Consider the following 57,671-nt stretch of genomic DNA (forward strand, 5'->3'; position numbering starts at 1 on the left):
GTTCTCGCATTCCTTGTAAACCAAAACCGGTTGTGTTCTGGTTGAGGGAAAATCCAATGCCGTTGTCTTTAATAATTAATTGTAAATCTGTTGCTGTCTGAATTTGGATGTCTACTTCAGTAGGTTTAGCATATTTAAAGATATTTGTCAACCCTTCTTGGACAATACGGTAAACTGCGATTTTGATGTCGCCAGGGATTGAACGCTTTAGGTTAAGATGGTATGTGGGTGAGATGGCTGTGGACTTTTGGAAGTCGTCGATTAGGGATGCGATCGCATTTTCTAGAGATTGCTCTTGTAAAGGATTTAAACGCAAGGAAGCAACGGATTGACGTACATCCTTCAGAGCAGTTTTACCCAGTTGTTTCGCTTCTAATATAAATTCTTTGGCTTCAGCCGGGTCAGATTGTAATAGTCTTAAAGCTGCTTCCAAGTGTAAATTGAATACAGTTAAAGAATGTCCTAAGGAGTCATGAATTTCCCGAGCAATACGGTTACGTTCTTGCAGCGTAGCAATATCTTCAATCCGGAGGGCATATTGACGCAGTTGAGCATTAGCCTGTGCCAGGTCTTCCCGACTTTTTCGTTCTGATAGTACAGCATCCACTAATAGCTGCAAAACGATTAAAACCAATACAAATATCAAGACAGAACTCAATAAGATAAATAGTAATCGCTCCGGAATCAACCCTGTCGGTGGTGGTCTGAACACAGGAGGTGGTCTAAAGGGAGGACGATGCCTCAGAGCATGATGCTGAAATCGAACCATTTGCCTCATTAGGAATAATATCAGCGCAAATCCAGTCATCACTAAGCGACCTTGGAACTCAAAGATAAAACAGTTGCGAACAACTAATATAATTAACATCAGTTGCAACAGCCGAATGTGTCCCACTATGGACGCTAAGAGAATTACCCCAATTTCGGCGGCGGTGTAAAGTATCTTATAAATAGGCTGATTTGTTGGTAATCTCAATCCCATTAACCCAAATACTCCCAGGAAAACAAGATTGAGTAGTGGCGACCTAGGTAGCGGGGGAAAAGGAAGTTTTAGTAATTCCACCAAAGCGGTAATGATCAGCAGTATCCACTCCAGGTAGAGCAGAAATCGAATTGGGTGGTTAGTAATGTGAATAGGATGGCGCATTCACGATTCTTGTAAACAACCAATAACAAACAACCAACAACCTTAATCCATGTGTCGAAGGTAACGCAAGACCCATTGGTCATATCTAGCCCAGGACTAAAGTCCTAGAGGAATTCAGGTCTTTTGCCTCATGTGGTTTCACCCTCTCCGTTTTTAGGATAGAGACATCAAACAGAAATCAGATCACAAAATACATACTTATAAATAGCTAAAGAGTGAACATCATGAACATCAAACGCTTTTCTCTATTTGCAGGTATCGCAGCAATTACCCTCACTACTTTTCCCATGGCAGTTAACGCCGAAGGAATGCCTCCATTTTTATCCAAACTTAACCTTACTAACCAGCAAAAAGAGCAGTTTGAAAACATCCGTAACAATACTGAAGCTAAAATTGAGGATATTCTCACTCCCGAGCAACAACGGCGGTTCCAAACTATAAAAACACTGCGCCGTCAACTCCGAGAAGCAAGGGAGGGTATGAATCTCTCTCAAGAGCAGCGAGACCAAATGCGCGAGATTCACAAGTCAGCACGAGAAGATATGAGGGGTATTCTCACCGAGGAACAGCGCCAACAAATTCGTCAAGAAATGCGCTCACGTCGAGGTAAGCGCGGATTTGGAAGGTGATTTTTCTAGGAATAGATTATCTCTTGGAATACAAATTACCAACTCTCTCGATCTAACTTGTTACTTGTCAATTGTTAATCTAAAAACCATTAACAATTGACAAGTTTTCTTGTAAGCATTCAGCTATCAGCGGTCAAGCTGTCAGCACTGATCGTGATTTGGGGGACAGAGCATGTTCCGCAGTTCTAAGGCCAAAGGCCACGCTACGCGAACGGGAATCTCCTCAAAGTGCTCCAACAAAAAATCCATCAGAGCCAGATGACGCAAATCCGATGGTTGAGGCCGCAGATAATTACGACCCCGGCTAAACCAGCGCCCCACTGTCGCTACCGAACGGGAGCAAATCATGGCCATCATTGAGTGAGTCACGGGCCATTTGCTGTAGAATTCCTTTGGTGTCATCCCGAGTTGACAGGAGCTGTATTGTTTAATTAGCTCTTGCTTGGCCTGAGTTAAGGAAGCATCAGGTTTGTTCATGATGCCACCTCCAGCGCTAAAGAAAGCAAATGGTTTTCCCAGGCTATATCTGTTACTCCTTGGTGATGTTGAAAGCCATGGAGATAGGGAGCTAGCCAGCTAGGGTTGAGACTGGTAGTGAGTTGCTGAATTAGCACTGCAGCAATAGCATCAGCTTCAATAGGCTGGATCGGTAGCCTGGTATGGAAGCCAGTTTCACTGCAATGGCTGAGCTTCGCGAGTAATTCAGTGATGCCAAAATCCCTAAGAGCTTGCTGATATCCATCGACCTGGGCTTTGGCACAACTTGGGTTGTGTGTCTGTGGATCCTTCTTTGGATAATTTTTCATTATTCTCGAAGGAGAGAGTTTTAAAGGGAAAAGAATACCCCGTCCTCTTAGGTCGGGGATGAATTTTAAATAGTGTTAATATAAAAAATAAGGGTCTCAAAAAAAAACTGGGTATTGACCCTACCAGCTACCGACCGTGCGGGGGAAAGTTACGCCCAGGTCGATAACAGCCAATTAGGTTGTGCCTGGGAATCCCTATTCCTGCGACGGATGGGGAAGTTCAAATAAGTGGCCTTCTTGATTGCAAGAGCCAGTGGCAGACCTTGCCGGGCAAAGCTATGGGTCTGGCATCTCGCTCCCGGTTGGTTACGGCTCGTCTCGGTGGGCTTGCTGTATCAACCTATTTATGATATTATGGTAATTTTAGCCAAATATCAAGTATTTGCCTGAAATTTGCTATAGCGCTACCCATTTGGCTTATCGGTGCGCCAATGCAATAGTTTTTTGGAAACTTGGAACCGAGGCGCTGATCATGGCATTGACCATAGGTCAAGCTACGGGATGCTCCAAAAGAGCCGCTACGCGATTGGCCGTAGGCCACGCTAAAAGCGATGCTCCAAAAGAGCCGCTACGCGATCGCATTTACTGTAATTAGTCATTAATACGATTAGCCACAGATGTCGCCACCCATTTGACTTATCGGTGCGCCAATGCAATAGTTTTTTGGAACTGCTCAAAGGGTAGAGATTACCACTACTGTTATCCAGGTTAATCAGAAGGTAATTTGCAACAATCTCAAGGGGAGTGCAACGCTGTTGATTATCGTAAAACGAGGCTCTCAAAACACTTATGGTCATACAAAGGAAGTCAATAGACCATCTAGAGTAATGTATCCCCCGGATCATCCCCTACATTGTGCAGGGCAAATCATTCTAGAGTAAGAAGATGTAGATTGAAGCTGGGGAGGTTAAAAACTATATATTTGCTCAAACAGAGCATTTATAAAGTAAAAATAAAGGAAATAGGCGATCGCCACCAACCTATTTTAAGATTTATGAAGAAAAATGCTTTCCCCATGAAGCTGGGGAAGTATTGAGGATATGGAAGAATGTCTAGCTTGAACCAGATGTTGGTCTTGGGTGAGGATAGTGGTACTAATTTGACTAGTAAGTGAGTCAAGTATGTAGTGAACACTTATAAGCAATCAAGCCAAGTGAATCTGGGCTTCAAGTTTTACCTCGACACTGGGTTGTAGAGCTGAATTGAGAGATAAATCTAAGCTTAGTTATACCTTAGGAGATACTAATATAACATGGGATATCGATATATTGGTACAGATATTGACGGACCCAGGTTCAATCCAGAGCAACTGTATGTTCGTAATAGAAACCTGAACGACTTGATTGGTAATTTTTCATTTTCAGGGACTATCTATCACTTACTTACCGGCCAAGAGGCGACTCCATCCCAAGAAAAACTTCTCGATCGCTACCTTGTAAGTGCCCTGTCTTCTTTAACAGAGGATGATCCAGTCCTAGAAGTGATTCGGACTGTAGTCGCCTCAGGTGCAACGTTTTCTCAGGCCATTATTGCCGGGTTGATGGTTGAAAAAACCAAGTCCTTTGAACAGATTATCGCTGGGTTTGACCTGAATGCAATAGGACTGGATCGAGAAAGTCAAATTGGACTCTATTATGTCGGCCTAATTCCTGCCTTAATGGCTATTGCGATCGAAAGTATCCAGTGTATTCAGGGAAAAAGTTTTGACCGGAAAAATAGTGATGGTAAAAGTCTTCAATTTACTTCGGGAGATAAAGACTATATCGAAGCTTTATTTACGCTCTGTACTAACAGTAATTTTAGCAACTCAACTGAAAGAAAAATCTTCAACGATGTGATGGTTAGCTTTCATGCTGGCTGGGGTTTTATTGCTCCGACAGTTGTGTTGCCCCGGGTTGCCATCACTACCAGAGTTCCCATCTCCCAAGCGCTCGCTGCCGGTTTTACAGCTGCAGGACCTGCCCACGTGGGAGCCTGCGAAAAATCAATGGAGTTCTTCACTGCTCTCCATCAAACTATCATCCATCAATACGGTTCAGAAGATCGAGAAGCAATAGTGATTAAGCTACTGGAAGAGCGGCTTGCCAAAAAGGAAAAGATCCCCGGTTTTGGGCACCCGGTATTTAAGGTAGATCCAAGAAGCCATCGTCTACGTTCAATTATAGCGGAGATCGAGCTGCAATCAGATTTTATTGAACTTTATGATATTACAGCTCAGTTTTTTAAAGAGAAACTGGCAATTTATCCAAATATTGATGGTATTACCGCTCCTATATTGTTGTCTTTGGGGATGATGCCACCCTATGGAACAGGACTATTCCTCTGTGCACGTAGCTCTGCAATGGTTGCTCATATTCTGGAGCACAAAGAGAAACCTCCTTTTGGTGCCACGAGTAAAGAGCTTCGTAAATGGTATAGTCAATGGTATGGTCCAATGGCTGTTGGTGTAGACTGAGCCTAAATTATTTGTACAACTCTTCTGGAGGATAAGCGCTAAAATTCCTGGATAATTAGGTGGGTATAAATAAACGTTAAAACTCAGAATTTCAGAATGAAGCTGGAAAACTGTAGTCAAGATGTTTTCACCATTGTGACTATCAATCGCTATTTTACGGATAATTAAACCCACCTAATTAGTAAAGAATTGAATAAGCTTTTGTTGTATAAATCATTTAGGATTGCTATAGTAAGTACCAAAGAGCCAAAATAACTATTTGTGAGAGCAGATGAAAAGTAAAGAAGCCAGTGAAACAGCTATCTCTAAAGAATGGTGGGTCTTATTGGCTGTGAGTTTAGGAACATTTCTGTTCTCCCTAGATGTTCATATTGTAAATTTGGCTTTGCCAACACTGGTAGAAGATTTCCATAGCGATTTTGCTACGGTTGAGTGGGTTCCCCTAAGTTATTCCCTAATGCTGGCAGTCCTGGTACTTTGTGTGGCTCGATTAGGGGATATGTGGCGCAAGAAATTGCTCTATATAATCGGACTCACAGCATTTGCCATAAGTTCATTGGTATGTGGAACCGCTACCACAATATACTTATTGATTGCAGCACGGATATTTCAGGGGCTTGGGGCTGTGTTTATTGCAGTACTAACCCCTGCGATGGTGACTGAGGTGTTCCCCAATGAAAAGCGAGGATTCGCTTTGGGGATCGTTGCTAGTACGGGTTGGGCTGGTGTGTCATTGGGACCGACGCTAGGCGGTTTACTCATAGAGCATTGGGGATGGCGTTCAGCTTTCTTGATTAACGTGCCCATTTCTTTAATTGCTATGGTCTTGGTGATTGTATTAGCTCCAGGGGGGACCAGTCATTCAGGTCAAAAGTATTTTGATTTTGGGGGAGCTTTGATTTTGGCGATAACGTTAACCTGCTTTTTACTCGGGATGACGCGCTTACAAGAAGGGGATTTAGGTGGTAATATAACTTTGATTTTCCTGGCGGTCGCGGTAATTGGTTTCGTGAGTTTTTTGTTGTCTCAGAAAAAATCTGCTCAACCCTTGCTTAACCTTAGTTTATTCCGAACCCTGGAATTAAGTTTAAGTCTAATTTTAAGCGTATTTTGCTATACTTTTGTCAATGCAGTCGTTTTTATTTTGCCTTTTTTTCTAGAACTAGTTAACCATTATTCAGAGCAAAAGGTTGGCTTATTAATAGCAGTCATCCCTATATTAGGAATATGTGTAGCCCCTGTAGCAGGCTCCCTAGCAGATCGCTTTGGCGAAAGAAGCATTAGTACGATCGGAATGACATTATTATTAATTGGCTGTTTGGCGATCGGCACCTTTAGCGAAGAGTTGACTGTTAAGGGCTATTTATTGCGGATAATTCCCTTTGGAATCGGTTACGGTTTGTTCCAACCCCCTAACCAAAGTGCCATTATGGGCAGCGTACCTCCACAATATCTCAGTGTTGCCTCTGGACTCTGGTTCTTTTCACGAGCCTTAGGTCAGGTTATGGGTATAACGCTGATTGGCATTCTGTTTTCCCGTTTATCTGCTAGCCAACTCCAAGTAGACACCCCATTTTCAGTGACAACAGCGCCAGTTGAGGCTTTAGTGTTTGGAGAACAAGTAAGTTTTCGCATTGTCTCTGCAATTCTTGTGATTGGGCTAGTTATATGTGGATTCCTATGGCAGCGGCAAAATCAAAGGCTAAGAATAAATCGGACTTAATTAGTTTTAATATCATGTCCGGTTGAATACTTACACTAGGCGGAAATCGAAGGCAGAAGTAAAAGAGTAAGGTGTAATCCCAGAAGGTTTTTTATCACTAATTATCCGGACATGATATTATTATTTTATCAAAAAACTATCTCCCCTATGGATTTATCGGTGCGCCAATGCAATAGTTTTTTGGAAACCCAGAACTAGGCGCTTTGACTGATAATGGGATTGACTATAGGTCACCCTACGCGAACGCATTTACTGTAGCTAATAATTAACTTTGATGTGGCCACCCACAGTCATTATTGATGCGTCAATGCAATAGTTTTTTGGAAAGCCGCAACGGAGGCGCTTTGCCTCGAATGCGATTGATCATAGGTCACGCTACGGGATGCTCCAAAAGAGCCGCTACGCGATTGGCCGTAGGCCACGCTAAAAGCGAACGCACTATACAGAATTTTTTCCCTGCTCCCTGCTCCCTGCTCCCTGCACCTAGACCTAGTAATTAATACCTAAAATCCTATTCCTTGCATCTTCTCCAAAATTCTGTTATATTAACAGTATCGTTAACGCAATGGTTAACCACCCATGATGATTTCTACCGCACAAGCCGCCGATTTACTAGGTGTTTCCGCCACTCGCGTCCGTTACCTTCTGAGCAAAGGCAGAGTGAAAGGAGCCTATAAAGTGGGTAGAACTTGGGTGATTCCTCTGTTTGATGGCATGCCAGTAGTTACTCCTGGCACTCGCGGTCCAAAGCGGAACTGGTCAAAGCGCAGAGAGTACACTAAGGCTGTGATTCATGTTAATCAAAGGGTAATTCGGAAAAATCTCACGACGGGAGAGCGCAACCCTGTGATTACCGTCAAACGAGGCTCTCAAAACACTTATGGTCATACCGTGGAAGTCAATGGGCCCTGTCGAGTGATGTATCGCCCCGATGATCCCCTCAAATGTGGAGCAAGGGTGTGGATTGAGACTATCTCTGATTTTAAAGTTATTTGATTTGGTAACAGCTTACCTGACTAGACATCTACCTGATTAGACTAGGAAACGCTATACTCCAGAGAAACATCCTCACTGGTATGGAAAATACCAATTAAAGGATTAGGGAAGTCGAAAGGGTATGGGTGATCGGATGAAACGCTTTTATTTATATTCAAGTTTGTTGATTGCTAGCTTCTTCCTACTATTGCTTGGGGAGGAGGGATTAGCACTTATTGTCAAAACCAATCGTCGATTGTCAGGTTTTTCCGTAGATAGCCGCAACTATATTTATCTGGAAAGTGCTAGAAACCATGTCACAAAGGTTCCTACTGCCAAAATCCAAATTATCGATGTAGCCACTAACGCTTGTGTCAAGAAGGGTTGTCTAGAAACTAACTATAACTACTCGGATTCCAATCTCACTCCTAAAGACGCTGAAGATAGCTTACTAAGGAAAACCCAAAGAATAAGACGGAGCTTAGGACTCAATCAACTAAAAGTAGGACTAAAACTGCCAATTATTGAGCGTTCCATTGAACCTAATGGCACTGAGACGGTTAAGGTCTTGGTGGATAAAGAAAAAGACCCACTAGAGATTCGTTTAGAACAAATTTATATTCCCTCGGTTTTATCTGGAGGAATGTCTGATATAGACCGGGCTTCAATGCAGCTAGTCATGAATTACAATTATCGCCAACTGACCCTAGGTAAACTGAACAATTACCGTGAAGCTATCAGGAAATATTCCATCAGAGAAGTTCGTTTATCCCCCAATAGACAGAACATAGTTGTACTGATCAATCTCCACCAAGCCACCTATAACGCTGACTTTCAGACAACCTTTGTTCAGAGTTTTCCCATCTAAACTACGTAGCATTCAGCCGTCAGCTGTCAGCCGTGAGCTTTTAGCTCACGCTTCGCGAACAGCTCAAAATAAACCTTCCGTAGCGTGGGCAAACATGATAATTTAAAGGTGGGCTTGACCCATTAAGAATTAAATTCGCCACGGGTCGCACCTAATAGTTCGAGATTAATCAGAATTTAAAGTCTGGGGAAAAGCCCTTGGCCACGCTACTTGAGATGCTTTGTGGCACAGGCTTTGGCCTTGGCCTTTCGGCCACGCTACGCGAATGGCCACGCTGTGCGAACGACGCTGAGACTTTCCCCATAAGCTGTTCGCGTAGCGTGCGCGTAGCGCATAAGCTGATAGCTGATAGCTGATAGCTGAAGGCTTGCCTTTTGCCTTCTAACAGCTCAGCGGTGAAGCGTACCATCAGGCATAATTGCCCCACTGATAAAGGTATTGCTCAAGTCAACATCACTCAGGTCTACCCCAGCTAGTTTAGCATCCTTAAGTTGTGCCCCATGGAGATTAGCACCACTTAGAGTGGCCTTGGTTAAGTCAGCACCAATTAAATTTGCCCCTAACAGGTCAGCACCTGTCAAATTAGCCCCTGCTAAGTTTGCCTGACTCAGGTTTGCCCCCCAAAGGTCAGCTTGACTGAGATTAGCCCCACTTAGGTCAGCTTGACTAAGGTCAACTCCTCCTAAGTTGACTCCACTCAAATCTTTCCCTGACAGGGAAGCAACAGGCACAATGCAATATGCTCCCAACTTACTAGGGTCAAACCCTTCCGGAAATTGAGTAGTTTGGTTATAGAGCGATCGCTCAAATTTAGCATCTTCGAGATTAGCACAGCGCAGATCTGCACCAAGCAAATTTACCTTACTCAAGTTAGCTCCCCCGAGATCAGTCCCACTTAACTCTTGATCTGAAAATGATACACCGGGGGCAATTAAGTAGGCTCCGTGTTGGCTGGGGTCAAACCCTTCCGGAAATCGAGTGGCTTCATCGTAGAGCGCTCCGAGCAAATTGACTCCTTCGAGATTAACCGAGAAAAGATCTGCCCCGAACAGGCTGACTTTGCTCAAATCTGCCCTACTCAAGTCAGCTCCTCTGAGGTCAGCCCTCTGAAGATTTAGCCCAAACAGAGACACATCCGGAGCAATGAGATATGCGCCATGGGCTGTGGGGTCAAAATCTTCAGGAAATTGAGTCTGTTGGTTATAAATTGCTCCTTTGAGGTTAACCCCTTCGAGATTAGTGGCCGACAGATCTACTCCAAACAAGTTAACTCTCCTTAAATCTGCTCCCCTGAAATCCGCGCCACTAATTAGGCTCAACCATAAGTCCGCTCCCCGCAAATCCGCTTCCTGTAGATCGGCTTCTCGTAGATCCGCTTCCCAGAATTGAACTCCTCTTAAATTGGCTTTCCTTAAATTAGCTCTAAGCAAAGATATACCAAAAAAGTGACCCTGACTCAGGTCAACTTGGGATAAGTCTGCTTCGCTTAAGTCCACGCCACTGAGGTTTGACTGACTCAGGTTAGCCATTGGTAGAGATACACCAGGAGCAATTAAATGTGCTCCTGCCTTCACTGGGTCAAAATCTTCAGGAAACTGAGTGGTTTCGTCGTAGAGTATACCGCTCAGGGTTGCATTTAGAAGCTTAGCACCCTTCAGGTTTGCCCCCATCAGATTGGAGCGGCTCAAATTAGCTCCTGTTAGGTCAACATCCTGTAAGTCAGCCCCAATCAAGCAAGCACGGGTTAGATTAGCTTGTTTGAGATCAGCGCCTTTGAGGTTAGTTTTCCACAGGTCAGCTCTAGTCAAATTCGCACCGCTTAAATTGGTATCACTGAGATCTACCCCACTCAATTTAGCTTCTGTTAGTAAAGCCTCAGGGGCAATTAAATAAGCTCCTGCCTTGGTAGGGTCGAAATTTGGCGGAAACTGAGTGGAAAAATTGTATAGTGTAGTATGGAGGTTAGTTAAGTGTAGAATAGCTTCGCTCAAGTCTGCCTGACCCAGATTAGCACCACATAGAACAGCTTGACTTAAGTCGGCTTCCCTCAAATTAGCTCCCCAGAGATCAGCGCTACTGAGATTAGTGCCAGTAAGAATTGCTTGACTCAGGTCGGCTCGCCATAAAACTACCCGTTCCAGATTTACCTGGCTGAGGTTGACTTGACTTAAGTCAGCTCCACTAAAATCTCTTTCCCCAAGAGAATATTGTGACTGAATGTCCTCAGTATTCATATTGTTTACGATAGTTTAAATTTAAAAATATTCCAAATTAATTATTAGATAATACCTCCTGTTCCCAATTCCAAATTACATAGCCTTTATCGATATGAGTAATTACTATTTTATCCAGCTGATCAGCTACCTTAGACAAGATAGCGATCAGTTGTTCTTGGGTTTTTTCTAATCGTAAAAAACTGTAGTATTGACCATCAACGTTAATGGCTAATAAGCGTCTGCTTAAATGAGGTACGTTAATCCAGCAGATTTGGTAATCCTGACGGGATTTAATAATATGACTGGAGGATAATTCCAAATCCTGAAGGAGAGCAAGAGCAGGAACAGGGGAAGCTCCGAGTTGAACTGAATTATTGTTTTGGGATTCAGGGTAAAACTTGAGTTGGTTGGCATTTACAGCCATCCCTCTAGTTTGAGCTACTCTATTCCGTTTAAACTGAATAACTTTATTGGTTGCAACAACACCATAGGGTTGTTCAACAGCAAACGATTGAGTGTTAGGAGGAGTTAGTGCTCGACCTCTGACCCAATCATCGGTCTGGGTAAGAGCTATTGCTGAAACATCTGGTTGGTATTCTGGAACATCTGGTTCATCCTCTGGTTCGGATTCGGCTTGGTTGAGGGATTGGATCTGCTGGAGGAGTTGTCTGTTGTTTTCTCTGACTGATGCTTGGTATTTTTGCCATTGCCTTCCCACTTCAACAGTGCCAAGACCAGCTAACACACTCACTAGGATGGCAACGCCAAGATAAGGAATTGCTAAATCCTTATGGTCTTCATGGAAGATAGGTTTAAGTTCGACGTTGAAAAACGGTTTAACTTCAACAACGATTGGTTTTGATTTGTTGAAAACAAACGGTAAGGTCAAACTAGAAAATATCGTGCTGGAGATAACTACAGCTGGTAGTAAGAGATTAATTAAGGGGTAATTGGTCATCTTTAACCGCTGCAAGCAAGAAATTGGGTAAAGCGATGCAGAGGTGCGACCCGTGGCGAATTTAATTACGGGTCAAGGGCACCTAAGCGGTCTTGGGAGAAACCCCTACTCGCGCTTTGCATCAATAAGTGATCTGTTAAATTGCGGTAGTCTTGCTGCTTACTGAAGAGGGCGGCTTTGTTGCTAGCAAATCGCCTCAAAGCAGGTGATTTAATCGGGATATAATAATAAAATGCATATTATATCATTTAATCCCAATTAAATTATGTAGGGTCTGACCCCCAATTTATTTTAGCAGCGGTCTCGTATAATATGTCAATTTAATTGACAATTTAATATATCTTAATATATGAAGCACCACCACCTGCCTAAGGGCGAGGTGGTGGTATCCAAGTAGGACACTCTTCTCGATAGAGACAGCTACCCGTATACTCGGAAACCGCGCTTCTCGGTGAACAGCAGGGACTTTTGCCATACTGAACCTCGTTCTCATTTCCGGCTAGAGCCTATAGAAACAAATTCTGTATTTGGTTATGTATCGTTATTTGGCGCAAGCTCCCTACTTTTCTAATCGGGCGACACCAAGACTTAAGAGTTACGAACTTGGCTACATCGGTCTTATATCTACCCTTAATTCCCAGCTTTCTTGGTCTGGAGGGTAATAGTGCCAAAGTAGTTAAGCAAATTATACCACAAATGCCAACCCACTTCCCTTGCGCCCTAACCACCACTTGCTATCGCGAAGATGGTGGAATGCGGGCTGATTGTCCGTTCAATTCCAGAGCAAGAGTAGTCAGCTTACGCCCTACGCACATGCTGCTCTTGCCAGCACTGACCAGGGCATTGCTGACTATCGTTTGGGATACCAAGTAGAGTTGGGTCAGTTACCAATTACCCATGACCCATGACCAATTACCGATTACCCTGAATCATTCCACAATTGGGCAACGCTTCATTTCGCTCTAATTCTTTGCAAAACAGTAATGCCTAACAGCAAAATGATACCCCCTGTCGTGGCATAGATCACCCTAGGAGTCATATCTTGTAGTTTCATCGCTAGCCAGTTAGACACTAAGGTAATGCCCCAAAGGATAAGGGCAACATAGCGCTGGGAAAAACCAAAGGCTAACAAGCGGTGATGTAGGTGGTCTTTACCTGGGGTAGTTAGAGGGTTTTTACCATTGATCAACCGTCGCACAAATACCTGAGTAGTATCTAGAACTGGCAATAGCAAAAACACTACTGGAGGGACTAGGGCAAATACCGTAGTCACTTTTAAAGACCCTAAAATGCTGCTGGCAGCTAGTACATACCCGAAAAAGTACGCACCTGCATCTCCCATAATAATGTGGGAAGGATGGAAGTTATGGCGCAAAAAGCCAAGAGCTGACCCCCCTAGGGCTGCCAGAAGCAATGTTGCTGCGGCACGACTGGGAAACTGAGCTGAAACCGCTAACAGGCTCATAGCAGTAATAAAGCTGACCCCTGCTGCTAAACCATCCATCCCATCCATAAGGTTAATGGCATTAGTAATACCCACAACCCATAGAACCGTAAGTAACATGGAGAGTTGGACATCAATCGGAGTCCCGAAGGTGGCTTTAATCCCTGCACCACTAGCCACTAACAACAGGGCAGCAATAATTTGAACCGACAAGCGTACATAGGCAGGCAAACCAAATTGATCATCAATAAAACCTACCAGTACCAGAACCGAGCCCCCCAGGAGAATAGTCAGCACTTGAGCTAACACCCCTTCGATGACAATCGGTCTAAGGAGAGTAGCTAGTACCAGTGCAGCTACGACTCCGGTATAGATAGCTAAGCCTCCTGCATTGGGTAAGGGTTCTTGGTTAAGCCGCCGAGCATTGGGTTGGTCAGCCCAACCAACCTCCAAGGCAAATGAGCGTAAAGTTGGCATCAAGCATCTAGTCACTGCCCATGCCAATCCGAAAGTTAATATGACTGCCAGCCAGCCACTTCCCCTAGGGTTGGCAATTCCGAGGGACTGTAGGAAGCTGTACACATCTATCTCCCAAGTCACGTTCAGACTGCAAAATTGTAATCGCTATGGATAATATTAAGCTCATCTTGTAAATAAGGTACATGGGCAGAAGCACATCAGCAGGAAAAAGCGATTAGCATTTAGGGGTTTGGATTTTCCTCCTGAACTAACTCAATGTACTGACTATCGATCAGAAATGCTCCTCTAGAAAAGCGAACACCCCAGTATCCTCCTGGACGTCGGTCGAGGATTACTCCCTCTTCCCCAACTTTAATCACATCAGGAGGTCGTAACATGGGCATTGGTTCAGCAGTTTTGACGTAGCGTGGTAATGTAATTACTCTTACGCGATCGCCAACGTTAAAGTCTTGAGACATTGGTCAGTCAAAAAAGGTTATGGGGTTGAAGGTTGTTCGCGAAGCGTGGCCTATTGGCCAAGGTTATGGGGTTAAAGGTTGAAGGTTGAAGGTTGAAGGTTGAAGGTTGAAGGTTATGGGGTTGAAGGTTGAAGGTTATGGGGTTGTTCGCCTTTGGCGTTCGGTGTAGGGTAGGTTCTTTGGTTGAATGTTGTTCTTGCCCAGGCGTCCCTTGTAGTATAGGTTGGAGGTTGTCTGGATTAACCTTCAAGCTGTTAACCTTCAAGCTGTTAACCTTAAACCTGTCAACCTTCAACCAGCCAACCTTCAACCTTCAACCAGCCAACCTTCAACCTTCAACCAGCCAACCTGTTAACCTTGGCCAAAAGGCCACGCGATCGCGTTCAACCGGCCAACCCTAGGGTGCTTGCCAAATACGCTGGTGGTATTTTTCCAAATCTTGATAGGGGTCTGGAGTATTGTGATTATGCTGGTGAGAGTGGTGGTGGTGGTGATGCCCGTGGTGATGGTGGTGGGAGTGTCCGTTGTCAGCACCATTACCAATCGCTGCTAGGCGGAACTTACACATCTCACAATTCATCTGCACTTGCCCCAACTGAGCCTCGATTTCTCGGTCCCTGAGCACAGATAGCAGCTGAGGCTGAATTCCCATTTCTGGTAAACAGGTCAAGGGAATCTCTGGATAAAGTTTCTGCTGCTGAGCTGTGATATCAAAAATCTTTTTTACTAAAGCCCCGGTAAATAGGAAGTAAGGAAGTACTATAATATGCTTAGGTTGGTATAGTCGGGCGCGACGGAAGCCTTCTTCTAACCGAGGATGGGTAATGCCAATAAAGCAGGTTTCCACAGTTTTATAGCCACTGCCTTCCCAGAGCATGCGAGCCATTTTGTAAACATCACCATTAGCATCAGGGTCACTGGAGCCACGACCAACAAATAGAAGTACTGTGTCCTTTTTTAAGGCTAGAGGTTGTTGTGTTGAAGGTTCTAGATGGGAACGTTCACCGTTCAACTGGCTAACGGGTAACTCTGGTTGGGGTTGGTCAAGTTTGGCAAGCCGTTGCCGCCATAAATCCAGAATTCCCGTAGTAATTCCAAAATGACGCCCGTAGTGAAATTTGACTTGGGGATATTTTGCCCTTGCCCGGTCTAACTCGTTAGTAACATCAAATTTATTGTGGCGAGCTGCAAACAGTAAAATCGGTAATACAGTCAATTCTGTATAACCCTGCTGGACACAACTCTCTACTCCTTGTTGAATAGTTGGACCAGTCAGTTCCAAAAAACAAGGCACTACTGGCCGAGAACGGTTCAAGGTTTGATAGGTGTGGGCAAAATCAAGGAAAGTCTGACGCCCATCGGGGTCTCTAGTGCCGTGACCAACCATTAATAAAGGGCGTTTTAGCGGTAGGGGAGATAGGGACAATGACTCATCTGTGACATCGATCTTCATACTTCATCCTTGATCATTCATAGCTCATACTTCTACGTCATACTTACATAATTAATTTTATAAAGGGCATTTTAGTGGTAGGCAGGTTAAGGACAATGACTCAGAGGTAACATCGATCTTGTTCCTCTGTGTAATGGCTTAATCTCTTGATTACCGACCCTTTACCTTATTGCCTTAAGGTAGGGAAAGTATCCACCAGAGTTGCCCCTATGCACCAATTTTCGAGAGCAATTCTAGAGAGAAAGCAGCAAGATCCAAAGGTTAAACGCCGATTGCATTTCTACGCTAGGGGTGAGCAGATCCCTCTAGTAGCACAGGGTGTTTGGGAGGTAGACGAGGGCCGAGTCCAACTCAGTACCCTTTCCCCAGAAGGGGAAGAGATATGGTTAGGTTGGGCAGAGTCTTCTGCATTCTTTGGTAATTGGTTTTCTGTGCTGTCAAGTTATCAGGCAATCGCCCTAACTGATGTCCGTCTCAAATGGTATTCTTTAGCTGAAATCAACAATTCTCCCTATATAGCTCAAACTATCTTACCCCAACTAGTGCGTCGGATGCGACAGACAGAGATCCTGTTAGCAATCTCGGGTCAGCGCCGGGTTGAGGTACGCTTACAACATTTACTATTGCTATTAAAACGGGAAGTTGGTGAGCCAGTACCAGAAGGTATTCGGATCGGAATGCGTCTTACTCATCAGGATTTAGCTAATGGGATTGGAACGACGCGGGTTACAGTTACCCGACTGCTCAGCAAGTTCAAGAATGAGGGAGCCATTACTATTGATAGCGATCGCCACATTATCCTAAAGCACGACAGCTTTACAAATGTAGCAGATTGGTGATATTATGCTCAGATTAACAGATATCTTGGGCTGAAACTAGAAAAGCGCGGCATAAAGTAAGTTAGCTATTCGGCTGATGTGGCGTTGCAGCCCCGATTAAGTCCTCAAACCTACTCCCTAGGGGAGAGCTTCAATGTGCGCTAGTTCAGCCCATCTATCTGGAATCCTGATCACTTGTGTTCTTCAGGAGTAAGAGGCCTGTCTCTCGAAGCGATTTCAATTCCACCAGCAAACGGTCAACTACCAGCACGATTGGTCGTAGCTTTACACGGTTGGGGTGCTAATGCTCAAGCTGTGGCATCTCTAGTGCCATTGTTAAACTTGCCCAACACCCAATTTTTAATTCCCGATGCTCCTTTTAGTCACCCTCAGGTAACTGGTGGCAGAATGTGGTACGACTTGTCAAGAGACGACTATCGGAGATTAGAAGAAAGCGAAGAGCGCTTGAACTACTGGCTCCATTCTCTCCAAGGTTTTACAGGTATTCCCCTGTCCTCGACAATTTTGTGTGGCTTTTCTCAAGGTGGGGCAATGGCTCTAGATGTAGGGTTAACCTTACCCCTGGCAGGTTTAGCCTTATTGAGTGGCTATATGCATCGAACCCCTCAAAAGGTTGATTCATCCTTGCCGTCCATTCTAATTGTTCATGGTAGACAAGATACGGTTGTTCCTTTAACTGCTGCTAACCGGTTACGAGATTATTTGCTCAACTTGGGAGCAGCAGTGCAGTACAGAGAATTAGATATGGGTCATGAGATTTCATCAGAGCTTTTAGAATTGCTCCGGGAATTTATTATATTCAATAGATAGTGAACAGAGATGCTCAATATCCTAACTTCTGTGGAATCCCTTTAAAATAGAAAAAACATTATAAAAAACATTATAAAACATTAATTGGGCAAAACACCTCAACTAACTATGACTGTAGTTAATATACCTGTTGAAACAAGTCCCATAGTGTTGAAAATTCCGACTGTGTTAAGTTCCCTTGTAGTTGGTCAAACCATTGCTGTTTAATGTTCCCCATTCCCAGTTCGTAAGCATTCAGCCGTGAGCCTTGGCCTATGGCCACGCTACGCGAATGGCTCACGCTAGTTGAGGTGCTGTCAGCCGTCAGCTTAAAATAAAATTCAAAGTCTGGGGATTTACCCTTGGCCTTGGCCTTTGGCTGATAGCACCTCAACTAGCACCTCAAGTAGTCCATAGGCTGATACTTGAGGTGCTGATAGCTGATAACTTACCCCTGTTCCCTGGTTTGATCAGTAATTCAGAGGCACAATAGTGGTGCTCAAACCATAACTACTGAGTAATTTCAGCACCCGATCAATATTTTCGAGGGTTGTGAACAATCCGGCTTGCATCACAGTTCTTCCTTCAAAGGAGGTCAGGAAAGAATCGGGAATTAGCGATCGCATTAAATCTTGTTGCTGCTCACTCTCAGCATTTACCAAAATCCGGTAACCCTGACTGGGTAGAGCTGAAGTAGGATTATTCTCTTGAGGTCCCCTTTGTTCCGAGTTTGATTGGGTACTTGTAGAAAACACTGGAATTGAGCTACCTGAATTGGAGCTAGCACTAGTATCTTGATTACTAGTATTTTGATTAACCGGTGTACTGATCTGACTAGACATTGACATCATAACGTTAACCTCCTCAGTCGAGGCTGCTGCCGGTGTTGGTTTTGACCTGTCACTTGACGCATCAATCACTTCCTGTGACGGTGAAGCTGTAGTAAAACTGCTAGAATCCTCTCCTGGTTTAGGTGAAGATGTTGGTTCCTCAAAAGATGACTGCTCCTGATTTTGAATAACTTTCAGAGTTAGGGGTGTCAGGGGTTGAGAATGTGAACGTTGAGTCCTAGCATCAGAAGGCTGTTGGGTTTGAGAGGTTTCCTGACTCTGAGTTTGGGACCTTGCTGCTGGTCTAGAAGATTCAGTACTTGCAGAATTATTTAGTGCTGCGTCTTTGCTGATGTTATCAGTCGAGGTAGATGCCTGAGACTCCAAACTCGATGGAACGGGAAATGAAGCTGCTGAGACCTGAGCAGATGTCGGTTCCTTTGTAGGTTCCTTCTCGGCAGGTGGTTGGGATGGGACGACTTGGCTGGGGGTGGTTGGATTCTCCTGAGAATTAGGCTTAGTCTTCTGTGAGTTATTAGAGTTTTCTGCCATGACAACGGCTTGGTTATCAGAAGCATCAGGTGTACTGGCTGGTTTACTAACAGCTGGTTTACTAAAAGCTGGTGTTTCAACCTCCGACTTTTGAATGATATCGTTTTCAGTTTTTACTGAATTAACCTCACTTTTAGTTTCCTGCCCTAGCTGATTACCAAAAGCAATCACAGTAGGCTCAGACTCCTGATTGTTAATGTCAAACCGCCCATTGCCTCGAAATGTATTGTTTAATTTATTGTTTAATGTATTGTTTGTTGATTCTGGTGAATTTCCCCAATCCGGATTAGCTCCGACCTTGAGGACTAATCCATCCAGTTGGGAATTTTCAATGAGGTTATTCTGGAAAAATGGTTGAGCATTGGTTTCAACCACTACCCCATTTTTATTGCCAGTGATGCGATTATTAACGATATGGGGTGCAACGTTTTCGGCAATCAGAATTCCTAAGTCATTATTTTCAAATACATTGTCATCCACTTGAGTGTTTGAGGTTCCGTAAATACTGAGCCCATTGCCTTTATTGTTGTAGAAGTAGTTACTGCGAATTGTTGGTGTACTATTTCCCTCCACAGCAATCCCACTTTTGGTATTCCCAGTTAAGGTATTGTCTTCCACTAAAACCGAACCGACTTCCAGCCACAAACCATAACCTTCTGGATTAGTATTGTTAAGGGTCACGCCAGAAATAATCGTTTGGTCAGCACCTACGATTAGGACATCGTGACTAGCAGCCGTGGCACTAACAAAGGTACCACCGCCGCGAATCACCACATCGTGACCTCTAGTGCGGGGGTTGCCCTGTAGCTTGATACCGGGTTTCAGAAGTAGGGGGAAGGTTTCACCCATGTCACTGCTGTAGATACCGCTAGAGAGTACAATCACAGTATTGGCCTGGGCAGCTTGTAGCGCCTGAGTGATAGTTTTCAACGGTGAATCCTGGGTGCCATCACCACTACTGTCGTTTCCGGTAACTGGGTTTACAAACAAAAATTTTCTTTCTATGGTATGATCCAGGTTCCTTCCCCGATCATCCTGAGTTGATTGGGCTAAAGCTGTGGTTCCTCCTACTAATCCTAGTGGCACCATTCTTGAAGGGATAGCTTGGCTGAAGATGCTAAAGGTTAATCCCAGCAAAATCGTTGTCACTGGTAACCCAAGATCAAAGCCTCTAGGCTGATGTTGGTGATGGCAGTGGGAATGATTGGCCTTCGGCCACGCTACGGGATTGGAAATAGTTAATTCTATGGTGTGAATTCTGATCAAACTCATGGCTGTTCTCCTTTGGTCCAATGTTCATGGAATTTGACATAAGAGTTGAGTTGAATGTCAAGCTTGATCGTATCCATAAACTAGGATATTTGTAATCTATTTGTAATCATTTATCACTTGAAATGTGTCCGTTGCTAAATGTTACTGACCGGATAAACAAGCTTTCCATCCACTGTTAGGATAGAGAATAATGGAGTAGTTAGTAATGGATGACCAACACAGCGGCATTATGGGTCAAAAATCGGCGATCTGCCGAATTTTGGATGCAAATTTAGACCGAGCTAGAGAAGGCTTGCGAATTATTGAGGAGTGGTGCCGCTTTGGTCTCAACAGCGCCCAGATGGCTGGGGAGTGCAAGGAAATGCGCCAGGAATTAGCCCGTTGGCACAGCTCAGAAATCAGGATCTTCCGAGATACCTCAGGGGATCCAGGGACTGGACTAACTCATCCCCAGGAAGAACGACGTTCGAGCATTCAGCAGCTTTTACAGGCTAATTTGTGTCGGGTTCAAGAAGCACTACGGGTGTTGGAAGAATATGGTAAGCTATACGATGCTCAGATGGGTATCGCCTTTAAGCAGATGCGCTATCGGGTTTACACCCTGGAAAGCCATTTACTGGGATATCAGCGTCATCAGTTGCTAGAGCGATCGCATCTCTACTTGATTACATCCTTGTCAGACCAGTGGTTTGCCAAAGTAGAGGCTGCTCTCCAAGGTGGACTAACCTTGGTACAGTACCGGGAAAAACAAGCAGATGATGGGGACAGACTGGCTGATGCTCAGAAACTTTGCCAGCTGTGCCATCACTACGGTGCTTTGTTTATTATGAATGACCGGGTAGATTTAGCTCTGGCAGTGGAGGCTGATGGGGTTCATATCGGACAACAAGATGTGCCAATTTCCTTAGCAAGGCAGCTCCTCGGCTCCCAGCGTATCATTGGTTGCTCGACTACTAACCCTGATGAACTACACCGGGCAATTGCTGAAGGAGCAGATTATATTGGTGTTGGACCGGTCTATGAAACCCCTACTAAACCGAGTAAGCCAGCCGCTGGTTTGGATTATGTCAAGTATGCTAAAGAGCATGCTACAATTCCATGGTTTGCAATTGGGGGAATTGATCCAAACAATTTAAACTATGTCTTGGATGCCGGAGCTCAACGAGTGGCGGTTGTGCGGGGGATAATGGAGGCGGAACAACCAACTCTAGTGACTCAATATTTTCTGTCCCAGCTCAAACGAGAGCACACTCTTCGATCTCTTGAAGCTGGGGTTTCTAAACCCTAATGTCATCAAACTTGATAATAGTTGGACGTGTTAGGTAATAAGTAATAGTGACTAATTTTTAATAGCTTGCTGGTAAATATTCGTTCATGATTTATAATAACACAACTCAAATTACCCTTGAAGTTAATGGTGAATCCCGTACCTGCTCTTGTGACACTAAACTACCCCAGCTATTAGAACAGCTAGGCTTAAATCCGCGCCTGGTGGCGGTAGAATACAATGGTGAAATTCTCCATCGGCAGTTTTGGAGCCAGACTCAAATGCAGGAGGGAGACCAGCTCGAAATTGTCACTATTGTTGGCGGCGGTTGACTTCATCGGAGACATTTGAAAATCTCCCCATCAATCTTCTTGATGATGGGTATTCAACTGGACTTGATATCACTAAAGCCAACAGTCAAAAACAATCAAACACAAATTAACTCAGGAGTTAACGAGTAGGGGAGTTTGAGGGGACGAAATTCCCCACCCGTCGCAGGGATGGGGAATTTCGTCCCCTCAATTAGCTTGACATGTTACTGTGATATATATATAATAGTAACAAAGGTCGATAAAAGAGGTTAGCGCAGTGAAACATAAAGCCGTCAAACTCAGGATTTATCCCACTCAAGAACAGGTTCATATATTAGCCCAACATTTTGGGTGTGCTCGCTGGTGGTGGAACTATGCACTAAATCAGTGTATAGAAACCTACAAGGAAACTGGCAAAGGCTTGAAACAATCTGCACTTAACTCTATGCTGCCGAAACTCAAAAAAGAGAAAGAAACTGAATGGCTAAAAGATTGCTACTCTCAGGTTTTACAATCTGTGAGTCTCAATCTCAGTCGTGCATATCAAAACTTTTTTGTTCGCGTAGCGTGGCCTACGGCCAAGGTAGAGCGAAATATCCTAGATTCAAGTCATATCATCACCGTCAGTCAATCCAGTACCCCCAAAAAGTCAAACAAGTGGGCGACTGTCTTAAATTTCCTGGAAAGTTGGGAGTTGTTAAAGCAGTAATTCACCGACCACTAGATGGGGAAATCAAAACTGTAACGGTTAGCAAGACTCCTTCTGGGAAGTACTATGCTTCTGTGCTAATGGAGTATGAGTTGGGTGATGCCAAGCCATCTACAGATGGGAAGGTAATCGGTATTGACTTGGGCATTAAGGATTTTGCGATTACCTATGATGGAGAAAAGACTTCTAAGTTTAGCAATCCAAAACACCTAGCTAAATACGAAAAGAAACTAGCTAAAAAGCAACGTATTGCTGCCCGTAAGAAAAAGGGTAGTAACAGGCGCATAAAAGCCAGAAAGATTTTAGCTAAGGTATACGAACAGATTGGAAATGTCCGTCAAGACTACCTCCATAAGCTATCTAGAAAGATAGTTGACAACAACCAAGTAGTGGTAGTCGAAAATCTAAATGTCAAGGGCATGGTAAGCGCTACGCGCACGCTACGCGAACGTAACCATAAACTAGCTAAAGCAATTTCTGATCTAGGTTGGGGAACTTTTGTCAACTTTCTTTCCTATAAATGTGAAAAAGAAGGAAAAGTGTTGGTTGAGATAAACAGGTGGTTCCCCAGCTCCAAGACCTGCTCTAATTGTCATTACCGCATCAAGGAGTTGCCGCTAGACGTAAGGACTTGGGTTTGTCCAAGTTGTGGAACTCACCACGATAGAGATGGTAATGCAGCTAAAAATATTAGAGCAGAAGGGATCAGAGTGCTATCCTCCTCTGGGACAGGGGAGGTAAACGCCAGTGGAGAAGAAGTAAGACCAAGACGCGGACGTCCGTCCAAATTGAGGCATTCTTCCGTGTTCGCGTAGCGTGGCCAAAGGCCAAGCTGGAAGCCCCGACCTCAAAGAAGTAGGTCGGGGTAGTTCACACCTAGATTTTTGCATAACTGTCGAATCTCTTCTTCATAGATCGGGTTCATCACAATAACCAGCTCGGGTTGGTAATCCTGGAGAAACTCTGGTGGAACAATTTCCTGTCCCGTTCCAGCAACGTACTTCCCCTGTTTGCGGGGATTGAGATCTACGATGTAATCAATCACATCTTGGCTCTTGAGCAGATTCAAAAAAGTAACCCCTTTCGAGCCAGCACCCCATGCTACGGCTTTTTTCCCAGTTTGAGCGATGGTTGTCAGTTTGTGCTGCCAGCTTTCTAACTTCTCTTGAAACCTAGCGGTAAAGCTGGCAATATCGCGAGTCAATACCTCGATTTCATCGGGTTTTCCATAGCTGTTTGGGATTTCCCCATAGACTGGCTTTGCTTCCAGGCAAAGGAACTGACCACCAAACGCCTCCTTGATTTCACTAACTTGAAACCCAGCATTGACAAAAGCTTGCCCTAGAGAAGAGGGGGCGAAATAGCAGCAGTGTTCATAGATAATGTCCCACACCGCTAGATGGCGAAAGGTATCTAAGGCGTTGGGGACTTCAAAGAAAACAATGGTATTAAGGCGAGAACCGATCGCCTGTCGTAGTGGCTTGAGCAAATCTGCGGGATTGGAAATGTGTTCTAGGGTGTGCCGACAACAAATTAGATCCGCTTGATACTCTTGGTAGAGCTGTGAATAGAAATCTTGAACAAACTTGACTTGAGTCTGGAGTTGTTGATGCTCTGACCTAGGAACATAGCTCGGGTCAAAACCTACTCCTCGGTTATTACCTAGTTCACACAGGCAAAGGAGAAAATCCCCTTTGCCACAACCAATTTCAATAATTTCTTTATTGTAGAGATTGTGGCGCTTCAGCAATCCAGCGGCAAGGGATTGGGCATAGTCTTGAAATCGGGGAGAGTAGTGTAAGGAGTTTTCATAGTCCTGGCAATAACCCAATTTAGTAGGGTCAAAGGCTAGGTTGCTAATAAAACCACAGCTAGGACAGAACCCTAGTTTGATATCTCCCTTGGAACAGTTTTGAGCAGTTGGACGCGATCGCCACAGCAGATTACAGTACACTGGCACCGCCAACATCTCAAAAAACACCTCTAAATCGGCAGAGGCACATACAGGACAGTTGTGGTTAGATAACCTGTTCATTTCTAGTTTTCACTCCATGAGACTAGTACAGGGAAAGTACAAATAATCAGCTATAAGCAGTTAGCTGATAGCTGACGGCTGATAGCTTTTAAGGAAACTTGGGTCAGATCATCCTTTCGAGAGTTTTCAGTGTCGGGATTTCACTAGCGATCGCATTACCAATCTCCAAAGAAGCCGTCGCACCAGGAGAGGGAGCGTTACAAACATGCATTGCTTTAGGACTATTGACAATTAAAAAATCATCCACCAGCTTGCCATCATTTTTCAAGGCTTGAGCTCTGACCCCAGCATGGGTGGGAACTAAGTCATCTGCTTGGATTTCAGGAATCAGCCGTTGCAAACTCTTAACAAAGGCAGCTTTACTGAAGGAGCGGATGATTTCCTGAATTCCTGCGTCTCCATGTTTGACAGCTAGTTTCCAGAAACCGGGATAGCTCATGACCTCCACAAAATCTCGCAAGTCAAAATCAGTCTTTCGATAGCCTTCCCGCTTGAAACTAAGTACAGCATTGGGTCCAGCATGGACACTGCCATCAATCATGTGGGTGAAATGAACCCCTAGGAAAGGAAAATTCGGATTAGGAACTGGATAAATTAGGTGCTTGACTAGGTAGCGTTTCTCTGGCTTGAGTTCATAGTACTCACCCCGGAAAGGAACGATTTTAGCTGGAGGCTCAGCATCACCCAACTTAGCAATGCGATCGCTATGTAGTCCAGCACAGTTGATTACAAAGCGAGTGGGATAGTTACCATTGTTGGTTTCCAGTACTAAACCATCCCCAGTTTCCAGGATTTTTTCAACCTTACTATTGAGACGTAAATCCCCTCCCTGGAGACTCACCAGTTCAACGTATTTTTCACAGACCTGCTTGTAGTTTACAATCCCAGTCGAATAAACTCGAATTCCAGCTAAACAACGGACATGGGGTTCAATTTCCTTAACCTTTTCACCAGTAATCTTGGCAATCTCTATACCATTTTCCAAACCCCTTTGGTAAAGAGTATCCAGTAATGGTAGTTCTTCTGGTTCAGTTGCTACAATCACTTTGCCACAGATGTCATAATCAATGCCATGCTTTTGGCAGAATGCCACCATCGAGCGGTTTCCTTCATAACAAAACCTAGCCTTGAAACTCCCTGGTTTGTAGTAGATTCCAGAATGAATCACACCACTGTTATTGCCAGTTTGGTGAGCAGCCCAACTGCTCTCTTTTTCCAGTACCATAATTTTGGCATCTGGATAACGTTGACCCAATGCCATGGCTGTGGATAAGCCAATGATTCCTCCTCCAATAATCGCCAAGTCGTACATGGTTATTTTTATTACTGAAATTATTCATGTTAATTTTTAAAGTTGAATGTTGAATGTTGAATGTTGAATGTTAAAAGTTATAAGTTAACCGTATCCCTTAGAAAGGGATAATAAGGGGTAATATATTTTTTTGTATGGTGAGGTACACCTTAAAGCTGAAAAGCTTGTTAATTGAGACTTCTGGTCTAGCTCATTGGAGTATAAACCGCTATAAACAATTAATTAATCCTCAAAAATTTTGGGTAAGCCTATTCACTTTCCATACTTTTTTGTACCAGAAAACCTATTATAATATTTGCCATTTTGGCCTGAAGGGGCGACCAAAAAAGAAAAAATCACAAATGACAAACACTCTTTTACCTGCAAGTATGCAAGCCTTCCGTTATTGCTAAACTTTGCTGGGTGCTTTCTGTTTGTCTTTAGCCTGATACTCCCGGCAAATCTCCTCAGTTGCGTCAGTCGAGCAGTTATCTGAAATGATCAACTCGAAATCCTCAAAGGTCTGAGCCAAAATTGAATCTAATGCTTCTCTGAGGAATTCTTCGCCGTTGTAGACTGGTAATCCAATGCTTAAGCGGGGTTGATCAGCACTCATTTGAACATTTTTAACATAAAAATATTTGCTTAACGTATGTAAGTATTCAGCTATCAGCGTGTTGCGTATCAGCTATCAGCTGATAGCTGACGGCTGAATGCTTACCTCATAACTAATGACTGATATTTATAGAGATATAACCTCTGTACTTACTCCCATTTTATCCAACATTTGCTGAATTTCATCACAATATATGGAATTCATGACAATCACCTGATCAGGTTTGTATTCCTTCAAAAACTCTGGTGCCATAATTTTTTTACCAACACCAGGGATAAATTTCCCATGACGATGAGGATTAATGTCCACCACGTATTCAATTTTGTCTGTGGTATCAAGAGTGGTTAGAAAAGCCACACATTTGGAACCCGAACCCCAAACTACAACACGCTTGCCTTGAGCATGCATCTGCTCTAAGTGCTGCCTGCAATTCTCCAGCTTCTTGCTAATCTCGTTGGTGAAGTTTTTGACATGCTGAGTAACTTCCTCAAGACTTTCTTCCAGAGGATGTACTTTGTCAGATGCAATAGTGACAGGTTTGGTTTCAATTAACAGATATTGTTCACCATAAGCTCGATACAGGTCAGTCACTTCAAAACCACAGTCACGGAATAATCGCGCTAGGGATCCAGGGGTAAAATAGGAGCAGTGTTCGTAGTAAATGTCTTCAAAGGCTAAGTCTTTCAGTACTCGTATGGTATCCGGGATCTCAAAGACCACAACGGTATTGAGGCGATCGCCAATGGAGCGGCGCACGGTACTAATAAACTCAGCAGTAGGATAAATATGCTCCAGGGTATGGCGACAACAGATAAAATCACCTACATACTCAGCATAGCGCTCTGAGTAATAGTCTTGAATAAAGGTGACCCGGTCAGCGGCTTCACTATGGACTCGTCCTACTACAGCAGACGGGTCAATACCAACACCGCGATTGTTACCTAATTCGCACAGCAGCAAGAGGAAATCTCCTTTGCTACAACCAATCTCTATAATGTCTTTGTTATGAAGGTCGTATTTGTCGATCAGATGATTGGCTAGATCAAGGGCAAACTGATTGAAGGTTGGGGAAAAACTCTGTTGGTCTTCATAATTGGGAGCGTAAGCTGACCACCTGGGATCAAAGGAAACATTAGTGATGAAGCCGCAATCTTCACAAAATCCCAAAACCACATCACCGCAAGGGAAGTCTAGGGCTTCTTCCTCGGTTGACATCATTAAGCAACTGTGAACTGGTACGTTGTGTACTTCATAAAATAAGGACAATCCTTGGTTTCCACAGTTGGGACAAATATGTTCTGATAATGAAATCGGTTGTGTGTGAGCAAAATTTTTGGACAATGCTTGTTGTATCATTTTGAGTGACTTTTTTATAATTTAAATGTGCTGTCATTAGGACTGGCTATACTAGTCGATTCTGTAAGCTCAATAAAAAAAAAATTTTTTGTCTTTACTATTTTGCGATCGCATATAGCAATTCTCTATGCCATGAGGTACAAAGATATCCCCCTAAATCCCCCTTATCAAGGGGGACTTTGAGGTTGAGAAGCGTACCTCATAAATCCTAGAAACGCTATAATTCAGGCGTTGCTGAATTAAGGAATGAATGCGCGATCATTTGGTTTTATTGAAGCCCCCTAAATCCCCCAATTCTGGGGGACTTTGATAGTTTTGTTCCCCCCAAGCGAGCAATCCCTCGCTTGGGGGGCTAGGGGGGCAAAACCATACCCAGAATCAGCAACGCCATAATTCAAGCTTACGATCGCCAACACCAACGTTATCAAAACCTATAATTAGCAAAGCATTGACTTGATAGTAAGCATTTGTAACTAGATCAGTTACAAATTACACACCATCTTAACTGTTCACCAATGGTAGTTCTAAAGATCACCCAGATACTTTACGTTTTCTCCAACAGCGAGCTCAATCAGATCCCTATTAGCGTGTGCGAGCAGCAGTTATGACAGAATTAATCTGTGGTTGGAAAAATGAACCTGGGATGTTTTAGGGATGTTTTAATTTTTATGCGATCGCGTAGCGTGACCTAGGGTCAATCGCACAAGCGCGGAAGCTTCGCTTCATCGCGTAGCGTGACCTTTCGGGCTTTGCCCAACGCTTCGCGAACGGTCAATCGCACAAGCGCAGAAGCTTCGCTTCATCGCGTAGCGGCTCTTTCAGAGGATCGCGCTGATCGCTACTCCCTACTCTCTTGCTTGACCGTCAACCATAAACTCTAAACAATCTTTGGTTGTGGAATCGGAATAATAAATTTACCTCCTTGTTGTCGATACTCTTCCTGTTGCTGCAAAATCTCATCAGCAAAATTCCAAGCTAGCAGCAAGACATAATCTGGTTTATCCTCTAACAGTTTTGATGGTGGGAAAATCGGTAAATGATTAATGCCCATGTAGCGACCATGTTTGAATGGATTTAAATCCACTACATAATCCACCAGGGTTTTATTAATCCCAAAATAACTGAGCAGAGTAGTTGCTTTAGCTGCTGCTCCATAGGCTGCTACCTTTTTACCCTTTTTTTTCAAATCCCAGAGGATATCCAGTAAAGAAAGCTTAATTTCCTGGACACGATTAGCAAAATCACGGTAGTAATCAATACGGTCAACTCCCCGCGCTACTTCTTCTGCTAATAGAGATTTTACGGATTCCTTAACCTGTTCCTTAGGCTCCACAAATAGGCGTAACGAACCCCCATGGATTGGAGTACGTTGGATGTCATTTAGGAATAAACCATGTTTCCTAAACAACCGATCCAAAGCAGTTACTGAAAAATAGCATAAGTGCTGATGGTAGATAGTGTCAAATTCACAGTGATCTACCAAGTCAACCACATAGGGTACTTCAATCACAGCTACACCAGTCTCTTTCAGCAGAACCCCAATTCCTGCTACAAAGCCATTCAGATCTGGCACATGAGCCAAGACATTGTTAGCAAGAAAAACATCAGCTTTCCGTCCTTCAGAGTGTAGCTCTATTGCCAAATCTTTCGTAAAGAATGTACAAAGAGTAGGAATACCTGCTTTTTGGGCAGCTTCTGCAGGTCCAGAGGCTGGGTCAATTCCCAGCACTGTAATTCCTTTTTCAAGAAAGTTCTTGAGCATATAGCCATCATTACTAGCTGCTTCAATTACTAGACTGTTGCTGTTGAGTTGTCTTGATTCAATGATGGCTTTGGCACTATCTCCAAAGTGTTTTAGTAACGATTTTGATACAGAAGAAAAATAGGGGTAGTCTCGACAAAATAGGATTTCGGGCGGGACACTTTCGGTGATTTGGACTAAACCACTGCTAGGAGAAAACGCCAGATCCAATGGCGCAGTATATTCAGGTTTATCTAGCTGGTCTTTAGTAAGTAATCCATCAGCTAATGGGGTGTAACCGAAGGAAATAATTAACTCTAAGTCATCAGTGCTGTTAGCACGACAAATAGGCATGGAATTATACATTATTAGTTTAATAATATCACTGTTAATTGTTGACTGTAAACGGTTGGCAATTAACTGTTAACCATCAACAAAAAAAATATCCAGAACCATAGGCAAGTTAACTGTTTGTTAAATTTAACTAATTCTCCAGAGTGCCTGCAACCAGTGTTTCTGGCCTTTTGGTAATTGGTAATTGGCAATTAGAGTAGGATTACCGATTACCGATTACCAATGACCCAACAACTCCTAAACACTCATGGCTTGTATTTGAGGAGATCTAGGTAGCTCCGTACGCCAACGCAGGGTTTGATCTAATCTTCCAGTGCTAAGTAATTGTTTGATGTGAGCGATACGCTGATACCTCGGTCCCTCAAACTCTTCCAAGGTTAAGCCTACGGTTTGATAAGCCTGGTAGAGTTCTTGAGCTCCCCGAGGGGCATTCCATTGGGGTTTGAATTCGGGTAATGTCCGAATAATCTTACTACAATCAACGCGATAACAGCGCTTATCGGGTCCAGCATCTTTAGCGTATTCAATTTCGCAGCCTGGAACTGTTTCTTTGACAATTTCGGCTAACTCTCGAATGCGATAGTTGTCCTCATTGCGTCCCACATTAAACGCTTGATTGTGTACCAGCTCACGAGGTGCTTCCAACACCGCAATAAATGCTTGGGAAATATCTTCAATATGGACAATGGGACGCCAAGGGGTGCCATCGCTCTTGATATACACTTGACCCGTGGTAAATGCCCAAGCCACCAAGTTATTGAGTACTAGATCAAAGCGCAGACGGCGGGAAACACCGTAAGCCGTGGCATTCCGCAGAAAGATAGGACTAAAGTTATTGTCCGCTAACTGAGTAACATCTTGCTCGACACGAACTTTAGAAATGCCGTAAGGAGTGACGGGGTTGAAGGATGATTCCTCAGTCAACCAATCATCACCACCAGCGCCATAGTTACTACAAGACGATGAGAATACGAAGCGCTCGATGCCTGCGGCTTTGGCTAACTTAGCCAAATGAACTGAAGCAGCATGATTGATCTCATAGGTTAAGTCAGGATTGAGATTCCCCAGAGGATCGTTGGAAAGCCCTGCTAAGTGGATTAGAGCATCAAATCCTTCCAGTTCTGTTGCCGTAACGTCACGGATATCCTTTTTTAGCTCTGGAATTTTTCGAATTCCTTCACCAAAGGTACTCTGTTCAAATAAGTCGCTATCAAGACCAAATACATCATACCCTTGAGCTAGTAGCATTGGCACCATGACTGTGCCGATGTAGCCCTTGTGACCAGTTACTAATACTCGCATTATTTTCCTCCCAAATTTTCCAAGGTGCATTGCCACTGTTCCACAGACTTTCTAACCTGCGCTTGTCACGTAAGGTGTCCATGCATTGCCAGAATGAAGTGTGGTGATAAGCGATCAGTTGCCCATCTCTAGCGAGTCGCTCCAGTGGTGCTTTTTCCCACTGGGTGTCATCACCGTCGATATAATCAAAAACTCCGGGCTCTAAAACAAAGAAAGCACCGTTGATCCAGCCTTCTCGGGTTTGAGGCTTTTCAGAGAATTCCGTAATCTGGTTTCCATCTAGTTCTAAGTAACCAAAACGTGCAGGTGGACGTACTGCAGTTAAGGTAGCTAATTTGCCATGGGAACGATGGAATTCCAGGAGCGCATTTAAATTGACATCAGAAACCCCATCTCCCCAAGTGAGCATAAATGTCTGATTGTTTACATAGGGAGCGAGCCGTTTAATCCGACCGCCTGTATTGGTGTAAATACCAGTATCGATTAAATCAACTGTCCAATCCGGTGCTCCACCACCGTGCTGGATGACTTTGCCATTGTTAAGGTTGACCGTTAAGTTACTATTAAGTGAACTATAGTCCACCATGTATTTTTTAATGACTTCTGCCTTATAGCCGAGGGCAATCACAAAATCTTGGAAGCCATAATGGTAATAATGCATCATGATATGCCAGAGGATTGGTCGCCCTCCGATTGCTACCATTGGCTTTGGTTTTGTGTCGGTTTCTTCGGCTAGACGAGTACCGAGACCCCCGGCAAGAATTGCTACTTTCATATGACTGTTGAGACCAAAATCACTAACAACAAAATAACTAACAGGTTTGACTTATAATCCATCATTTTTTTATTAATTTTATGAGGAATAAACCTATCGATGTATCCTATCAAATTCCGTTGAATAATTATCATAATTCCTGAGCGGTGAATTGGTAATTTGTAATTAGTAATTGTTAGTTGGTAGTTAGTAATTCGTAATTGCTAGTTGATGATAAACCATCCCCCATTACGCATTACCAAAAATTCAGGGATTATTGGGAAACTAATTAACCGGACTTGATATAATTCAGTATTTTCAATTAAACCCAAGTTGTACTTAGATCTGTTGCCAGATTGGCTTGAATTAAATTTAACAAAAATTAATTAATTAAAGATGAAAAATTGTGATTTATTTGACAGAAAGTGGTAAGGTAAAAATGCTAAAAACACGATTAACTAAGAACCGGTACCGCTGGATGATCAGTAAAGGTTTGGCAGTACTGCTCCAAAAAGCGTTGTTTTTTATACATCTACCGCGTAAATACCAATCCCAAAGACTTAAAAATCTAGTAGGAATTCCTCCCCACCTAGCCACGCTCATGCTCTTCTCCCTAAACCTGTGCAGCCTACTATTGGTGATCGGCTTACCTGCTAGCTTTTCCAGCTTGGTCAGTTCTTCAGTAGCAGCGAATCCCCTCTATCCTTTGGATGCGAACATGGTGAATGTGCGGGATTACGGTGTCAAAGGTGATGGTATGACTGATGACACAGCCGCCATTCGCCTAGCAGTTCAGGATAATCTCACGAAACATCGCACCCTGTTGTTTCCAACAGGAAGCTATTTGGTCAGTGATTCAATGGAGTCGAAGAATCAGAAGGGTGTGTTTGGGGCATTTCTGACTTGGCAAGGTGAAGGCACTGAGAAAAGTATGAGCAAGCTTCAGGAGAAAGCCAAAGGTTTTGGTAATCCTGAGCAGCCCACCTAGTAGAGTTGAAATGTTTGTATAGGCTAGTTCAAGAGCCAAGTAGACTCTCGAACCGCTACTACAGTACCATCCCGCCTTTTATCTATCTGTCTTTAAAGCAACTGTTTTTAGAGAGTTTGTTGATAAAAATAATATGAAACAGTTAGCCAATAAATTATTAGGTTAATAACTAAAACTAAACCTAGGTAAACACAGAAAAAAATACCCTTGATATGTGTTATCGTTGAGGTGTTTGCGGTTTAAATAAACCCTAGGTAATTATCAGGGCTAAGTCGAGGTTATAGCAAATTTAATGCTTGATGAAGTAAACTCGTCCTCAATGACTTACTCACACACAGTCAATGAACATAATCACTCTCATTTTATTTATTGCTGGCTTTGTACTTTTGGTTTTTGGGGCCGAAATCTTGGTGAAGGGCGCATCACAGTTGGCGTTGGTAGCAGGTGTCTCCCCCTTAGTGATCGGGCTGACTATAGTCGCTTACTGCACCAGTGCCCCAGAATTAGCCGTAGCATTGCAGTCGAGTTATGACGGACAAGCGGATATTGCCCTTGGTAACATAGTTGGCAGCAACATTGCCAATATTTTGCTAATCTTAGGCATATCTGCAACTATGTTACCCTTGGTTGTATCCCGGCAGTTGGTACGATTAGATGTACCTTTGATGATTGGCATATCATTCCTACTCTTGTTTATGAGCTTGGATGGCCAACTGGGTAGAGTTGATGGCAGCATCCTGTTGGCTGGCGCGATCGCATATACTTTATTCACCATTATTCAGAGTCGCAAGGAAAATCAGGAAATCCGAGACCAGGATACCCCTCAAACCAAATATCGCCAGTCTCGTACTAGCCTTAAAAAGATAGTTACTCAGTTAGGGCTGATTGTTTTCGGCTTAGGAATGTTAGTACTAGGTTCCCGCTGGCTGATTAATGGGGCTATTGCTCTAGCCAAGATGTTTGGCTGGAGCGAGTTGATTATTGGCTTAACCATTATCGCTGTTGGCACCTCTCTTCCAGAAATTGCCACCTCCATTATTGCCAGTATCCGTGGTGAGCGAGATCTTGCTGTAGGTAACGCTATTGGCAGCAATATTTTTAATATCCTGTTGGTGCTGGGGATGTGTAGCTTGATTGTGCCTGATGGTGTACAGGTGTCAACTCCCGCCCTAAACTTCGACATTCCAGTAATGATTGCAGTAGCGGTGGCTTGTCTGCCAATTTTCTTTACTGGCTATCAAATTTCCCGGTGGGAGGGATTTCTCTTTTTAAGCTATTACGGTGCCTATACCTTGTATTTATTCCTCAACGCCACACAACACCAAGCTTTATCACAGTTTAGTACTATCATGATGACATTTGTTGTACCTCTAACCATAGTTACCCTAGTGATTTTGGTGATGGGCAGTATACGGACTACAATCAAGTCTGGTTAAATAATTGCCTTAAATAACTGCTGAATTGTTCCGATTGAGCAATTCAGCAATTGTATTTGTTAATTCTTGATTGAGGTAGTGCTAAGCTCAATTTGTCGAGCAGCTACCATGTATCTAAAAATATAATCGGCTAACTCCAAGTAGATCTGGGCACGTTCGGTGGAAGACGCCCAAACTGTTATACCGTGGTTCCGAATTAATAGGACATTGATTGATGGCGGTGCAGCCTGAAAGCGATCGCATATCTCTCTACTAATGCGAGACACATCTAGATGGTTGACGAATACTGGTACCGTGACTTGGGGGTTCTCCTCCCGTACTCCAAATCCCTTAAGCATTTCTAGCGGTGGCAAAAGCACGGTATCGTCTTTAGTGAAGCCAGAAACTAAATTCGCCTCAATGCTGTGAATATGATAACAGGCTTTAGCATCTGGGAATAAAGAGTAGATACTTTGATGAATGCTTGTTTCAGCTGAAGGACGAGATTCAGGTAATGGTTTTTCTACCACCCTGCCATCAGTGGCTATGCGAATAAAGTCTTTGCTGCCTAGCTGCCCTTTATGGCATCCACTAGCAGTAATCCAGAAGCTGCCATCGGGCTGTTTAGCAGAGAGGTTACCCGCTGTGCCCACCATCCAACCTAATTGATAGAAGTGACTGGCAGCAGTAATTAAGGTTGGTCTTGGATCAATTGCTGATAGTAATTGCTGGTCATTTCCGATTGAGGAGCCAAGATTAAGCATTCTTCCACCGCTGGGATAGCTGTTGTTGTACATCAAAAAAATCATCCCACGGAATGTAGGGCTTTTGGCGCTCCTCCAGGTATTTGCTGAGGCGATCCCGGGCGAATACTACCGGGGCTTTCAGGCTCATATTCAAGTCCGTTACCGAATCCCCAATGGCGATCTGCTCTTGAGCCGGGTGTTGTGCCATCACCCGCACTTTAGACACAAGTTCTGTATCTCCTTCAAACTCAGAGGTTACCTTGAGAAAATCCCCGGTCGTTTCCACATCAACAGCATAAATAGCTGCTACCCGCTCAAGTAAGGGTTTTTTCCCCGTGCTTCCCTGACTCAGAACCGTTTCCACCATGCAGCGCAAACCACCGGAAACGACAATAAAAGGCACATTCTGAGTTTCAAGAAAGTCTAACAATTGCTCTAAACCAGGCCGAATAGGTTTGGATTGGGCATAGGCAATAATGTCAGGATAGCTGGCTGAAGGAATTGACTCTAGCATCTGGCGCACACCTTCCCTTAGAGTCAGCTTCATAGTGTACAGCTCGGGCATAATTTGGGCAGACAACTCGGGAGCAAATTGTTTGAGCATGCCCACAAAGGTTTCAACGGCGGTAATAGTACCGTCGAAGTCGCAGAATACAACTCTATTCACAGTAGTATTTAGTCTAAGAGTGCTCACTCCTGAGTAAGAACTGTGGCTGTTGATGATATGTTCATGAAATAGTATTACTATAGGCATTACTATAGTAGTTCTCAAAAAGGTGAGGTACTTACGCCCTTGGGATGGCGCGGGAGTAGGGAGTAGGGGTAAGAAACTGAACTGTATCTCATACTTATGATCAACCCTATCTTTTCATGACCCCATCACCCTATCATCAATTTAGAGCTTCAAAAAATGCTTTAACGCCAGCAGCAGGACCATTGGGATGATCCATAATGCCAGTGCCAGCATTAAGAATGACCTGTTGTCCGTAATCTGCTACAACCTTAGGGACAATCCCAGCATGAATGCCAGCGGAGGGAACAGGAAATACATTACGCGATCGCAAACTATCTCGAATTCGCTTTTCCTCCTCTGGGTCAAAGGGTAAACTACCATAATGGGCAGGATATAGCACCGCATCTGCCCCACCATGAGCCATCAGGGTTCCCAACACCACTGAGTAAGCCATCCCGTGGTTTGGGGCTCCACACAGGGCTCCTGCTAAGGCGGGATGGGCAAAAATCGGCACATTAATCTCTGGATCAGCAGCTAGGGCTTCTAGGACAGAGAAACCGTAGGTCAAGACATTCAGCAGCAGGGCATTTGCCCCTTCCTTTACCAACGTATGAGCTTTATCAAGCAATTTGTCAGCCGAACCAGTTACATTAATGGCATAGAGTACAGTGCGCCCAGTTTGCTGTTTGATTTCATCAAGTACCTTACGGCAGACTTCTAGACGTTTCAGGGTTGGTGCTATCTCCAAATCCCCCAGAATCTCATCATCTTTAATAATGTCAAGTCCAGCTCCGGCAACCTCTTGCAAAATCGCCCCATGGTCTTCCGCTGAGAGTCCCAAGGCTGGCTTAAAAATTGCCATAATCAGGGGACGATCAACTACTCCTAGTCTTTCCCGAATCCCAGTAATTCCGAATTTGGGATGCCTACCGTAGTGTTCTGGCAAGCGCACTGCCATGACTTTAGCTGGTCCTGCCATGGAGTATTTACCAAAAATCATGGTTAGTAGAGTAGGGATATCGTTTTCCACATTAGCTTCGGGAAAACGGATGGTAGCCAAACCAGAACCATCAGGGTTAATGACACCTTGAACAACAGTACCAAGATGGGAGCGAAACACATTTTCGAGATGGGCAAAACGAGCATTCCAGGTGCCTGCGGTTTGCCCAACAGCAATCACTTTCGCTTGTTTTTCCACATCAACACCGTGAGGAAAGCGGTAGTCAACTTCAATGGACATATTTTCTGAGTTATGAACTGGGATATTATCAAACAGCTACTACCGGCTTCATCCGAATTTCCGTACCCGTGTATTCCGGAACCCAGCCTTCAGTAGTGATAAAGTAGCGCACAGCTTTAACTCGTCGTGATGGGGTCAGATAAAACCAATGTTCAGTATTCGCTGGCACATTAATGTACTCCTCGGGCTGCACAGTCAACTCCATTTGGCTGCCATCAGGACGTACAAACCCAAAAACCCCTTCTCCAGCAATTATGTAGCGCACTTCATCATCAGTATGGTAGTGACAATCCTTAAATTTGGAAAGGAGGGCATCAAGATTAGGTATGTCTGGGTACAGTACGATTAAGTCACGGGATTGATAGCCAGCGGTTTCCTTAAGTTGTTCAAAGTAGCTATCTAAAGCTTCCAGTACTGTTTCCTTTTCAATATCACTAAGGGTGTCTTGCTCTAGAAGGGTATGAATTTCTGGGTTGTCCCCTACAGACCAGTGATTTAGCTGAACCTTCAGAGGTGCTAATTCTCCGGCAATATCACTTAGCTCGGTATAAGTTGTACCATCTTCAAGTCGCAAAACCGCCATCATGTACCTCCTGTTGGCTTTTTGGTATCCAAAGTCATCAATTATAATATTAAGCATTGGTTTAGGTCAACCCACACCAGCCATCCAAACACTATTCTTAGGTATCAAAAGGGATAAAACGCTTCCAGAAAGGCTGTTTTAGGATAAAGTCCACCCAGTTTTCCTCAGAAAGGTTAACATAAATTAATATAAGAAGCTAAATTCTATATTTGCCACATCCTCGAATCTATGGAGGTAACAACGAGTGAATAAAAAGTGGAGAAACGCAGGGCTGTATGCACTCCTAGCCATAGTGGTGATCGCCCTTGGTACAGCATTTTTGGACAAACCGTCCCCAAGTCGAGATACGTGGCGGTACGACCAGCTGATTAGCCAAGTCGAGAGCGGCAAGGTGGAAACGGTTAGAATTAGCGCTGACCGCAGTAAAGCGATCGCGATCGCTCAAGATGGTCGTCAGGTAGAGGTCAATCTCCCCAATGACCCACAACTAATCAACCTTTTGAATAATAACGGTGTAGATATTTCAGTTCTACCCCAGAATGATGAAGGCTTCTGGTTCAAGACCTTAAGCAGCTTCTTCTTCCCGATTCTGCTCTTGGTGGGATTGTTTCTATTACTGCGGCGTGCCCAGAATGGCCCAGGTTCTCAAGCCATGAACTTTGGCAAGTCCAAAGCTAGAGTTCAAATGGAACCCCAAACTCAGGTAACCTTTGGGGATGTGGCGGGCATTGAGCAAGCTAAGCTAGAGCTTAACGAAGTAGTAGACTTCCTCAAAAATGCTGACCGCTTCACTGCTATTGGGGCTAAAATTCCCAAGGGAGTCCTACTCGTCGGACCTCCAGGAACCGGTAAAACTCTCTTAGCTCGTGCAGTAGCTGGGGAAGCAGGTGTTCCCTTTTTCTCCATCTCTGGTTCTGAGTTCGTCGAGATGTTCGTAGGGGTTGGTGCTTCTCGGGTGCGGGACCTATTTGAGCAAGCCAAGAACAATGCTCCGTGTATTGTATTCATTGATGAAATCGATGCTGTGGGGCGTCAGCGGGGTGCCGGTTTAGGCGGTGGTAATGATGAACGGGAGCAAACCCTAAACCAGTTGCTGACTGAAATGGATGGGTTTGAAGGCAATACCGGTATTATTATTATTGCTGCTACCAACCGCCCAGATGTTCTTGATGCTGCCCTACTACGCCCTGGTCGTTTTGATCGACAAGTAGTAGTAGACCGTCCTGATTATGCCGGACGTTTGGAAATTCTCAACGTTCATGCTCGTGGTAAAACCCTTGCCAAAGATGTGGATCTCGAAAAGATTGCCCGTCGGACCCCTGGTTTCACCGGAGCAGATTTATCCAACTTGCTCAATGAAGCAGCAATTTTGGCAGCCCGTCGCAACTTAACCGAAATCTCGATGGATGAGGTGAATGATGCCATTGACCGGGTGCTTGCAGGGCCAGAGAAGAAAGACCGGGTGATGAGCGAGAAACGCAAAACCCTGGTAGCGTTCCACGAAGCAGGTCACGCCCTTGTTGGTGCTTTAATGCCCGATTATGACCCAGTGCAGAAAATTAGCATTATTCCTCGGGGTCGTGCTGGTGGTTTGACTTGGTTCACCCCTAGCGAAGACCGGATGGATTCAGGCATGTTTTCCCGTTCTTACCTGCAAAATCAGATGGCAGTGGCCTTAGGTGGTCGGATTGCTGAAGAAATTATCTTCGGTGAAGAAGAAGTGACCACAGGTGCTTCCAATGACTTGCAACAGGTGACTCGGGTGGCACGGCAGATGGTGATGCGCTATGGTATGAGCGATCGCCTTGGCCCAGTTGCCCTAGGACGGCAGAATGGCAGTATGTTCCTAGGTCGGGATATTGCCTCAGACCGGGATTTCTCAGATGCCACAGCCTCAACCATTGATGAAGAGGTTCGCAAGCTAGTTGATGAAGCCTACGAACGGGCTAAGAATGTAATTCTTGGCAATAAGCATATCCTCGATAAGCTTGCTGAAATGCTGATTGATAAAGAAACCGTAGATGCTGAAGAACTCCAAGAGATTCTAAGCACTAACGATGTCAAGATGGCTGCGATCGCTCTTTAAAACACCGCGATTTGGGCAATCACCTAGGTAAATACAATGGTGAATACAATAGCCTCTAGCTCTTAATCATCCGTAACAGGATACCTTAATAGAACACCGTAACAGGACAGTGTAACTAAGCACTGTCCTGTATTATTTTTAAATTAAATCTTAAAAAACAATAAGGATATAACTATTCCTGTTCAAAATTCCATAAGCTAATCTAAATAATCTCGAATTCCATAGATTCCCCACGTGTGAATCTATGGCAAGGAGCGCGATCCTAAATCCGAAGGATTTTTTTGTAATACTATAGTCAAACCAAGCTAGGGGTGCCTGAGAAACCAGGCTGAGATTACACCCTTAGAACCTGAGTCCGGTTAATACCGGCGGAGGGAAGCTGTGATCGAGGAAATTAAATATGCGAATTGAATGGGTTGCCAAGCGCCGTGGTCAGAGCAATGTGACTCAAATGTACTATGCTCGCCAGGGTCTCCTGACAGAAGAGATGCACTACGTAGCCCAGCGGGAAAACCTTCCCGTTGAGCTGATCAAAGATGAAGTGGCACAGGGGAGAATGATTATCCCCGCCAATATCAACCACACTAACCTAGAGCCAATGTGTATTGGTATCGCCTCCAAATGTAAGGTGAATGCCAATATCGGTGCCTCCCCCAACTCTTCTAATATGGATGAAGAGCTAGAGAAGGTTAACTTGGCCGTGAAGTACGGGGCCGATACCGTTATGGACTTGTCTACAGGCGGTGGCAACTTGGATGAGATTCGTTCTGCCATCATTAATGCCTCACCCGTACCCATTGGCACAGTACCCGTTTACCAAACCTTAGAAAGTGTCCACGGCAAAGTCGAAAACCTTACTGCCGATGACTTTCTCCACATCATTGAAAAGCACGCTCAGCAAGGAGTTGACTATCAAACCATCCACGCTGGCATCTTAATTGAACATCTGCCTTTGGTCAGAAACCGGCTAACCGGCATTGTTTCTCGTGGTGGTGGTATCCTAGCCAAGTGGATGCTTCATCACCACAAGCAAAATCCCCTCTATACCCACTTTGACGACATTATCGAGATTTTCAAGAAATACGATGTCTCCTTCAGCTTAGGGGATTCCCTGCGTCCTGGCTGCACCCATGATGCATCTGATCAAGCCCAGTTAGCAGAATTGAAAACATTGGGGCAGTTGACTCGTCATGCTTGGGAACATGATGTACAGGTCATGGTAGAAGGACCTGGTCATGTGCCGATGGATCAAATTGAGTTCAATGTCAAAAAGCAGATGGAAGAGTGTTCAGAAGCACCTTTCTATGTCCTAGGACCACTAGTGACAGACATTGCTCCTGGATATGACCATATCACCTCTGCCATTGGGGCAGCTTTAGCTGGCTGGTACGGTACCGCCATGCTGTGCTATGTAACCCCGAAAGAACATTTGGGACTGCCCGATGCTGAAGATGTCCGCAATGGATTAATTGCCTACAAGATTGCTGCTCATGCGGCGGATATTGCCAGGCATCGTCAAGGAGCACGGGACCGGGATGATCAACTCTCCATTGCTCGCTACAACTTCGACTGGAACCGCCAGTTTGAACTTTCCCTTGACCCCGAACGAGCTCGGGAATACCATGATGAAACCCTGCCAGCAGATATCTATAAGACAGCAGAGTTTTGTTCCATGTGTGGACCAAAGTTCTGTCCCATGCAAACTAAAGTTGATGCTGATGCCTTGACTGAACTAGAGAAGTTCTTAGCGAAAGAACCTGCCCATCAAAGTTAATTCAATCAACAATAAGCTAAACTTTTTAAAAACCCGGTTTCTTAGCAGAAGCCGGTTTTTTTTACACTCCCACGGTTATATGCACGTGGGATTTTTACTGGCACTTAGCGATTAGAGCGCTACGGGCTGGAAATCGGGAATCGGGAATCGGGAATCGGGAATCGGCAATAGGAAATACGCAATAGGGAATAGGGAATAGTAAATAGGGAATAGGCCATAGGGAATAGGCAATATAAAAGCCAAGTTACACAGCTTTTAGCAATTATCAGATCACCATTATTTGTAAATAAAATAGCGCGTATTTATACCTATAAAAAAAAACTATATGTAGCATTTTTTAAGCTATTTTATAGAAATTTGATAATTATAACTCATCTCATAAAATTAGATGCTTCACAGCTGATTAACCAGTTAATTTAAGATAAAACTCAGGAAATTTTCAGATTAGCGACTGATGGTAGTTATAGAGCTAAGATAAAACACACAAAGGATAAAAAAATGACAACTCGTGACGAATTTTGGACTATAGCAGATCATTCTCGACTGGAAGCTGAATATCTAGCTGATGAGAAACTGCAATATTTACAACATGCCCCACTGGACGCTTTACAGCAGATATGTATCCAGTACCGTCATTTTACGAAAGAGTTTCCTGATAATTTGGCGATTCTAATTTCAAAAGCTCCTTATGGAAAATTTAAAAGCTTAACCGCTGAGATACTAGCAGAAGAGTTAGGTGAAGGAGATCATGAGAATAATCATCTCCAACTATGGGATAACTATCTGTTAAGCATTGGTATAAATCAAGATTTATTTGATGACTCTCTTAGCGAAGAAAATAAAATTTTGCTTGATGAGATCAAGCAACTAACTTTAAGCAAGCCTACCACCTATGTTATTGGATTATGTGGCATGGGTGGAGAGTGTCTTTGTCAAGTTTATCTCTCTACTATGTACAAATATCTTGTCAAAAACCCATATATCAAAGAAAACAAACACACCATTGATTGGGATTTTTGGAACTTTCATGTTGGCGAAGCTGATATTATCCATCGTCAAAAGGTCAGAGATGCCATTAATGAGATAGTTGATGCGGATCCATCTACCGTAGATCATTTAACAGCTGGCTATCAGAAAGCCAAACATAATTGGGATACATTTTGGACGAATAACTACAAATTAGCCATGACTAAGCAGATGGCAGCTGTAAATTGAGTGAATAATTGAGTGAAATAGAAGTAAGTAGAGTCCATCAATCAAATCACTCTACTACTTCAAAATACCCAATAATAACAAATTGGCTCGATAGTTTATTATAGCAGTTGGCAATTTAATCAGGTACACCTTAAAACCCTGAACGACACACAGGACAAGGAAAAGCAAAAAAGCCGATGCCTGATAGCTCACTGCTAACTGCTATATTAGCTTGACTCAAAATGAAACAAAAATCAGAAATGAAGCATTCTCTTGAAGCTTTGAAGAAACATGGCCAAACCACAGCTTCATCTACTTTAGGCTTGTGGGATTCTATTCGAGCAGATTTTGAGGCTGTGTTTGAGAAAGATCCTGCTGCTTCCTCTTGGCTTGAGGTGTTAACGTGCTATCCAGGCTTACAGGCAGTGACGGTTCATCGCCTTGCCCATATCTTATATCGCCACCGTTTATTTTGGCTGTCTCGCTTCATATCCTACATTGTCCGTTGGCTAACAGGAATTGATATTCATCCAGGTGCTACCCTTGGTCGGGGCATATTTATTGATCACGGTACAGGTGTAGTAATTGGGCAAACCGCCATCGTTGGAGATGGAACCTTAATTTATCAAGGTGTTACTTTAGGTGGCACTGGCAAACAACTAGGTAAACGTCATCCGACTGTGGGAAAAAATGTAATCGTCGGAGCGGGAGCAAAAATTCTTGGGGACATTGAAATTGGTAACAATAGCCGTATTGGAGCAGGCTCAGTAGTTTTACGGTCTGTTCCTAATGACTGCACTGTTGTTGGGATTCCGGGACGAATAGTTAGGCAATTCGCCCAGCCGATTAGTCCACTTGCTCACAGTAACATCCCTGATCCAGTAGCTAATGTGGTTGATAAACTTATCCAAAGGATAGATGAGTTGGAAATCAAACTAAAGCAATTACAGCAGTTTAGAGAAATGGAGTTCACCGAAAAGCTGTTGTGTCAAGATCAAGCTATCAACTTATCTCACAATACTAATTTAAATAGTCGTCAGCTAGCAAAAGTAGATTAACTGTAAGCATTCAGCCGTCAGCTATCAGCTAATGCGCTGCGCGCACGCTACTTGAGGTGCTAGCAGGCGCTTTAACTCCACAGGGTCGGATCAGTACGAGCAGGGATTTTCAACCAGCCGTACCAGCACCCCCCAGCTTTTTTACTACCTCCCGTTGATTAGCATGATAGCTGACGGCTGACGGCTGATAGCTGAATGCTTACGATTAACTTTTGTTAATACAGGAGACAAATGTCTTGGAAATCATAATTGCTACTATGCCCTTGTGGGTAGCCATAGTAATGCTAGTGGTATTGCAGCGACCAAGCCAACAGGCAGGAATTGCTACTTTGATAGCTGCTATCGGATCAACACTACTATTTCCTGTTTTTCGTTTGTTTCCTGGGCAATTACTACTTGCTTTGGTGAAGGGACTTGCGACATCACTATCAGTATTCTATGTCCTATTTCCCAGTTTGCTACTTTACTATCTGCTCAAGTCTGTAGATGGTATGAGCCTTTTAGGACGGGGTATTGCTCGTTTAGTTCCTGAGCGAGACTTGCAGGTGTTGCTGCTAGTGATTGGGTTCGCTCCTTTTGCCGAGTCAGTTAGTGGATTTGGAGTTGGTACCATTTTAGTTATTCCACTGTTTCTCGCATTAGGTTATAGTTCTGCTCAGTCAGCTATACTGGGTATTTTGGGTCAAATGGCTGTACCTTGGGGAGGGCTAGCCATAGGTACACTTCTTGGAGCAGAAATAACTAATCTAGATCCTAGTATTCTAGGTTCGACTACTGCTCTTTTGACTGCTCCTCTGCCCGTAGTTTACGGACTGGTGGCACTAGCAGTGAGTGGCGGAAAGAAATCCGTGCAACGCCGATGGCCAGAAGCGATCGCTGCGGGAGTGGTTCTTACCATAGGAGTTTGGGGGTTCAGTTGGATTCCTGGGGTTGAACTGGCCGGTGTACTTGGGAGCACAGTGGTGATGTCATTCTTAGTGGTGTGGGCAAACCGAAAACTATTTCATAAACTATTTCATAAGGCAAAACGAAAAAGAACAGTAAATCTAGTCAACAGTGCCCGTAATAGTTCCGAAAAAACGGCTCATGATTCGGCTGAGCATGGTATTACTAAAGTATCCCTCGGGCAGGTAATAGCTCCCTACGGGATTCTGACAGCAATTCTGCTGATTTCTCGCTTAGTTGTTCCTCTAAAAATTTGGCTGAAGAGTCATTTTGTGATATCAATAGCTGCCATCAATCTAAATCTACCCCTGCTTTACAACCCAGGCTTTTATTTACTTTTGACAGCTTTGGCTACAGTCACAATTTTGGGAACAGTCGTACACAAACTGCGAGTGATAACAATACAAGCTTGGCAACAATTTATCCCTGGAGCCATAGCACTCGCCTGTTTTCTAGCAGCTTCTCAAGTTATGCAAGCCAGTGGCATGATAGCTAGTCTAGGCATGGCCGCAGCAACACTTGGTGACAAGTATATATGGGTTGCACCTTGGTTAGCTGCTCTAGGAGGCTGGATTACTGGTTCAAATACTGCGAGTAATGCCCTACTTTCCCAATTACAACAAGAGGTAAGCATTCAGTCTGGCTTACCACTACAGTGGCTGATGGGAGCTCAGAATGGAGCTAGCGCCCACGCCACGATGATTTCACCTGCTCGTGCTATTATTGCTGCCACTGCTGTTGGGTGGTCTGGAGCTGAAGTCTTCTTGCTCCGGCAGATGGGACTAGTAGTTCTAGGAGCAGTGGCAGTTATTATGTCACTTCTGGTTTTGGCTGTACCATAAAATCTCTATTTTTAGATAGAGTAAGTATCAAATAAATAACTGAACATAAATTATGTTAAATTTATGTTCTCTTGGTTAATAAACTTAAAGTTGCTCAAACCCTTTCTGTTCCAAGATACCCGATCCCTGCTCCGAAGTTCCCTGCTCTGAACAGTCAACTTGAATTATGTCTGGCTACCGAGTATGATATGTAAATCCTAGAGATGGTTGAGCGAAATGACCCAGCTGAAATGCCCTAAATGTCAAGGAACCTTAGAAGCAGTTGTGTATTCAACGATTCCTGTAGACCGCTGCACCAGTTGTCAAGGGATCTGGTTTGATTCCATGGAAGCTCAAATGTTGAAGGAGATAAAAGGTTCCGAGATTATAGATACAGGTGACCCGAAAACAGGGAGTAACTTTAATAAAATTAGAGATATCAATTGCCCGAAATGCCAGACAAAACTGACCAAAATGGTTGATATAAAACAGACTCATATTCGGTATGAAAAATGCCCGGTATGCTATGGTCTCTGGTTTGATGCTGGTGAATTTAAGGATTATAAGGAAGAGGTAATAGCAGACTTTTTTAAGGATATCTTTAGCTAATTAATAGGCTAATTAATAGGCTAATTAATAGGCTAAGTAGCAATTTTTAATGTCAATTAATTTGCTGCCACTGGGAAAACCTATGGGAAAAGGTAGTAGCTTGACCAGGATGCTAATTTCCCTGATCAAGCAGGTTCAAAATACTCAAGTCGGAAATGATCAGGTCTATTCGGCTGGTTTAGGTAAAGTGATGATAAATTCACTATATGCTCCCACTTCAGTTTCCAGCTTCAAGGTTCCTCCCTGACTGCCTGACACATCTGTGTGAAAACCAAACAGATCAGGTTCTACACTTTAAAGACCGAATACGGGAAAACCAAATCTGGTCGTAGTAATCATCCTCAGCTTTATGGCATGCAAAGCACGGTTGCGAATTCTTAGGTAACAACGGTACTGGCCCGACTGAGTTGCCTACCTTTATTGACTACTCCTTTGAGCCAGCGCAGACCAATTTTGAGATAGCTTAGACCTCGAAACCAATGGGGATCTACCTGCCTCCTTCTGCCTTGAAGTTGAACAGCCGAAGACGCAATCACTACTTTTGAGTGCAATTGGGGGGATTGTCATAACTGTCGGATCATCTCAAAGCCATCCATCTGTGGCATCAACAAGTCAGTGATAATCAGGTCTGGTGAAAATGCTGTGGCTTCGTCTAAAGCCTCTTGACCACTGCTAGCTTCGATCAGTTCAAATCCCAGGGGAGCCAGCAGATTGACAATCACCCAGCGATTTTCCTGTTTATCATCCACCACCAGAATGCAATACCAAGTAGGGTTCTAGTGCCAGATTCGATTGACTCAGTGATGGGATAGCCTGGAGCTGTAATCATTATGGGTTAGAATCATTGAACAACATGGACTTCTGTGAGGCCAGTTACATATAGAGTTCCCGGCTAGTCCGACCCAAATAACGGCTTTGTACTTGTAGGGGGATGATTTATGGAGATCGGTAAGAGACGGGAAGTGGGGGAAGATACTGCAAGAAGGGGAAGTAAGCGGTGAGGTATCTAATCTGAATTAGCACGTAAGCATTCAGCTATCAGCTATCAGCTATTAGCTTGCATAGGTAAGCCTTCGTTTAATCTCTGTTAGGTCAGCTGTTCGGGTAGCGTGGCCACAAGCCAAGGGCTTTTACCCAGACTTTCAATTATCATTAATCTCGAATTATTAAATTCTCCCGTTTGTGCATTGCGCATAGGCGCACGCTACGCGAACGGCGCACGCTATGGGAACGAGGTTTGTTTTAAGCTGACAGCTGACAGCTGACAGCTGACGGCTGTCAGCTTACATTAGCACTAGGAATTAGCACTATTAATGCTACAAATGATTTCTTTGATTGAATCCCTAAGGGGGCAGGGGTGCTCAAGAGCAAGGGAGAGGACTTTGAAGTTTTTCCCCCTTACTCAAAAATAGATAAAAAATAGACAATTTAAGTGGCCAACATCGTCAATTAATCCGTATCCACTGGGAAAATGTAGCCCCTTGACCACAATAGTTATTTTCCTCATCAATGAGATTCCAGACGATAAAATCTGAAATCTGGAACCGTTTACCAGTGCTAGAAATGCGGACACCTTGATAGTTGCTAATATAGCCCTGGGTTGTGACTTGGTTAAGCAAGCGTAAGCGCTCCTCCCTTTCCATTGGCTCAGCTGAATATCTCGAAGGCATCTGAGTCAATTGGTTCCAATCCATTTCCCACAATTCTAAACCTTTCCGATTGCCATAGTTTAGAATGGGGTCTGATTCAGTGTTGTGAGAGTAGACGACAAAGGGAGCTTCAAATAGTGCCTGTGCAATTTCCATAGGTGAGCCACTGGTATCGATTAGAGAACGCCCTGTCCAATGATGAAAGCTATGGATTAGACGTTGGCTCTGGCGAATTACGGCGTCTTGTTGCCAAGGAAATTGGAGCTCAGTGTTCATCGGTTTATTATTCTGTACAGATTTATCACCCTTAGGGAACTATAGTAATCCAAAACTCTGTGATTCTGAACTCCTGCAACTCCTTGATTACTCGGCTTCCCCAATCAGAGTAAAAGCCGCCCATTCCACTGGATTTGGGTACTGTTTAAGAGTCGTAAGCATGGCTTGACGTAGAGCAACTGCTTTGTCAGGTGTTTGTTGTAGCTGGCGATAGAATTCAATCATCAGGTCAGCTGTGGAGTCATCAGGTACTTTCCAGAGGGAAACAACCACACTGGGTACACCAGCAGCCACTAAAGAACGGGATAATCCAATCACGCCATCACTGGTAACTCGACCTCTACCAGTGTTGCAAGCGCTTAAAACTACTAACTCAGCACTAAGCTTGAGGTCGAGTATTTCACTAGCACTGAGAAAACCTTTATCTGTTTTAGTCGGAGCAAGGGCGATCGCTCCTGGTAAACCTAATCCCTGGAAGTCATTCAGTAAGCCGTGAGTAGCTAGATGTATGATCTTTGCCTTTGACATTTGCTCAACAACTGATTTCTTGGTGGCTTGATTGCCAATCAGGGCTTGAGTATTGAACATCTCAGCGATCGCTAGCGCTTCTGTTTCTGTTCCAGGAAGAGGGGGCAAACCTTGAGGCATCGTGGGATTACCAATTACTAGCATCTCTTCTCCAGAAACTAGTTGCCGTTGCTGGTTAGTTAAATCCAGCACCTGAATCGAGGGAGCAGTGAGCATAGTATGTTTTTCGATCAGGTATTGACCAGAAGCGTCTTGTAGTGCTGGGAAAGGTACTAGAAACAAGGATTCGTGGGGAATAAAGGTTACACGAGCTTCGGGATTTGTAGGTAAGAGTTCGGCAATTGGTTCAATGAGCAGTTGATGCAGTTGTTTTAATTGTTCAGTTTGACCAGCTCTCTCTGTTTTAGTCAATCTTTCTCTGGGAACTAAATCAACTAGGGATGGGCTTCTTCTGAAAAAAATTGATTTACGAGTGATAACAACCAATTCTTTCAGAGATGTATCTAGATTAGTTAAATCAACCTGACGAAAAGCGATTTTACCTCTAGGGTTAATTACCCAAATGTAAAGCTCTTTGTCTTCAAGTTGGCGCACACCTTCGGCTTCGACGACTTCTTTGATAAGAGAGTATAAAACTATTGTCGAGTTTTGTTCTTCAGTAATTTTTTTTATTTGTTTGATATTCGGAGGGGCAATCGGTTTATTAGTTTTGAGGTTTGATTCAGACTCTGATAAACCTCTCGCTAATAGTTCAACAAAGGCTCTTGCTCGTCCTCTTTCAGTAATTTCTAGGGCTTGATTGAATTGTTTTCGATCTACTAAATACTCTTGTAAAGCGCTATAAGTTGTTTGATGAGTTTCAAAAATGGATACTCTCTCAAGGTCATTGCTGCCTAAGTTTGACCGCAAAGACTCCCAAATTTCAATGGCAGCAAATAGAGCCTCATTTGCTTCTTTAGGATTTCCGGCTTTGTAGAGAGCATCACCTAAGTTGCTTAAAGCTCGTCCCTTGGCGTGGCGATCACCTAGTTGCTTGGCAATTTTTAAACTCTGGCGTTGGTAGTTTACTGCTTGGTTGTAGTCTTCTAGAGCATAGTAAATTATTCCCAAATTTTCTAGGGCTACTAACTGTCCATAGTTATCTTGCAATTTTTGTGCGATCGCTAAACTCTGCTGAGAGTATTCAATTGCTTGGTTATAGTCGGTCAGGGTATAGTACACCAAGCTCAAATTAGATAATGCTCTTGCCTTTCCAGGTAGGTGATCGGATGTTTTAGCGATCGCTAAACTTTTTTCTTTGTATTCAAGTGCTTTGGTATATTCCTTCTTAGCGTAGTAAGCTAATCCGATATTGCTTACTATATTCCTTTCCATCTCAGACTCATCGGTTGAGTTTACTAGTTCTAGACCCTGTTTATAGTATTCAATAGCTTTGTCATAGTTTCCTATTGCACCATAAGCTGCTCCTAAACCACTTAAAGCTTGCGGTTTTCTTCTTAAGTTTGGGTCTGATTGGGCAAGAGTAAAATGCTGTTTATGATAGTCTAGAGCTTTGCCATAATCTCCCAAAATATAGTAAGTTACTCCGAGGTTATGTAGAGCTTTTGATTCTCGCAAGTTATCACCAATTTTTCGTGCAAATTCTAAATTTTTATGATAGCATTCAGCAGCTTTAGTGTAATCTTTTGCACCAACTTGTCTAGAAAATCCTTGAGGATTTATGAGCAATTGTTCTTCTGCCAGACACTCTGTAATTTCCAGTACCAGGATTGTCAGTCGTTCTAGTCCAATTGCTTGAGTCTTGTTTAACCTCTTGCTCTGATTGACCGCCAAATCTGATCGATTAACCTGGCTTGGCAAGGCAGAGTTTTGATTGTCTGACCTTCCTGATGGTGTTGTTGGGGAAGGATTTGAAGGATTTACAGGATTTACAGGTCCAAGAATTTCTCTTCTTGGAGATTCAGGTGGTAGTAGTGCTTGATTCTCTAACTGTGGTTGTGGTGGTAGGGAAGAATTTGAAAGATTTACAGGATTTACAGGTCCAAGAATTACTGTTGTTGGAGGTTGTGGTGGTCGTAGTGGTGGAAAATCTGACTGTAGTTGTGGTGGTAGCGGTGGTAATGGCTTTGGGTCGATGACTGAAGGAGGTTCAATCATGGGTGGATCTAGATCTAAAAAAGGTGGAGGTTCAGGTGCTGGTGAGACTTGAGATTCTGAACTTTGTATAGTATAATTCTGGTTTCTGAAATCTAGAATGGAAATAATAGTAGAAGTAGCAGTAACATTTCCTTTACTGATGTCACTACCAGCAACAAGAGTAACGTTGCCACTGTCACCATTACCACTAGCAGCATTTATATCACCAGCATTAATAGTTCCCTCGGTAGCGAATAATTGAACCTCTCCTCCTTTACCTTTCACAGAGGAAGAATCAACTACGCCAGCACTAGTATCAATACTTCCTCTATCGCTAACGGCAGTAATATCACCACCATCACCATTATTACTGGAAGCCTTGAGACTCCCGGTAGTGATATTACCTTCTGCTTTCAGGTCAATATTTCCACTATCACCACTTACCGCCGTTGAATCCAGTGTGCCGCTACTAGTATCAATCTCTCCTTCCCTACTATTGAGGAAAATTCTTCCACCATCCGAAGTAATTGATGCTGTCCGAATATTACCTTCTGCTTCAATAACTACTTGCTTACCAGCACTGATATCCTGCACTACCACATCGCCATCTTCCACCTGGATACCAGAACCTATCAGTTGTACTGTACCCTCACGATTTACCTCAATTCCTGTAGCATCACCGCCGCCAACTGTCAGCAGTTCGGGTAGGGAAAGGGGAGTGAAGGGAACAGTGGCAGAGGGGGAAACTTCTAAACTGAGAATATTACCTGGCTGGGAAATACGGAGTAAATTTTCTCCAGGCACAGCCTCAATAGTAACTTGACCACCAGATGCAGTCAGAGTGCCATTACTGATCACAGTGCCACCTACTAAGGTTAAATTCTGCCCCTCTTTAACTGCTAAATCAGCTAAATTGATGATCCCACCTGGTTGGGAGACAGCAAAATCAAAAGTATTGGGCTTGCCTACCAAAGAAGCATAGTCATTGCTACCAATAGCGTTAAACCAGCCGCCATCAAAACCAATACCAGTAGCGGTGGTGGCGGTAAAAGAAGCAGGTAGATCGATGCTGGCACCAGGACCAAAGACAATCCCGGCGGGGTTGATCAGGAATAAATTTGAATTACCCCCTGTAACCTGGATTAAGCCATTAATGACAGAAGCATCACCACCAGTGACTCGCCCTAGGATATTTTGGATATTAGGATTAGAGAGAAAGATGGCAATCTGACCTTCACTCAGACCAAATTTCTGGAAGCTGTGAAACAGATTCGCACCATCTCCCGACAGCTTACCGCCATCAATGTTGAATTGGTTACCCTCAGGGTTGACAACAGTACCAGTACCATCGTTGGCTTCAACTATCGGTTGCGCCTGCACAGGGGTTGGCAACGGGGAACAGGTCAAATAGGTTGAAGAACAAACAAGCACGAAAAACTTACTTGCTGCCCATCTTCCCTTACCAATGATCTGGCTCAACAGGTTAAGACAGCTCAATGTTAGTCTCATAAGTTATAGAATTCATAGGGAATCTGGGTCGAATACACCCTTTTGAACAAAGTAGACCTAGATTGAACAGGGGGCGACTAGAGCCGATTTGGTATCAAAGCTCTAAGTTCTAGCTCACGGTAGTAGCAATAGTAGATGTATCTCACTTTTATGTATGGAAATATAGCGATCGCCAGTAGTGTTACGACACAGCATCTTTGAGAATAGACTCGATTTTGAGAATAGACTCGATAGCCTGTGGCGAGCAAGGGCAGTGATATCAGCCCTGGCGAATGAGGACTTTTGAGCCCAGCCGAACACTTCGGGGGTTCGGTTTTGGTCGGGAGCATCAGGGGGCAGGTACCACAGCGGACAGCCAGCAGCCTCAATCAAGTTGACCATGGGTCCGGGATGATGGCAGGTGGCGTGATCGAGAATTAGATCATGTCCGGATAATTACCCTGAATAAAAATCTGCCCCATTTCCCCATCTCCCCATCAATCTTCTTGATTATAGCTATTCAAGCGGACTTGACCTTACCACCTGTCCTGGTTTAAGCACCGGAATTAAGGCAGTTTCTCGCCAGGTTTCAAACACCACACGGTGACAAGTCCTTCCACAGTCAAGGCTGCTATCAGGTGTTGTTGGCACTAAGCAGCAATCAGATTGACGCGCCCCGCTCTGCTTCCGTCACTTTAGTGCTTCAAACTGCTGGCCTTGCTCACACCAGCTGTAGCCGTAATCATCCTGTTTGTCCATCCCCAATTTATGCACTTACACTAGTTGGGACTCTCGAATATACTCTACTGCTTCATTTACGAGGGAGCCAAAGCCCTTCATCCCCGGTATAAATACGCGGGGATGAAGGGCAGTAGCGGCTAAAGCCGCCGTGAAAAAAATATTCTGAGAATGTTCCGGAATTTTATTCTAGATGTTGTAGAATAAAGTAAAGCGGGAGAGGTCGATAACCGATGATCATTCTGGAATTCAAAGCCAAAGGAAAAAAGTGTCAATACTCAGCCATAGATGAAGCCATTCGGACTGTAAAATTTATCCGAAATAGCTGCATCCGTTTATGGATGGACAATAAGGGTACAAACAAATTCGATCTCAGCAAGTACAGTAAAGTGTTGGCTCATCAATTCCCATTTGCTAATGAGTTAAACTCAACAGCTCGCCAGACTGCCTCAGAAAGAGCATGGTCATCGATCACTCGTTTTTATGAAAATTGCAAGAAAAAGGTACCTGGCAAAAAGGGGTTTCCCAGATTCCAAAAGCATTGCAGATCGGTCGAATACAAACAATCAGGATGGAAGTTGTCCCCTGATAAAAAGTCAATCGTGTTCACTGACAAGAAGGGAATAGGGAAGCTTAAGCTTAAGGGTACATGGGACTTGTGGCGTTTCGACAAGAAGCAAATTAAGCGAGTCCGGATAGTCAAGCGAGCCGATGGCTATTATGTCCAGTTTTGCGTTTCCGTTGATTGTAAGGAGTCTTTAAAACCTACTGGCAATACTGTCGGTTTAGATGTGGGGCTAAAAGATTTCTACACCGACTCTAATGGCCACACAGAATCTAATCCCAGATTTTACAGAACAGGGGAAAAACGGCTTAAGTTTTATCAACGCCGAGTTTCCCGAAAAAAGAAAGGCTCAGCTAACCGCAGAAAAGCGATTAATAGACTAGGTAGGGCACACCTCAAGATAAGTAGGCAGCGTGAAGAACATGCCAAGAGACTGGCACGTTGCGTAATCCAATCTAACGATCTGGTCGCCTACGAAGACTTAAGGGTAAAAAATCTGGTTAAAAATCACTGTCTAGCCAAGTCTATTAATGATGCAGGTTGGTATCAGTTTAGAAGATGGTTGGAGCACTTTGGGCAAAAGTTTAGCAGGGCAACTGTTGCAGTAAACCCTGCCTATACCAGCCAAAATTGTTCTCAATGCGGCGAGATAGTCAAGAAGTCTCTATCAACCAGGACTCATACCTGTAAGTGTGGTTGTCAGTTAGACCGCGACCACAACGCTGCAATCAACATTCTTGAGAGAGCCTTGGGTACGGTGGGGCACACCGGAACCTGGATTTTAAATCCGAACTCTTCCGGAGATCTGTCCTCTACTCTTCTTGGTTCCGGCCAGGTTGAGCAAGACGGGTCGTTGAGCGAAGAATCCCCGCGTCTTTAGACCGGGGAGTGTCAACTAGCAGTTTATCCCGCAGCTGTTTAATGCGATCGCGTAACTTTGCTGCCGTTTCAAATTCCAACGTCTTTGCTGCTTCCTTCATCTGTTCTTCTAACTGATTAATCAACTCTGGAATCTTCTCTAAAGGTACATCATCCACCTGTTCAAACACCGATTCAAACTGTTGAGCATTCAACCGTCGGGAGACATCCAAAAATGTCAAAATTGGATTGTTTGCGGTTTTGCGAATAGGCTGTGGTATAATGTTATTTTTGATATTATATTCACTTTGAATCTTACGACGGCGATTAGTCTCATCAATCGCTTTTCTCATGCTTTTTGTAAGGGTATCAGCATACATAATGGCTTGCCCTCGGACATGACGTGCTGCTCTGCCTATAGTTTGAATAAGCGATCGCTCTGCCCTGAGGAACCCTTCCTTATCCGCATCCAAAATTGCTACCAGAGAGACTTCCGGCAAATCCAACCCTTCTCGCAACAAGTTAACCCCAACCAAGACATCAAATTCACCCTGGCGCAACCCCTGCAAGATTTCAATCCGTTCAATAGAGTTAATATCCGAGTGTAAGTAACTGATCCGAATATCCCGTTCTTGCAGATACTCTGTCAAATCCTCAGCCATGCGCTTGGTTAAGGTTGTTACCAGTACCCTTTCCTGACAATCCACCCGGTGCTTAATCTCAGCCAACAAATCATCTACTTGACCTACTGTAGGACGGACAAAGATTTCTGGGTCAAGCACTCCGGTAGGACGAATGATCTGTTCTACGACTAGCCCTTGAGATTGTTCGATCTCCCAATCCCCAGGAGTAGCAGAGACAAAAATACAATGATTCACCTTTGCCCAGAATTCCTCTGCCTTCAGGGGTCGATTATCTGCTGCACTGGGTAAGCGAAAGCCATGGTCAATCAACACTTGCTTTCGAGCGCGATCGCCATTGTACATTCCCCGAATTTGCGGCACCGTAACATGGGATTCATCCACTACCAAAAGCCAATCTTCGGGAAAATAATCAATCAAACACTCTGGTGGTTCCCCAAGCTTGCGTCCAGCCAAGTGACGAGAATAGTTTTCCACACCATTGCAGTAACCAATTTCGAGCAACATTTCCAAATCATAGCGGGTACGCTGTTCCAACCGTTGGGCTTCTAACAAGTTCCCCGCTTGCTCCAATTGAGCCAAACGTTCCTCAAGTTCTGCCTTAATAGCATTACAAGCTTCTTCCAACCGTTCATCCGGAGTAACAAAGTGACGAGCAGGGTAAATATTTACTCCCTCTACACTTTGGAAAATTCCACCCGTCACTGGGTCAACGTAGTGAATAGCATCAATTTCATCTCCGAAGAATTCTACCCGAATAATTCGGTCTTCATAAGCCGGGCCAATTTCTAACACATCCCCCTTCACCCGGAACCGTCCGCGTCCCAATTCTAAATCATTCCGGGAATACTGTACTGAGACTAAATCCCGTAAGAGTTGGCGTTGGTCAACTTCGGTATTTACCCGCAGAGGAATCGAGGCTTTTAAGTATTCTGAGGGGATACCCAAGCCATAGATACAGCTAATGGAAGCCACCACTATGACATCCCGCCGTTCAAAAAGCGATCGCGTAGCTGAGTGCCTCAGCATATCAATTTCATCATTAATTGACGCGGTTTTCTCGATGTAGGTGTCAGTGACCGGGATATAAGCTTCCGGCTGGTAGTAATCATAGTAGGAAATGAAATACTCCACCGCGTTATGGGGAAAAAACCCCCGCAATTCGTTACATAACTGCGCAGCCAAGGTTTTGTTGTGGGCAAGTAATAGGGTAGGTTTGCCAACTTTTTCAATTACCGATGCCACGGAGAAAGTCTTACCTGTCCCCGTAGCACCCAGTAGAGTTTGGATACGGTTGCCAGCCTTGAGGTAAGTGGTGAGTTGGGAAATAGCTTGGGGTTGGTCCCCTGTTGGTTGAAAAGGGGCTTCGAGGTTAAATAGCATCTTAGACGCTTCTGGCACAGCTAAAAAAAAATCCGTAAAAATACTATCTATAATTTCATCATAATTTTTGTACATTTATAGGTACTGATGGATAGATTATTACCCAAATTCAATAGATAGTTTTAATACTTGCCCAAAATTCGGAGGGGAGGATGAGAACTATCTGGTTAAATGCTAATTGCTTAAATCATAATTATCACGTATAAAAACTATACGTTATCGGTAATTAAAAACGGTTAATTACCAAAATTATTCCTATCAATATTTATCATTTGCTATCGACATTTTATTTCATGTTAGAGCATTTTAATAGTTTAGTTAACTAAGCTTTTTTTGTACTACATCGTTTTTCATAACTATGAGGCACACAGTTTTTTTGTTCTGTTCCTTATTCCTTATTCCTTATTCCCTATTCCCTATTCTATACAAATTAGGAATTTGTACCTAATTTAATTTAAAAAAGCTGTAATAATTAATTGATTATTAAATTGAGAATTATATCATTAAAACTATGAAACAATAATCATATATATCTAATATTAACAACTAACCCAAAAATAAATAATTGTTAATTTTGGTAATTATTAATCGGTAATTTCGAGGGAGATAAGTATTATCGATTATACCTGACAACGCCCCAATTAATCGAAAATTATATGTATTCCAAAAAAAGCCACTATAAACTCTTTACAAATTGATTGTTTTAATCTCAACATAAAAAAATCAGGAATTATGAACTATAGAAATACTATTCAGCGGATTGAAATATTGCTAGTGGAAGACAATCATCGTGACGTAGACTTGACCAAAGCTACTTTAAAAAATAGCAATACTCGCAACAATATCCAGACTTTTACCAATGGTAAGGACGCTATGGCATTTCTACGTCGAGAATCCCCTTATACTAAAGCACCCCGTCCCGACGTAATTTTGCTGGATTTGAATCTACCAGTGATGGATGGTCGTGAAGTGTTAGCACAGATTAAATCTGATCCAAAATTGAGTTTAATTCCAGTGATTATTCTCACCTCCTCAGATTCTGACCAGGACATCCTCACAAGCTACAAGCTAAACGCCAATGCCTACGTCACTAAGCCCTTTGAATTAGACCAGTTTCTCAAAGTATTGAAGTCAATTGAAAACTTCTGGCTAAGTATTGTTAAACTGCCACCCAAAAATTAAGCATTGCCAATTCATGCTATAGGGTTTGTATCTGGTAATAGGTAATGGAGACTTGGTAGTTAACGATTACCAAGTCTCCATTACCTATTACCAAAAATACCGAGACTATTTTATCAGTGATTAACCAGACTTGATAGTAATAGTCAATTGGCAATTAAAAATTTTAAATTGCTGTTAGTATACTACAAATCTTCACTGAGAACTTCATGGAAAGCAAACCCAGGGGCAGCCAGTACAAAGACAATGGTAGGAAGACCAGCAGTTTTTTGTTGTAAGCTTTCGTAATATTGAGTAAACTTATCGTCTGGTGTAGCCATACCCATAAAGATTAAGTCAGCATCAGCCGATGACTCATGAAGAATAGCATTAAAAGAACGCCCTTGGGAAACCAGCACCTGACAAATA

The 57,671-nt window shown here is 43.7% G+C and carries 55 protein-coding genes, 2 pseudogenes and 1 riboswitch (2 of these 58 cut by a window edge); of the genes and pseudogenes, 26 read left to right on the top strand and 31 right to left on the bottom strand.

What is annotated here, in order from left to right; translation table 11 throughout:
• A protein-coding gene (locus F6K63_RS19145; protein ID WP_008182981.1) for a sensor histidine kinase crosses the window boundary here: on the bottom strand, window positions 1-1,147 show its 5' portion. Its footprint begins 92 nt before the window's first position; only the first 1,147 of its 1,239 coding nucleotides appear in the window; it begins with the start codon at window positions 1,145-1,147; its stop codon lies off the left edge, out of view.
• 224 nt (window positions 1,148-1,371) lie between these two features.
• On the opposite strand from F6K63_RS19145, the gene F6K63_RS19150 reads away from it, so the two are divergent.
• Window positions 1,372-1,776, top strand: coding sequence for a Spy/CpxP family protein refolding chaperone (locus F6K63_RS19150; RefSeq protein ID WP_008182978.1), 405 nt, complete (start codon window positions 1,372-1,374; stop codon window positions 1,774-1,776).
• Window positions 1,777-1,917: 141 nt separating this feature from the next.
• Here the strand turns inward: F6K63_RS19150 and F6K63_RS19155 are convergent, their stop codons facing one another.
• Window positions 1,918-2,253, bottom strand: coding sequence for a hypothetical protein (locus F6K63_RS19155; protein WP_008182976.1), 336 nt, complete (start codon window positions 2,251-2,253; stop codon window positions 1,918-1,920).
• Window positions 2,250-2,582, bottom strand: coding sequence for a hypothetical protein (locus F6K63_RS19160; protein WP_008182974.1), 333 nt, complete (start codon window positions 2,580-2,582; stop codon window positions 2,250-2,252). The genes F6K63_RS19155 and F6K63_RS19160 overlap by 4 nt, the downstream gene beginning before the upstream one ends.
• A gap of 228 nt (window positions 2,583-2,810) precedes the next feature.
• Here F6K63_RS19160 and F6K63_RS19165 point away from each other — a divergent pair, with 228 nt between their 5' ends.
• From F6K63_RS19165 to F6K63_RS19195, 7 genes are all read left to right on the top strand, one after another.
• Window positions 2,811-2,972 (top strand): hypothetical protein, encoded by a 162-nt coding sequence (locus F6K63_RS19165; protein WP_154659758.1) that lies wholly within the window; start codon window positions 2,811-2,813, stop codon window positions 2,970-2,972.
• Between the two features lie 82 nt (window positions 2,973-3,054).
• A complete protein-coding gene (locus tag F6K63_RS19170; RefSeq protein ID WP_267875502.1) occupies window positions 3,055-3,177 on the top strand; it encodes a hypothetical protein in 123 nt (40 codons plus the stop codon).
• Window positions 3,178-3,834: 657 nt separating this feature from the next.
• Window positions 3,835-5,037, top strand: a complete 1,203-nt coding sequence (locus F6K63_RS19175) for a citrate/2-methylcitrate synthase (RefSeq protein WP_287266786.1) — start codon at window positions 3,835-3,837, stop codon at window positions 5,035-5,037.
• Window positions 5,038-5,308: 271 nt separating this feature from the next.
• The gene (locus tag F6K63_RS19180) at window positions 5,309-6,760 is read left to right on the top strand and encodes an MFS transporter (protein WP_287266784.1); all 1,452 of its coding nucleotides are present in this window, start codon (window positions 5,309-5,311) and stop codon (window positions 6,758-6,760) included.
• A gap of 353 nt (window positions 6,761-7,113) precedes the next feature.
• Entirely contained in the window at window positions 7,114-7,260 is a 147-nt protein-coding gene (locus F6K63_RS19185) for a hypothetical protein (RefSeq protein WP_161603151.1), read from the top strand.
• A gap of 79 nt (window positions 7,261-7,339) precedes the next feature.
• The gene (locus F6K63_RS19190; RefSeq protein ID WP_008182959.1) at window positions 7,340-7,756 is read left to right on the top strand and encodes a helix-turn-helix domain-containing protein; all 417 of its coding nucleotides are present in this window, start codon (window positions 7,340-7,342) and stop codon (window positions 7,754-7,756) included.
• 133 nt (window positions 7,757-7,889) lie between these two features.
• Window positions 7,890-8,603 carry a DUF2259 domain-containing protein gene (locus tag F6K63_RS19195; RefSeq protein WP_044492821.1) on the top strand — a complete coding sequence of 238 codons (714 nt, stop codon included), beginning with the start codon at window positions 7,890-7,892 and terminating at the stop codon, window positions 8,601-8,603.
• A 169-nt stretch (window positions 8,604-8,772) separates the two neighbouring features.
• On the opposite strand, the gene F6K63_RS19200 is transcribed toward F6K63_RS19195, so the two are convergent.
• Genes F6K63_RS19200 through F6K63_RS19210 form a run of 3 tightly spaced genes read right to left on the bottom strand, consistent with a single transcriptional unit; the run spans window position 8,773 to window position 11,777 of the window.
• Entirely contained in the window at window positions 8,773-9,012 is a 240-nt protein-coding gene (locus F6K63_RS19200) for a hypothetical protein (RefSeq protein ID WP_287249356.1), read from the bottom strand.
• Window positions 8,993-10,837, bottom strand: coding sequence for a pentapeptide repeat-containing protein (locus tag F6K63_RS19205; protein WP_008182955.1), 1,845 nt, complete (start codon window positions 10,835-10,837; stop codon window positions 8,993-8,995). The genes F6K63_RS19200 and F6K63_RS19205 overlap by 20 nt, the downstream gene beginning before the upstream one ends.
• Before the next feature lie 37 nt (window positions 10,838-10,874).
• The gene (locus tag F6K63_RS19210; protein ID WP_008182953.1) at window positions 10,875-11,777 is read right to left on the bottom strand and encodes a hypothetical protein; all 903 of its coding nucleotides are present in this window, start codon (window positions 11,775-11,777) and stop codon (window positions 10,875-10,877) included.
• A gap of 603 nt (window positions 11,778-12,380) precedes the next feature.
• On the opposite strand from F6K63_RS19210, the gene F6K63_RS19215 reads away from it, so the two are divergent.
• The gene (locus F6K63_RS19215; protein ID WP_131826833.1) at window positions 12,381-12,650 is read left to right on the top strand and encodes a hypothetical protein; all 270 of its coding nucleotides are present in this window, start codon (window positions 12,381-12,383) and stop codon (window positions 12,648-12,650) included.
• Window positions 12,651-12,729: 79 nt separating this feature from the next.
• Here the strand turns inward: F6K63_RS19215 and F6K63_RS19220 are convergent, their stop codons facing one another.
• From F6K63_RS19220 to F6K63_RS19230, 3 genes are all read right to left on the bottom strand, one after another.
• Window positions 12,730-13,809: an MraY family glycosyltransferase gene (locus F6K63_RS19220; protein ID WP_044492818.1), complete on the bottom strand. Its 1,080-nt coding sequence runs from the start codon at window positions 13,807-13,809 to the stop codon at window positions 12,730-12,732.
• A 113-nt stretch (window positions 13,810-13,922) separates the two neighbouring features.
• Window positions 13,923-14,159, bottom strand: coding sequence for a regulatory protein SipA (gene sipA / locus F6K63_RS19225; protein WP_008182949.1), 237 nt, complete (start codon window positions 14,157-14,159; stop codon window positions 13,923-13,925).
• 7 nt (window positions 14,160-14,166) lie between these two features.
• The gene (locus F6K63_RS19230; protein WP_131826832.1) at window positions 14,167-14,409 is read right to left on the bottom strand and encodes a hypothetical protein; all 243 of its coding nucleotides are present in this window, start codon (window positions 14,407-14,409) and stop codon (window positions 14,167-14,169) included.
• On the opposite strand from F6K63_RS19230, the gene F6K63_RS19235 reads away from it, so the two are divergent.
• On the top strand, window positions 14,390-14,560 hold the full coding sequence (locus F6K63_RS19235) for a hypothetical protein (RefSeq protein ID WP_287249349.1): 171 nt from the start codon (window positions 14,390-14,392) through the stop codon (window positions 14,558-14,560). The genes F6K63_RS19230 and F6K63_RS19235 overlap by 20 nt on opposite strands.
• On the opposite strand, the gene F6K63_RS19240 is transcribed toward F6K63_RS19235, so the two are convergent.
• The gene (locus F6K63_RS19240) at window positions 14,557-15,612 is read right to left on the bottom strand and encodes a sirohydrochlorin chelatase (protein ID WP_008182946.1); all 1,056 of its coding nucleotides are present in this window, start codon (window positions 15,610-15,612) and stop codon (window positions 14,557-14,559) included. The genes F6K63_RS19235 and F6K63_RS19240 overlap by 4 nt on opposite strands.
• Window positions 15,613-15,821: 209 nt before the next feature.
• On the opposite strand from F6K63_RS19240, the gene F6K63_RS19245 reads away from it, so the two are divergent.
• Both F6K63_RS19245 and F6K63_RS19250 read left to right on the top strand, forming a co-directional pair.
• Entirely contained in the window at window positions 15,822-16,451 is a 630-nt protein-coding gene (locus tag F6K63_RS19245; RefSeq protein ID WP_287312921.1) for a Crp/Fnr family transcriptional regulator, read from the top strand.
• A gap of 198 nt (window positions 16,452-16,649) precedes the next feature.
• Window positions 16,650-17,261, top strand: coding sequence for an alpha/beta hydrolase (locus tag F6K63_RS19250; RefSeq protein WP_044492816.1), 612 nt, complete (start codon window positions 16,650-16,652; stop codon window positions 17,259-17,261).
• A gap of 118 nt (window positions 17,262-17,379) precedes the next feature.
• Here F6K63_RS19250 and F6K63_RS19255 read toward each other — a convergent pair whose 3' ends face one another.
• Together F6K63_RS19255 and F6K63_RS19260 are read right to left on the bottom strand one after the other, a co-directional pair.
• Window positions 17,380-17,634, bottom strand: a complete 255-nt coding sequence (locus F6K63_RS19255) for a hypothetical protein (RefSeq protein ID WP_008182940.1) — start codon at window positions 17,632-17,634, stop codon at window positions 17,380-17,382.
• A gap of 76 nt (window positions 17,635-17,710) precedes the next feature.
• On the bottom strand, window positions 17,711-19,894 hold the full coding sequence (locus tag F6K63_RS19260; protein ID WP_287312922.1) for a DUF1565 domain-containing protein: 2,184 nt from the start codon (window positions 19,892-19,894) through the stop codon (window positions 17,711-17,713).
• A gap of 205 nt (window positions 19,895-20,099) precedes the next feature.
• On the opposite strand from F6K63_RS19260, the gene F6K63_RS19265 reads away from it, so the two are divergent.
• From F6K63_RS19265 to F6K63_RS19275, 3 genes and pseudogenes are all read left to right on the top strand, one after another.
• Window positions 20,100-21,182, top strand: coding sequence for a thiamine phosphate synthase (locus F6K63_RS19265; protein ID WP_287312923.1), 1,083 nt, complete (start codon window positions 20,100-20,102; stop codon window positions 21,180-21,182).
• Between the two features lie 86 nt (window positions 21,183-21,268).
• Window positions 21,269-21,493 (top strand): sulfur carrier protein ThiS, encoded by a 225-nt coding sequence (gene thiS, locus F6K63_RS19270; RefSeq protein WP_071102252.1) that lies wholly within the window; start codon window positions 21,269-21,271, stop codon window positions 21,491-21,493.
• A gap of 256 nt (window positions 21,494-21,749) precedes the next feature.
• A pseudogene (locus F6K63_RS19275) lies at window positions 21,750-22,996 on the top strand (RNA-guided endonuclease InsQ/TnpB family protein).
• A 32-nt stretch (window positions 22,997-23,028) separates the two neighbouring features.
• On the opposite strand, the gene F6K63_RS19280 reads toward F6K63_RS19275, so the two are convergent.
• The 7 genes and pseudogenes from F6K63_RS19280 to rfbF all read right to left on the bottom strand — a co-directional run bounded on the left by F6K63_RS19280 (window position 23,029) and on the right by rfbF (window position 31,651).
• On the bottom strand, window positions 23,029-24,216 hold the full coding sequence (locus tag F6K63_RS19280; RefSeq protein WP_287312924.1) for a class I SAM-dependent methyltransferase: 1,188 nt from the start codon (window positions 24,214-24,216) through the stop codon (window positions 23,029-23,031).
• 103 nt (window positions 24,217-24,319) lie between these two features.
• Window positions 24,320-25,528: an L-2-hydroxyglutarate dehydrogenase gene (gene lhgD / locus F6K63_RS19285; RefSeq protein WP_287249338.1), complete on the bottom strand. Its 1,209-nt coding sequence runs from the start codon at window positions 25,526-25,528 to the stop codon at window positions 24,320-24,322.
• Window positions 25,529-25,937: 409 nt separating this feature from the next.
• Window positions 25,938-26,123, bottom strand: a pseudogene (locus F6K63_RS19290) (glycosyltransferase family 2 protein); the annotation flags it as partial.
• Between the two features lie 126 nt (window positions 26,124-26,249).
• The gene (locus F6K63_RS19295; RefSeq protein ID WP_287249336.1) at window positions 26,250-27,479 is read right to left on the bottom strand and encodes a class I SAM-dependent methyltransferase; all 1,230 of its coding nucleotides are present in this window, start codon (window positions 27,477-27,479) and stop codon (window positions 26,250-26,252) included.
• An 877-nt stretch (window positions 27,480-28,356) separates the two neighbouring features.
• Window positions 28,357-29,586 carry a class I SAM-dependent methyltransferase gene (locus F6K63_RS19300; protein WP_044492613.1) on the bottom strand — a complete coding sequence of 410 codons (1,230 nt, stop codon included), beginning with the start codon at window positions 29,584-29,586 and terminating at the stop codon, window positions 28,357-28,359.
• A gap of 225 nt (window positions 29,587-29,811) precedes the next feature.
• On the bottom strand, window positions 29,812-30,876 hold the full coding sequence (locus F6K63_RS19305) for an NAD-dependent epimerase/dehydratase family protein (RefSeq protein ID WP_287312925.1): 1,065 nt from the start codon (window positions 30,874-30,876) through the stop codon (window positions 29,812-29,814).
• A complete protein-coding gene (gene rfbF / locus F6K63_RS19310) occupies window positions 30,800-31,651 on the bottom strand; it encodes a glucose-1-phosphate cytidylyltransferase (protein WP_008182252.1) in 852 nt (283 codons plus the stop codon). The genes F6K63_RS19305 and rfbF overlap by 77 nt, the downstream gene beginning before the upstream one ends.
• Before the next feature lie 418 nt (window positions 31,652-32,069).
• On the opposite strand from rfbF, the gene F6K63_RS19315 reads away from it, so the two are divergent.
• The 3 genes from F6K63_RS19315 (at window position 32,070) to F6K63_RS19320 (ending at window position 34,054) form a co-directional block, all read left to right on the top strand.
• Window positions 32,070-32,618 carry a glycosyl hydrolase family 28-related protein gene (locus tag F6K63_RS19315; RefSeq protein ID WP_287312926.1) on the top strand — a complete coding sequence of 183 codons (549 nt, stop codon included), beginning with the start codon at window positions 32,070-32,072 and terminating at the stop codon, window positions 32,616-32,618.
• A gap of 14 nt (window positions 32,619-32,632) precedes the next feature.
• Window positions 32,633-32,755 carry a WecB/TagA/CpsF family glycosyltransferase gene (locus F6K63_RS37910; RefSeq protein ID WP_502708328.1) on the top strand — a complete coding sequence of 41 codons (123 nt, stop codon included), beginning with the start codon at window positions 32,633-32,635 and terminating at the stop codon, window positions 32,753-32,755.
• A 204-nt stretch (window positions 32,756-32,959) separates the two neighbouring features.
• The gene (locus tag F6K63_RS19320; RefSeq protein ID WP_287312927.1) at window positions 32,960-34,054 is read left to right on the top strand and encodes a calcium/sodium antiporter; all 1,095 of its coding nucleotides are present in this window, start codon (window positions 32,960-32,962) and stop codon (window positions 34,052-34,054) included.
• A 59-nt stretch (window positions 34,055-34,113) separates the two neighbouring features.
• Here F6K63_RS19320 and mtnB read toward each other — a convergent pair whose 3' ends face one another.
• From mtnB to F6K63_RS19340, 4 genes are all read right to left on the bottom strand, one after another.
• Window positions 34,114-34,797 (bottom strand): methylthioribulose 1-phosphate dehydratase, encoded by a 684-nt coding sequence (gene mtnB, locus F6K63_RS19325; RefSeq protein WP_071102238.1) that lies wholly within the window; start codon window positions 34,795-34,797, stop codon window positions 34,114-34,116.
• Window positions 34,790-35,446, bottom strand: coding sequence for an HAD-IB family phosphatase (locus F6K63_RS19330; protein ID WP_071102237.1), 657 nt, complete (start codon window positions 35,444-35,446; stop codon window positions 34,790-34,792). The genes mtnB and F6K63_RS19330 overlap by 8 nt, the downstream gene beginning before the upstream one ends.
• 223 nt (window positions 35,447-35,669) lie before the next feature.
• Window positions 35,670-36,752, bottom strand: coding sequence for a RuBisCO large subunit C-terminal-like domain-containing protein (locus tag F6K63_RS19335; protein ID WP_287312928.1), 1,083 nt, complete (start codon window positions 36,750-36,752; stop codon window positions 35,670-35,672).
• A 28-nt stretch (window positions 36,753-36,780) separates the two neighbouring features.
• Window positions 36,781-37,335 (bottom strand): 1,2-dihydroxy-3-keto-5-methylthiopentene dioxygenase, encoded by a 555-nt coding sequence (locus F6K63_RS19340; RefSeq protein ID WP_071102235.1) that lies wholly within the window; start codon window positions 37,333-37,335, stop codon window positions 36,781-36,783.
• Window positions 37,336-37,579: 244 nt separating this feature from the next.
• Here F6K63_RS19340 and ftsH3 point away from each other — a divergent pair, with 244 nt between their 5' ends.
• From ftsH3 to F6K63_RS19370, 6 genes are all read left to right on the top strand, one after another.
• Window positions 37,580-39,421: an ATP-dependent zinc metalloprotease FtsH3 gene (ftsH3, locus tag F6K63_RS19345; RefSeq protein WP_071102234.1), complete on the top strand. Its 1,842-nt coding sequence runs from the start codon at window positions 37,580-37,582 to the stop codon at window positions 39,419-39,421.
• A gap of 297 nt (window positions 39,422-39,718) precedes the next feature.
• Window positions 39,719-39,815: riboswitch (TPP riboswitch) on the top strand.
• 6 nt (window positions 39,816-39,821) lie between these two features.
• Window positions 39,822-41,195: a phosphomethylpyrimidine synthase ThiC gene (gene thiC / locus F6K63_RS19350; protein WP_287312929.1), complete on the top strand. Its 1,374-nt coding sequence runs from the start codon at window positions 39,822-39,824 to the stop codon at window positions 41,193-41,195.
• Between the two features lie 498 nt (window positions 41,196-41,693).
• On the top strand, window positions 41,694-42,410 hold the full coding sequence (locus F6K63_RS19355; RefSeq protein ID WP_287312930.1) for an iron-containing redox enzyme family protein: 717 nt from the start codon (window positions 41,694-41,696) through the stop codon (window positions 42,408-42,410).
• Between the two features lie 221 nt (window positions 42,411-42,631).
• Window positions 42,632-43,447, top strand: a complete 816-nt coding sequence (gene cysE, locus F6K63_RS19360; protein WP_287294999.1) for a serine O-acetyltransferase — start codon at window positions 42,632-42,634, stop codon at window positions 43,445-43,447.
• A gap of 236 nt (window positions 43,448-43,683) precedes the next feature.
• Window positions 43,684-45,234 carry an L-lactate permease gene (locus F6K63_RS19365; RefSeq protein ID WP_287266766.1) on the top strand — a complete coding sequence of 517 codons (1,551 nt, stop codon included), beginning with the start codon at window positions 43,684-43,686 and terminating at the stop codon, window positions 45,232-45,234.
• Window positions 45,235-45,450: 216 nt separating this feature from the next.
• Window positions 45,451-45,822 (top strand): TFIIB-type zinc ribbon-containing protein, encoded by a 372-nt coding sequence (locus tag F6K63_RS19370; protein WP_044492624.1) that lies wholly within the window; start codon window positions 45,451-45,453, stop codon window positions 45,820-45,822.
• Between the two features lie 377 nt (window positions 45,823-46,199).
• Here the strand turns inward: F6K63_RS19370 and F6K63_RS19375 are convergent, their stop codons facing one another.
• The 5 genes from F6K63_RS19375 to F6K63_RS19395 form a co-directional block, all read right to left on the bottom strand.
• Complete coding sequence (locus tag F6K63_RS19375) at window positions 46,200-46,358, bottom strand: hypothetical protein (RefSeq protein WP_287253902.1); 159 nt, start codon at window positions 46,356-46,358, stop codon at window positions 46,200-46,202.
• 27 nt (window positions 46,359-46,385) lie between these two features.
• Window positions 46,386-46,574, bottom strand: a complete 189-nt coding sequence (locus F6K63_RS19380) for a response regulator (RefSeq protein ID WP_008182279.1) — start codon at window positions 46,572-46,574, stop codon at window positions 46,386-46,388.
• A 693-nt stretch (window positions 46,575-47,267) separates the two neighbouring features.
• A complete protein-coding gene (locus F6K63_RS19385; protein WP_008182281.1) occupies window positions 47,268-47,747 on the bottom strand; it encodes an MEKHLA domain-containing protein in 480 nt (159 codons plus the stop codon).
• Window positions 47,748-47,834: 87 nt separating this feature from the next.
• Entirely contained in the window at window positions 47,835-51,920 is a 4,086-nt protein-coding gene (locus F6K63_RS19390) for a CHAT domain-containing protein (RefSeq protein WP_287312931.1), read from the bottom strand.
• A 114-nt stretch (window positions 51,921-52,034) separates the two neighbouring features.
• Window positions 52,035-52,337 carry a transposase gene (locus F6K63_RS19395; RefSeq protein WP_287312938.1) on the bottom strand — a complete coding sequence of 101 codons (303 nt, stop codon included), beginning with the start codon at window positions 52,335-52,337 and terminating at the stop codon, window positions 52,035-52,037.
• Window positions 52,338-52,870: 533 nt separating this feature from the next.
• Between F6K63_RS19395 and F6K63_RS19400 the strand changes: the two genes are divergently transcribed.
• Window positions 52,871-54,082, top strand: a complete 1,212-nt coding sequence (locus F6K63_RS19400; RefSeq protein ID WP_287312932.1) for an RNA-guided endonuclease InsQ/TnpB family protein — start codon at window positions 52,871-52,873, stop codon at window positions 54,080-54,082.
• Here the strand turns inward: F6K63_RS19400 and uvrB are convergent.
• Window positions 54,015-56,084 (bottom strand): excinuclease ABC subunit UvrB, encoded by a 2,070-nt coding sequence (gene uvrB / locus F6K63_RS19405; protein WP_287294646.1) that lies wholly within the window; start codon window positions 56,082-56,084, stop codon window positions 54,015-54,017. The two genes, F6K63_RS19400 and uvrB, sit on opposite strands and share 68 nt — an antisense overlap.
• Window positions 56,085-56,816: 732 nt before the next feature.
• On the opposite strand from uvrB, the gene F6K63_RS19410 reads away from it, so the two are divergent.
• The gene (locus tag F6K63_RS19410) at window positions 56,817-57,266 is read left to right on the top strand and encodes a response regulator (RefSeq protein ID WP_008182291.1); all 450 of its coding nucleotides are present in this window, start codon (window positions 56,817-56,819) and stop codon (window positions 57,264-57,266) included.
• Between the two features lie 16 nt (window positions 57,267-57,282).
• Here the strand turns inward: F6K63_RS19410 and F6K63_RS19415 are convergent, their stop codons facing one another.
• The gene (locus tag F6K63_RS19415) at window positions 57,283-57,420 is read right to left on the bottom strand and encodes a hypothetical protein (protein ID WP_287254924.1); all 138 of its coding nucleotides are present in this window, start codon (window positions 57,418-57,420) and stop codon (window positions 57,283-57,285) included.
• 28 nt (window positions 57,421-57,448) lie between these two features.
• Window positions 57,449-57,671, bottom strand: partial view of an APC family permease gene (locus F6K63_RS19420; RefSeq protein ID WP_287312933.1) — the 3' portion only. 2,000 nt of this gene lie beyond the right edge of the window; only the last 223 of its 2,223 coding nucleotides appear in the window; its start codon lies beyond the right edge, outside the window; the stop codon is at window positions 57,449-57,451.

This window comes from Moorena sp. SIO1G6 (genome assembly GCF_010672795.1).
GTDB lineage: Bacteria > Cyanobacteriota > Cyanobacteriia > Cyanobacteriales > Coleofasciculaceae > Moorena > Moorena producens.

Coding starts and splice junctions, on each gene's coding strand:
- F6K63_RS19150 (WP_008182978.1), top strand. CDS start 1,372: ATGAACATCAAACGCTTTTCTCTATTTGCAGGTATCGCAGCAATTACC.
- F6K63_RS19155 (WP_008182976.1), bottom strand. CDS start 2,253: ATGAACAAACCTGATGCTTCCTTAACTCAGGCCAAGCAAGAGCTAATT.
- F6K63_RS19160 (WP_008182974.1), bottom strand. CDS start 2,582: ATGAAAAATTATCCAAAGAAGGATCCACAGACACACAACCCAAGTTGT.
- F6K63_RS19170 (WP_267875502.1), top strand. CDS start 3,055: ATGGCATTGACCATAGGTCAAGCTACGGGATGCTCCAAAAGAGCCGCT.
- F6K63_RS19175 (WP_287266786.1), top strand. CDS start 3,835: ATGGGATATCGATATATTGGTACAGATATTGACGGACCCAGGTTCAAT.
- F6K63_RS19180 (WP_287266784.1), top strand. CDS start 5,309: ATGAAAAGTAAAGAAGCCAGTGAAACAGCTATCTCTAAAGAATGGTGG.
- F6K63_RS19185 (WP_161603151.1), top strand. CDS start 7,114: ATGCGATTGATCATAGGTCACGCTACGGGATGCTCCAAAAGAGCCGCT.
- F6K63_RS19190 (WP_008182959.1), top strand. CDS start 7,340: ATGATGATTTCTACCGCACAAGCCGCCGATTTACTAGGTGTTTCCGCC.
- F6K63_RS19195 (WP_044492821.1), top strand. CDS start 7,890: ATGAAACGCTTTTATTTATATTCAAGTTTGTTGATTGCTAGCTTCTTC.
- F6K63_RS19200 (WP_287249356.1), bottom strand. CDS start 9,012: ATGGTACGCTTCACCGCTGAGCTGTTAGAAGGCAAAAGGCAAGCCTTC.
- F6K63_RS19205 (WP_008182955.1), bottom strand. CDS start 10,837: ATGAATACTGAGGACATTCAGTCACAATATTCTCTTGGGGAAAGAGAT.
- F6K63_RS19210 (WP_008182953.1), bottom strand. CDS start 11,777: ATGACCAATTACCCCTTAATTAATCTCTTACTACCAGCTGTAGTTATC.
- sipA (WP_008182949.1), bottom strand. CDS start 14,159: ATGTCTCAAGACTTTAACGTTGGCGATCGCGTAAGAGTAATTACATTA.
- F6K63_RS19240 (WP_008182946.1), bottom strand. CDS start 15,612: ATGAAGATCGATGTCACAGATGAGTCATTGTCCCTATCTCCCCTACCG.
- F6K63_RS19245 (WP_287312921.1), top strand. CDS start 15,822: ATGCACCAATTTTCGAGAGCAATTCTAGAGAGAAAGCAGCAAGATCCA.
- F6K63_RS19260 (WP_287312922.1), bottom strand. CDS start 19,894: ATGAGTTTGATCAGAATTCACACCATAGAATTAACTATTTCCAATCCC.
- F6K63_RS19265 (WP_287312923.1), top strand. CDS start 20,100: ATGGATGACCAACACAGCGGCATTATGGGTCAAAAATCGGCGATCTGC.
- thiS (WP_071102252.1), top strand. CDS start 21,269: ATGATTTATAATAACACAACTCAAATTACCCTTGAAGTTAATGGTGAA.
- F6K63_RS19280 (WP_287312924.1), bottom strand. CDS start 24,216: ATGAACAGGTTATCTAACCACAACTGTCCTGTATGTGCCTCTGCCGAT.
- lhgD (WP_287249338.1), bottom strand. CDS start 25,528: ATGTACGACTTGGCGATTATTGGAGGAGGAATCATTGGCTTATCCACA.
- F6K63_RS19295 (WP_287249336.1), bottom strand. CDS start 27,479: ATGATACAACAAGCATTGTCCAAAAATTTTGCTCACACACAACCGATT.
- F6K63_RS19300 (WP_044492613.1), bottom strand. CDS start 29,586: ATGTATAATTCCATGCCTATTTGTCGTGCTAACAGCACTGATGACTTA.
- F6K63_RS19305 (WP_287312925.1), bottom strand. CDS start 30,876: ATGCGAGTATTAGTAACTGGTCACAAGGGCTACATCGGCACAGTCATG.
- rfbF (WP_008182252.1), bottom strand. CDS start 31,651: ATGAAAGTAGCAATTCTTGCCGGGGGTCTCGGTACTCGTCTAGCCGAA.
- F6K63_RS19315 (WP_287312926.1), top strand. CDS start 32,070: ATGCTAAAAACACGATTAACTAAGAACCGGTACCGCTGGATGATCAGT.
- F6K63_RS19320 (WP_287312927.1), top strand. CDS start 32,960: ATGAACATAATCACTCTCATTTTATTTATTGCTGGCTTTGTACTTTTG.
- mtnB (WP_071102238.1), bottom strand. CDS start 34,797: ATGCTTAATCTTGGCTCCTCAATCGGAAATGACCAGCAATTACTATCA.
- F6K63_RS19335 (WP_287312928.1), bottom strand. CDS start 36,752: ATGTCCATTGAAGTTGACTACCGCTTTCCTCACGGTGTTGATGTGGAA.
- F6K63_RS19340 (WP_071102235.1), bottom strand. CDS start 37,335: ATGGCGGTTTTGCGACTTGAAGATGGTACAACTTATACCGAGCTAAGT.
- thiC (WP_287312929.1), top strand. CDS start 39,822: ATGCGAATTGAATGGGTTGCCAAGCGCCGTGGTCAGAGCAATGTGACT.
- F6K63_RS19355 (WP_287312930.1), top strand. CDS start 41,694: ATGACAACTCGTGACGAATTTTGGACTATAGCAGATCATTCTCGACTG.
- cysE (WP_287294999.1), top strand. CDS start 42,632: ATGAAACAAAAATCAGAAATGAAGCATTCTCTTGAAGCTTTGAAGAAA.
- F6K63_RS19370 (WP_044492624.1), top strand. CDS start 45,451: ATGACCCAGCTGAAATGCCCTAAATGTCAAGGAACCTTAGAAGCAGTT.
- F6K63_RS19385 (WP_008182281.1), bottom strand. CDS start 47,747: ATGAACACTGAGCTCCAATTTCCTTGGCAACAAGACGCCGTAATTCGC.
- F6K63_RS19390 (WP_287312931.1), bottom strand. CDS start 51,920: ATGAGACTAACATTGAGCTGTCTTAACCTGTTGAGCCAGATCATTGGT.
- F6K63_RS19400 (WP_287312932.1), top strand. CDS start 52,871: ATGATCATTCTGGAATTCAAAGCCAAAGGAAAAAAGTGTCAATACTCA.
- uvrB (WP_287294646.1), bottom strand. CDS start 56,084: ATGCTATTTAACCTCGAAGCCCCTTTTCAACCAACAGGGGACCAACCC.
- F6K63_RS19410 (WP_008182291.1), top strand. CDS start 56,817: ATGAACTATAGAAATACTATTCAGCGGATTGAAATATTGCTAGTGGAA.